Here is a 55,730-nt window from a genome sequence, read left to right on the forward strand (position 1 = left end):
TGAAAACAGTCAAAGCAGCCGAAGGCATCAAATTGTTATCGACAAAAGAAGAGCATTCACATGAAGAAGGTGAAGATCATGATCATGAAGAGGAAGATCATGATGGACACGATCACGGAGATAAAGATCCTCATGCATGGTTAGACCCTGTTTATGCACAGCAAATGGCGAAAAACATTAAAGATACACTCGTTTCATTAGATCCAGATCATAAAGACGAATACACAAAAAACTATGAAAAACTAAAAAAAGATTTGCAATCGCTAGATCAAGAGTTCAACACAACGTTATCTAAAGCAAAACATAAAGAAATCCTTGTTTCGCATGCAGCCTACGGTTATTGGGAAAAGCGCTACGGCATTGAACAAATCAGTGTATTAGGGTTATCCGCTTCTGAAGAGCCTTCACAAAAGCAGCTCGAAAGCATTGTCGAAAAAGCTGAAAAGCATCACATTCAATATGTGATTTTTGAAAACAACGTCAGCAGCAAAGTCTCAGATACGATCCGCAGTGAAATTGGGGCAAAAAGCCTCACACTTAAAAATTTAGAATCTATTACTGAAGATGATGCAAAAAAAGGTGAAAGCTACGTCAGCTTAATGAAACAAAATCTAAAGACCTTAAAAACCGCTTTAAATGATTAATTGTTAGGCCCGGGTGATCTCCCGGGTTTTTTGCTGTAAAAAAGCACACCATTGTAGGGTGTGCTTTTCTTATTACATTTGATACTTTTTCTTAAACAACTCGGCTCTTCCGCCTTTTTCTCCGAATTTTTGGCGTCCTGTATAAAAAGGATGCGTATCAGAGCTTGTTTCTACTTTAATGACAGGATACGTTTTCCCATCTTCCCATTCTACTGTCTCATTGGATGACTTTGTCGATTTACTCAAAAAGCGGTAACCGCTGTTTACGTCCATAAATACAACTTCATGTGAGGTTGGATGAATATCTCTTTTCAATGTCAAAACTCCTTTCGTTATCAAAACGTAATGATTACGCTTTATACTTATATTCTACTCCCTCTTTTACAACATGTCAAAAATCAAGCTTTCTTAGTCAGGAAGAATAATCTAAAAATGGTGGAGAATAATAACATCATGAAAAAGAGAAGCGATAAGAAAGGCGGAGAAAAAATTGACTGATCTCGTTTTAGCTAGAAGCCTGTTCGGCACAACCATGGGCTTTCATATTATTTATGCCTCGCTTGGCGTCGGCATCCCGCTAATGATTTTGTTAGCTGAACTCATCTTCCAAAAAACGAAGGACCCTCACTATGCTGTCATGGCGAAACGGTGGACGAAAGCGCAGGCTGTCTTGTTAGGTGTCGCCATTCCAACAGGCACGATTGCCGGCACCCAGCTCGCTCTTCTATGGCCAGGTTTTATGGAGGTCATCGGAAAGGTCATGTCACTGCCATTTCAGATTGAGATTTATGCGTTCTTTATTGAAGCATTATTTATGTCTATTTATGTGTACGCAGCGGACCGCCTATCACCTGCTATGCGCATCATTACCGTTATTTTTGTTGTGATTGGCGCAGCCGCTTCAGCGATTCTGATCACAAACGTACATGCATTTGAAGGTACCCCTGCTGGCTTTCAAATGGTCAATGGAGAAATTACGAATATCGAGCCTTGGAAGGCCTTTTTCAATCCAAGCTTTGTCGTAACTGCAACACATGTTGTGCTGTCTGCTTTTACAACAGGTGCTTTTGTGATTGCATCAGTGGCAGCTTTTAAAATGCTTAAAACAAGAAAGAATGAGAAGCTCTATACGTTTCATCGAAAAGCTCTTTTTCTTGGACTTATTGTAGGAGGCCTCTTCTCATTTCTTACGGCCATAAATGGTCATGAGTCTGCTCAGCTTCTGTATGAATATCAGCCTGAAAAGTTAGCTGGTGCTGAAGGTTTATTTGAAACACAATCACATGCACCTCTCGCAATAGGTGGTTTTACTGATGCCGATTCAAAGGAAATTAAAGGAGCAATTGAAATCCCTTGGGCGCTTAGCTTTTTGGCAGGAAATAGCTTTGATACGGTGGTCAAGGGCTTAAATGATTTCCCACGTGACGAGTGGCCGCCTTTATTTATTCACACATTATTTAATGGCATGGTCATTATTGGCTCAGTCCTCATTTTGTTTGCGGTATTAGCACTGCTTTACCGTAAAATTTTGAAACGCGAACATTATCCGAAGTGGCTCCTTTTTCTTTACTTATTCGGCGGGCCCCTTAGTCTTTTGGCTATTGAGTTTGGCTGGATCTTTGCATGTACAGGCCGTCAGCCATGGGTCATTTATCGAATGCTCAAAACCTCAGAGGTCGTCACATCATCAGGCTCAATCGGTACGCTCTTTATCCTTTTTGCCATTGTCTACCTCATCTTAGGCATAGCAACTGTGATTGTGCTGACGTACTACTTTAGAAAACATTCGATTGAAGAAGACCTACGGTTAACAGAATCTTAAAAAGGAGCGATCTAGATGCAAATGGATGTGACAACTGATGCACTCATTGCAATCACCATCTTATGGGGGTTCGTTTTTATCTATGCAGTGATGGCATCAATGGATTTCGGCGCAGGATTTTGGTCCATGATTTATATGAATAAAGAACAAACAAAGGCCGCTAATATCGCAAATAAGTATCTTTCTCCAACATGGGAAGTAACTAACGTATTTATTGTGGCAATTGTTGTTGCGTTGTTTAGCATGTTTCCAGGAGCGACCTTTGTCCTTGGTACTGTTTTATTAATACCCGGCAGCATCATATTATTACTTCTTGCACTGCGAAGCGGGTTTCTTGTGTTTTCTCATTCTCTACCTAAAAAATACCGAAAAGCAGTGACTTACATTTCAGGGATTAGCGGCTTTATCATTCCATCGATCCTGATCATGGTTCTTCCGATTACTCATGGTGGATTTATCTTTGAGGAGAACAACAATTACTCATTAGATCTTGGACTGGTCTTTACGAGTGCAAATGTCTATTCTTTTGTCGGCTTTGCCATTTTCAGCACCCTTTTTCTTTCGTCATTGCTTTTAGCTGATTTCTCGAATGTGGCTGATGAAGATGAAGCTTACAGTATTTATAGAAGAGGAGCGCTCATTACGGGTCCGCTTTCACTCATGATGGCCTTTTTCATCATGCTGACATTAAGAAGCGAGGCAAATTGGCTGTTCACAAAAATGATGCAGAACATCCCTATTCTTCTTGTATCACTCCTGATGTTTTTGCTAGCAGGGCTGGCTCTATATTTACCAAATAGCCGGTTTAAGCATCGAAAAGGCCGGCCGCGTTTAGCTGTCATTGCGATTACCATTCAATATTTTTTAGCAAGCTACGTGTACGGACGTGCCCATTTGCCTTATATGGCCTATCCAGATATTACAATCATGTCTGGTTTTACTGACCCTGTGACATTTAGAGCATTATTTATCACGTATATTGTAGGTTTTATCATCTTATTTCCTGGGTTCTATTTCTTCTGGAAATTGTTTATGAAGGATAAGCGCTATATTCGCCAGGAAGATTAACGTGAATGGATGAGGTTCATTTCGGTTACATTATAGAAGAAAGACATACTCAAAAGGAGGTCATCTGTATGAGTCAAAAAATCCTTTGTGAAGTTAATAACTGTTCCTATTGGAATGCTGGAAACCGCTGTGGGGCAGATGCAATCTATGTCGTCAGCCACACAGGAAATACGGCTGAAAAAAGTGAAGAAACGGATTGTAAAACGTTTAAACCACAAGATCTTTAAGTCTCATTTAAGGAGGCGCTTCACATTGAAATACGATCGGCTGCTTCAAACGTTTTTTGACGAAATTCATGACGCGGACGAAGCCGCATTTTATCAAGCAGCTCACTCCTTTTTAAACCTTTGGGATTATGAATATGGCCCTGCAGCAGACATGCCAACTGAAATGAATCACTATATTGGACAGCTTGCTTATGACAGCGAACTGGTAGAAGAGTAAGAAAGAGCGGGTCACCGCTCTTTCTTTTTTTTGAGACAGGAAGGAAAAACTTTCTCTCACTATATATAGATTTTATCGGATGTGCAAAAGGTGAATACCTCATTTTCACATCACAAAATCATGTTTTGTAAACACGTCAATTTTATCTGAAAAAGAACGAAGCGCTTGATAATCCACTTCTACGCCCATTCCTGGGGAACGAGGTACCTCAATAAACCCATTTTCAACCTTGATTTCAGGAAAAATGATATCCTGCTCCCAATATTTTGACGAAGCTGAAATATCACCTGGAATTGTAAATTGCGGAAGTGAAGCAAGTGCCACGTTCTGGGCGCGGGAAATGCCTGTTTCAATCATTCCTCCGCACCATAGCGGAATTTGATGCTCCTTACTGAATGTATGGATTTTAAGTGCTTCTGTCAGCCCTCCAACTCGTGAAGGCTTCACATTAATAATTTGACAGCTGCCAAGCTCTACAGCTTTTCTAGCATCATCTAAAGAACAAATACTTTCATCCAAACATATCGGTGTTTTTAAATGCTTTTGCAAATGGCGATGGTCGACGATATCATCTGCAGCTAATGGCTGTTCAATCATTAATAAACGAATGTCATCGAGCTGCTTGAGCTTGCTAATATCCTTTAACTCATAAGCAGAGTTTGCATCTGCCATTAATGGAAGGTGAGGGAAAGACTCTCTAATTTTTTTAAGGAGACCAATATCCTGTCCCGGCTTAATTTTCACCTTCACCCGCTGATAGCCTTGGTCCACAAATTGTTGTATTTGCTTCAGCATATCATCAACGGGTCCTAACCCCGCCACAACACCAGAAGGTATTCTATCCTTGGTGCCGCCTAATACATCTCGTAACGATTTATTCTCACGCTTCGCATAAATATCCCAAACAGCCGCTTCAATTCCCGCTTTCGCCATCTTATTCCCTTTAAATTGATACAGGCTGTCTGGTATTTCTGAAGGGTGTGTAAAGGTGCGTGTCAGCACATTTGGTATAAAGAAAGCTCTCAGCATATGGTAACAAGTTTCAATGGTTTCTTCTGTATACCAAGGAGAAGAAAAAGCTGACACCTCTCCCCAACCAGTCAATCCCGTTTGATCTTTTACCTCGACAATAATAAACTCACGCTCCGATATGGTCCCAAGACTTGTGGTAAATGGCTGCTTGAGCTTCATCGTGACATGATATAAAATCACTCGTTCAATTTGAATCATCTAAAAACCCCTTTTGACTCTGAGTCTGTGCCTCTGCAATTTATTCGACGCATTTCTTGGCAGCTCGTCCACAAAGTGAAAAGCGGCAGGCCATTTATATTTTGCTAGATGCGACTCACATAAAGCATAGAGCTCACTCTCCGGTATTTTATGGTCTGTGACAAGAAAGGCAGCCGGTACCTCTCCCCATCTATCATCATACATACCCGTCACTCCGGCTTCCTTTACATGCGGATGTGCTAACAGGACCGCTTCAATTTCAGCAGGATAAATATTCTCACCGCCAGAAATAATTAAATCTGAACGGCGGTCAAGCACAAATAAAAATCCCTCCTCATCCACATAGCCAATATCACCCGTTTTCAGCCAGCCTTGATCAAAGGCAGCCGCGGTCGCCTCTTCACGGTAAAGGTACCCTTTCATGACATTTGCCCCTTTCACCATAATTTCGCCATGCTCAAAAGGACGACAAATGCGTGTACCATCTTGAATTTTCAGCTCACACCCAAAAAGGGGTTTTCCCGCTGATCCAAGTTTCTCTACACTAAATTCAGGCGCAAGGGTCACAATTTGTGAACAGGTCTCTGTCATGCCATACGATTGAAACACAGGGAAGCCTTTCTCTTTGCTTTCTTGAAGCATCGCAAAAGGCGCAGGCCCTCCGCCTAATAAAAGACAGCGCAAAGAAGACGGACATTCTTCCAGTCTGCTTAATAAACGGGATAACATCGTTTGAACAACAGATATCATCGTCACACGATGCTGTTCAATAGAACCTTTTACTTCATCGACATCAAACTTCTGATGGAGTACGACAGTCATCCCATAAATCACAGACTTAAATAAAGCGGATAATCCGCTAATATGAAAAAGAGGCAGTGCAATAAGCCAGCGGTCATCCTCTCTGATGCCCATATTGAGTACAGAGGAAACAGCACTATGGAAATGATTGCCAAACGTTTGCTCAACCCCTTTTGGGCGTCCTGTTGTACCAGATGTATACATGATCGTCGCTGTTTCATTTAAATCAAATTCGCTTTCGATTTTAGTTACATTCTCTTGCCCTTCTTCAGGTAAAGTCTCCATTGTATAAACGGGTAGTTCACCCTTATGATCACTGGCATAAACAGGTTCAGTAAATAAAGCGGCTGCTTTTGCATCTTCAAGTTGATAGCGTCTTTCGGCTTTTGTTAACTTATTGTTCAATAGCACGATTTTGAATCCTAATGACAAACAAGCATGAACAAGCATCACCATTTGAGGATGGTTGTTCATCAGAAGACCGACCGTTTCCCCTTTTTTTAATGATGTTTGTGCAAGTCTATTGGAAAGCTCATTGACTTCATCAGCTAAATCGCGAAATGTCCACTTTTTATCCTGATAAATGATCGCGACTCTTTCTGGTGTTAAATAAGCACGGTGCAGCAGCCAATTTGGTTGCTTCATCATGACACCTCCTTTTTGTAAAAGAAAACAGCTTAGTCTGATGCACTAAGCTGTTTTTCATCGATATCATTGAATCAAGGGAAACGCGGGAACTGACCGAAGTCCGGCTTGCGTTTTTCCTTAAAGGAATCGCGTCCTTCTTTTGCTTCATCTGTTGTGTAATAAAGAAGTGTCGCATCTCCTGCAAATTGTTGAATTCCAGCTAATCCATCCGTATCTGCATTAAATGCAGCCTTCAAGAATCGTAAAGCAGTCGGGCTCTTTTCTAGCATCTCCTCACACCACTTCACGGTTTCCTCTTCAAGCTGCTCTAATGGTACAACTGTATTGACAAGTCCCATATCAAGCGCTTCTTGTGCATTGTATTGACGGCATAAGTACCAGATCTCTCTCGCTTTCTTATGACCTACAATACGTGCAAGGTAGCCTGAACCATACCCAGCATCAAAGCTACCTACTTTTGGACCAGTTTGTCCAAAAATCGCATTATCTGCTGCAATTGTCAGGTCACACACAATATGAAGAACGTGCCCGCCGCCGATTGCATAACCAGCAACCATCGCAACAACAGGTTTTGGAATCACACGAATCAAACGCTGTAAGTCCAGAACATTTAGACGCGGAATTTGATCGTCTCCTACATAACCGCCATGACCGCGTACTTTTTGATCTCCACCAGAACAGAATGCTTTGCCGCCAGCACCTGCAAGTACGATCACACCTACATTCGAATTATCACGAGCACGTGAAAATGCATCAATTAATTCACTCACAGTTTTTGGTGTAAACGCGTTATGTACATGTGGACGATTAATCGTGATCTTTGCGATCCCATTGTACGTTTCATATAAAATTTCGTCATATTGACGCTCAGTTTGCCATTCAATAGCCATCAATAGTTCCTCCTCTAATCTTGCGTAATAAACTCACTTACTATTTTACCAAAAAAATGTGGTTGTTCCACATGAACTGTATGCCCAGCCTGCTCAGCCAATATAAATTGACTGCCTTCAAGCTCCTGCTGCATACGTGCGGCGATATTGCAGAACTTTTCATCAAGCGCTCCGCAAATCAACAAAACAGGTAATTTTATATGCTTTAATGCCTTCCAAATAGAGGGCTGCGAACCTGTTCCTATGCCTTCTAAGCTGCGAGCCAGTCCAAGTGGATTGGCTTTCAGCCTTCCCTCTCTTAGTTGAGCCTGCGTGTCAGCTGATAAAGTTCTTTGCGAAGCAAACAGTGGAATACTCTCCCAAAAATCCACAAACTTCACTAAACCTTCATGTCTCATTTTCTGAGCAAGCTGATGATCCTGCTTGAGTCTTGCCATCCGCTCTTTAAACGTGCGAAGCCCTGGAGAGGTACTCTCTAGAATCAATTTGTTGACTCGCTCTGAATAACGAGTGGCAAATGATAAAGCAATACGTCCTCCCATAGAATATCCGAGAATATTCACTTTGTGAAGCTTTAATTGATTTAAAATCTCTGCAAGATCTGCCAGTTGATGCGACATCGCATATCTTCTTATACTTTCTGGTGAGTCCGTGCGGCCATGTCCAAGCAAACTGACTTGAATCAATCTCGTATTCTCCATATAAGCATTCAAGAACGTCCAAGAAGCCGCGCTTCCAGTGAAGCCATGTAGGCATAACGTGGCATTCTCACCTGATGGATTTTGATCCACCACCTCGTACGCCACACCATCACGCATCCGTATTATGAAAGAAGACATTCTTTTTTCACTTCTTTCAATATGTCATCCATCATTTGACGATGCTTGCTTGCACGAGAATGCCGATCTGTTTCAATTTCAATTAAATGAAGTCCAGGCTCTTCTATATGCGCCTTGTATACATCATGGAATTCTTGTTTCGTTGACGGTTTCGCATAGGTTCCCCCATACAGCTTCGAAGCATACTCAAAATTCAGTCCAGTCGGTGTACCAAAGAGTTTTTCATAATACGGTTCCTCAGACGCCTGCGGAAGGAAAGAAAAGATGCCTCCTCCATCATTGTTTAAAAGCACAACCGTTAGTGGAATGTCCATCAACTTCGCTGCAAGGAGACCATTCATATCATGGTAAAATGATAAATCTCCAATCACTAAGGTGACCGGCTGTTTCAAAGCTGCATACGTGCCAAGTGCTGTAGACACAACGCCATCAATACCATTTGCTCCTCGATTCGCCATCATTCGAAAAGGCTTCAATTGCGCTTCAAAAAATGTATCCACATCACGAATCGGCATACTATTTCCGATAAAAAGGACACTCTCCTTCGGCAATAGATGCTGAAGCTGACGGTACACATTCCCCTCAAATGACAGATCCTCATCAGAATAATGGGCAGCATGCGTTCTGAATGATGAATTAGCATCCTGCCAGCGCTTTAGAAAACTTGTATCCTCACGTTGATCCGCTCTATTGACTACTTCATCTACAAAAGCTGCCACATCACTTTCAATGACGTATGAAGCACTCAGCCCAGGATCTCGAAAACCTCCAGCAGCATCAACAACAATCTGATTGACTTCCACATGTTTTTCCAACCACTTGAATAAAGGCTTAGACACAGGCATCGGTCCAAAACGAATGACCATATCCGGCAATAGGTGCTGCTGCAATGCTTCATCTTTCAATAAAGAATCATACGCATCAATAATAAGACCTGCATGCTCATGACCATTTCGTAAATGAGAAAGCGGGTCCGCTAAAATCGGCATATGCAAGGCTTTTGAAAGACGTAACACTGCCTCTTTTTCTTTCTGAGTATGAAGCTCACCACACACAATCAGTCCCTTTTTGGAACGGTTCATGCCCGTCACAATTTCAGATATCGCATCACAATTTGGGAAAGCCTGTCCTGTAGCTAATACTTTTTTCCGGTCTGTTTCTTCTCTCTCGAAAGGATCAATAGACAAATCAGGAAGCAATGGTTCTCTCAGAGGGACATTGATTTGTACAGGTCCTTTCGGCTCTTGCATCGACATATGATTTGCTCTTGCCGCAGCCGTCTGAACATAGCGCAACATCGTCTGACTTTCTTCTGGCAATGCTAAGTCTGTGAACCATTTAACAAACTTACCGAATAAGAATTGCTGATCAATCGCTTGAGGTGCCCCAACTTCCCTCAATTCGTGCGGCCGATCAGCAGTTAAAACAATAAGTGGGACATGGGAATAATGTGCCTCTACAATGGCTGGGTAAAAGTTAGCTGCTGCTGTACCTGATGTACAAATAAGCAGCACTGATTTTTGACTTGCTTTTGCAAGACCAAGCGCATAAAAAGCAGCAGACCGTTCATCCACTAATACATGGACATTGATGTTTTGGTGGGCTAGAGCCAGCATTGCAAGCGGGGTCGAACGAGAACCTGGACAGACAACGGCCTCTTGTACGCCGCCTTGGACAAATTCATCCATCAATCTGCCAATATATGTTGTCATGATTTGATTATTCAATAGGACGACCTCCAAGGGCAGATAGCATTGGTCTTAATTTCACTTGCGTTTCCTCGTACTCCTGCTTTGCAAGGGAATCCTCTACAATGCCGCAGCCAGCGAACAAACGAACATGGTCTTCCTCAATAAGACCTGACCGAATGGCAACAGCAAATTCTCCATTATCCTGAGAGTCAATCCACCCTACCGGCGCTGCGTACCAGCCACGTTTCAACGGTTCGATTTCACGAATGACCTCAACTGCCTTTTCCTTCGGATATCCACCTAATGCTGGCGTCGGATGGAGCTGTTCAATTAATGAGAAGAGAGAACAGCTGCTTTTAATTTCTCCCACAATCGGTGTAAACAAATGCTGAATGTTTTTTGTTTTATAAAGACTAGGTTGATTTGGTTTATGCACGCGAAGGCAATTGGCCTCAAATGCTTGCTCAATCATATTGACGACAATTTGATGTTCAATCAAATTCTTCTCATCATGCAGTAGCTCCTCGCCTAATGCTCGATCTTCCGCTTCATTTTTTCCACGAACAATCGAACCTGCTAAACAAGATGAAAAGACCTCTCCGCCGCTTTTTTTCACTAAGCGTTCCGGCGTAGCTCCGACAAATGCTTGTCTCCCCTGTTCAACCGCAAATACATAACTCGTTGTTTGATGCTTTAATAATTCTGATAACAGTGGAGCGAGTTCAATTTGATTTTTATAGTGAAGCAAGACTTCTCTTGCTAAAACAACCTTTTCATATTCGTTTGCACGAATGTGGTCTGTCGCTTCTTGGATCGCCTTCATCCATTCCGTCACATCTCGTTCTTCCATATGAACAAGTTCGGCTTGTCCATCATGTCTGAGCGGTAATGTTTCGAAATGAGAGGCTTTTTGTTCTAATTCTTGAATGAGCTGATGAACATTCCCGTCCACCTGCTTCCATTCATTAATCGTAAGAAACGTCCCTTCTTTCGAGACAGTGAGCATCATCGATGGCACAAAAAAATGAGCCTCGCCAAAAGCTTCCCAGTGACGCGCCTTCTCTTCAAACGGATCAAATGAGAATCCTCCAAATAAAAGCGGACCAACAGCCGCTTGCCTTAACTCCTTCTCATCATGAAAATGGAACATGTGCTGCTTCAGCTGTTCCCATTCTTGATGGACTGTATCAAATCGTTCCTTGCCTTGTTCAGATGATTTAATAACGGCCGCTCTGCCAAGTCCAGAAAATATCATTTGGCTTTCTGGATCAGACCAAAAAAAACGCTCGCCTAAAAAATCCGCTTCGCCGCTTTGGAAAAAGGCAAGAGGATCCAGATCGTCAACTCTTCTGGAGTAGCTTATCAAAACAGCATGGTTGACGTTATTCGCTTCTTCTAATGTCGCAAGCGCTTCCTGCCAGAAAGTACTTTGCACTGTTGTCACCATGATACATTCCTCCAAAATCCATGAAATAACATAAAAAAATAAAACCAAAATGAAAAAATACGTGAACATTCGAGTATGTCGAATGACCTGCTTTTCTATTATAAACCTTAACAGATGAACTTAGTAAAGAAAACAGCTTTTAAAACCTCGAATCCTTATTATATCACGCTTTCTAGATTTTTTCGCTCCTACTTCTTGAAACGAGAGCATCTATAAGAAAAATGGAAAGTCTTGTTCTAAGATCAAGCTTTCTCTCGATATGGCAACGATTAGCAAACATCTTTTTCAGGTTTCATCGCATCAATATATTGACACCCTTTTGAACTTTGCTAAACTGGAATTTGGACGTGTACGTATTTTTTTATTTAAAGGAGTATATTTTATGCAGCATCAATCGATATCAGATCAGCTTTCACCGATTAAGCCTGATAAGAACTGGCGGATTTGGTGGAATTTACTACGACCGCATACATTAACAGCAGCATTTATTCCCGTTACTTTAGGAACTGTTCTCGCACTTCCAAGTGGTCAAATACATGTTGGGCTATTTTTAGCTATGCTGTTTGCATCTATGTTTATCCAAATCGCAACAAACATGTTTAATGAGTACTTTGATTATGTTCGCGGATTGGACAACGAGAAATCTGTCGGCATCGGCGGCGCCATTGTCAGAAATGGCGTGAAGCCTAAAACCGTTCTCGCCCTTGCTTATGCACTATTTGCGCTTTCTTTACTACTAGGGGTGTACATTTGCATGATGTCTAGCTGGTGGATTGCACTGATAGGGCTCATTTGTATGGCAGCAGGCTATTTCTATACTGGCGGTCCTGTTCCTATTGCATATACACCGTTTGGAGAACTTGTATCAGGTGCGTTTATGGGATTAGGAATCATCCTGATCAGTTTCTATATTCAAACAGGCACACTGACGTCTAAAGCGGTTCTCGTCTCATTACCAATTTCTATTTTAGTTGGTGCCATCTTACTATCGAACAATATCCGCGATTTAGACGGCGATAAAGAAAATGGACGAAAAACACTTGCTATCCTTGCTGGGCGAAAAGCTGCAGTGAACATTTTACTTTCCATGTTTTTGCTCTCTTATGTACTTATTTTTGTTTATATCTTCACAGATATTGTCGGCCTTTGGAGCCTTCTTGTTTTACTCAGTGGCCCAAAAGCATATACAGCTATCAAAGAATTTAAGCAAAAAGAAAAACCAATTGAATTAATGAATGCCATGAAATCTACAGCACAAACCAATACATTTTTCGGTTTCCTGCTAACAATCGCTTTGATTTTACAGTACTATATTGCTTAACAAAGAACGCCTGCCCCAGCCGCAGGCGTTTTTTCATGAGGAATTGCTTCAAATTGGAACTAGTCTTACAGATAAAATTGCTCATACTAACATTATGTTTGATATGAAAGGATGATCGCTTTGTTGTCTAAAGACGAATTACATCATTTGAAGCAGCGACTTCTCGATGAAAAACACAAACTCGAAGCCAAAAGCCATGACGATGAACAAAAAGTATCATTTCCTTATGATTCTGTCGGAGATCTGTCAGCCTATGATAATCATCCAGGTGATCAAGGAACAGAGCTGTTCGAACGCGGGAAAGATATTGCGTTAAATAGTTTAGAACATGAACATCTGTTAGACATCAATGAAGCACTTCAAGCCATCACTGACGGCTCTTATGGACTTTGCAAGGTCTGTAAAGCCCCTATCCCAAAGGAACGTTTAGAAGCCTTGCCTAGTGCCGTCACATGCACAGAGCATTCAAAAGAACAAACCGTTTCACAAAACCGTCCAATTGAAGAGGATTTATTAAGTCCGCCATCAGGGCAATTCGAAAATGAAGAAAGTGCAGCCTACGATGGAGAGGATGCATATCAAGACGTAGAACGCTACGGAAACTCTGATACGCCGTCCGATATGGAATTTCCTCCATTGACATACGATGATGTGTACACTCAATCAGAAGATGAAGATTATGTCGAAGACTATGAAGGATTTGCAGCTGCTGATATTGAGGGCAAGGCAAGTATGGTGTATCCAAATAAAGCCCATGAAGCCTATGAAAAAGCATTGGACGAAGAAGGCGTCATGACCGTATTTGGTGATTTGAAGCCGTACGAAGAGGAACCTTATACAGAAGAAAATCATTAGTCCCCTCATAATGGGGGCTTAATGTTTATATCATGTAATGATTGGGAAATCACTTTAAGAGTGAATTTGATTGGAGGAGATTCTTAATGGCGAGAAAAAGTATCATTTGGGCAGTGGTTGTCTTTTTTATTACATACGCATTATTCTCTATTGCCGGATTCTTGTTCCCGATTGACAGAGAGTGGTATGATGCATTAAATAAACCTGAATGGACACCAAGTGGTGGTGTAATTGGTGCTGTATGGGCTATCTTATTTGCTCTTATCTCGTTGTCCGCAGCGATCATTTATGGAAAGTACGGATTTCAAAAAATCACCTTACCATTTTGGATTCTTTTTCTTTTAAATTATGTATTTAATCAAGCCTTTAGTTTTTTTCAATTTACACAAAAAGATTTATTTGCTGCTACAATCGATTGCCTTCTTGTAGCACTGACAGCACTTGCTCTTGTCATCGTCTCGCGTAAACTAAGCAAAGTCGTTCCGATTTTACTAATTCCTTATGTCTTATGGGGCTTCTTTGCAACTTACTTGTCTTATACGATCTATTCCATGAACATGTAAAAAAGGACCGCTATAATGGCGGTCTTTCTTTTTTTGAAGAAAATAAAAAAAGAGATCTTTGACAAGATCTCTTTTAAATATGACCCGTACGGGATTCGAACCCGTGTTACCGCCGTGAAAGGGCGGTGTCTTAACCGCTTGACCAACGGGCCAGATAAATGGCGGAGAAGGAGGGATTTGAACCCTCGCGCCGCTTGCGCGACCTACACCCTTAGCAGGGGCGCCTCTTCAGCCACTTGAGTACTTCTCCATTTGGCTCCGCAGGTAGGACTCGAACCTACGACCGATCGGTTAACAGCCGATAGCTCTACCACTGAGCTACTGCGGAATATCATGGTGGGCCTGAGTGGACTCGAACCACCGACCTCACGCTTATCAGGCGTGCGCTCTAACCAGCTGAGCTACAGGCCCATGAATGGATATACAAATGGAGCGGGTGATGGGAATCGAACCCACGACATCAGCTTGGAAGGCTGAGGTTTTACCACTAAACTACACCCGCAAAAATATGTATGGGGCGATTGATGGGAATCGAACCCACGAGTGCCAGAGCCACAATCTGGTGCGTTAACCACTTCGCCACAACCGCCATACTATCAATATTTTTTTATAAAAGTGGCTCGGGACGGAATCGAACCGCCGACACACGGATTTTCAGTCCGTTGCTCTACCAACTGAGCTACCGAGCCATGTATTCATTTTAAAAATGGCGGTCCGGACGGGACTCGAACCCGCGACCTCCTGCGTGACAGGCAGGCATTCTAACCAACTGAACTACCGGACCATTTTGGTTGCACTCAATGAGCACTCCCTATTGGTGTATAAAATAATTTGGTTGCGGGGGCAGGATTTGAACCTGCGACCTTCGGGTTATGAGCCCGACGAGCTACCGAACTGCTCCACCCCGCGATGATATAAGGTTTTAAAAAATATGGCGGAGGAAGAGGGATTCGAACCCCCGCGGGCTTTGACACCCCTGTCGGTTTTCAAGACCGATCCCTTCAGCCGGACTTGGGTATTCCTCCGTATAGATGGTGGACCTTGTAGGACTCGAACCTACGACCGGACGGTTATGAGCCGTCTGCTCTAACCAACTGAGCTAAAGGTCCTTTATAGCGGCGGAGGGGATCGAACCCCCGACCTCACGGGTATGAACCGTACGCTCTAGCCAGCTGAGCTACACCGCCATGATCAAAATAATCTTTTAAAAGTGGAGCCTAGCGGGATCGAACCGCTGACCTCCTGCGTGCAAGGCAGGCGCTCTCCCAGCTGAGCTAAGGCCCCATAAAGATGGTCGGGAAGACAGGATTCGAACCTGCGACCCCTTGGTCCCAAACCAAGTGCTCTACCAAGCTGAGCTACTTCCCGATCTTAATGGCGCGCCCGAGAGGAGTCGAACCCCTAACCTTTTGATCCGTAGTCAAACGCTCTATCCAATTGAGCTACGGGCGCTTATTTTATAATGCCGAGGGCCGGACTTGAACCGGCACGGTAGTCACCTACCGCAGGATTTTAAGTCCTGTGTGTCTGCCAATTCCACCACCCCGGCGTGGATGGTATAAGCGGAAGACGGGATTCGAACCCGCGACCCCCACCTTGGCAAGGTGGTGTTCTACCACTGAACTACTTCCGCATTACAGGATTTCTTTATTTTATTTGGCAATGCGGGTGAAGGGACTTGAACCCCCACGTCATAAAGACACTAGATCCTAAGTCTAGCGCGTCTGCCAATTCCGCCACACCCGCATGAAACATGGTGAGCCATGAAGGACTCGAACCTTCGACCCTCTGATTAAAAGTCAGATGCTCTACCAACTGAGCTAATGGCTCGCTTTAAAAGCGACTTGTCTATCTTACCATATGAAAGTGGTGCCGGCAAGAGGACTTGAACCCCCAACCTACTGATTACAAGTCAGTTGCTCTACCAGTTGAGCTACACCGGCTTTATCTATCCTAACATTATGTAAGAATAAATATGGTGGAGGATGACGGGCTCGAACCGCCGACCCTCTGCTTGTAAGGCAGATGCTCTCCCAGCTGAGCTAATCCTCCACTATGTAGGAATCTCTCGATCCGACAAAGATTATTATATAGGATTTTAAATCCATTGTAAATATATTTTTTTAAAAAAACAAGAAAAACTTAGTCCACAACATAAAAAGTATCCGACTAAGTTTTTCTTGTTATAAACTACATATTTCACTATATAATGTAACATCTTCTTAATTTCGATTTTAATTTTTTTAAACTTAATTTAGGTGACATTCTAATTTCATCTTTTCGATGCTTATCGTCTGTTTTCTTTAAGTCCGTTTGTTTGAAATTTCTTGGACTTGAATTCGGATATAGCCCAATGTCTACCATATAAGCATTATATCGTTTTCCAACATTCTTATCACTAACATTTAAATTAACGAGGTGGATTAACCTCAAATCCATTAGTTGTTTTATTAAATTATATTCTTCAGGATTAGTTTCTATTTCATCTTTTTCTACTAAGAAAGTATTTCGTTTCTTGTTTTCAATGATTTCATATTTAATATAATAGAGGGTATCTTCCAAACTCATGAATTCTTCTTCATTTTCAGATTTAATAGAATCGATCTTATTGCTAATCTGTTCAATTGCCATTTTAGTTACATCGGGCTTTTTTATTCTAGCAATATCATTAGAAATAATTTTATTCAATAATCCGGTTAACAAACTTAAAAAATCCCTTGGTATCCCTCCGGAGGCATAACACAGTTGATCAAATCCTTCACCAGCAAACAAATTATTAATGAATTGAGCATCATGTTTTGAATTAATATGATTTAAAATATCTTTCATAAATAGTGCGGTTGATTTAAAATCTCCTAGAGTATAATCTAATTCAATAGCCATTACATCATGATTAATTTCCATACCTACATAAGTATCTTTATCTTCTTCATATAATTTGGTTCTAAATTTGATTGATGCAACTTTTAAAAATAATGCAGTGTCCTTTGTAAGTCTATGCAAATAATCTATAAATTTACTTTGTATTGCCCGTGGAATAAAATAAAAATCATCCAACACTAAAAATATATGATCTATTTCGTAGAAGTTTGAATAGCTATTTAATATTTCTTTATAATTTGTGATTTTATCCTTCAAATTTAAGAGTTTATCTTTCTCGTATGTTCTAGTTGATTCTTTTTTTTCGCGATTTATGCTTTCCCTTTCCCCCGCTAAATTAAGTTGACTAATACCTTTTAATTCTCCTTTAGCTTTTGTATTTGTTTGATGGTTGTTTTGGCTCATCTCGGTTAGTGTATACTTCTCTGGTTGCTCCAGTAATTCTTTTAATTCCTCGATTGTTTGTTCCACTTTTTTCTTTAATTCTTTTCTACGCTTTTTAAATAATTTATTTTTCTTTAATTTATACCATTTAGTCTTTTTAGATGGGAATTCAAATTTCTCAAATACATTTATTAAAATGTGAGTTAAAATATTAGGAAAGGCAATATCTTTAAAGTCTTCCATATTTAATTTAATTATGACACCATTATTCATTGAGCCATCTTTTAACTCATTTAACAAACTTGATTTACCAGCACCTCTTCTCCCAAAAATAACATGATTTTGCTTTGTTAAAAGTCTATTTTTTTGATTTCTAAGATCAACATAGCTCAAATCTGTTTTTGTGGAATTTCTTATATTTTCTTCTATAAAATTAACAACATTCTGTAATTTTAAAATTTCATCTTGATTCATCATAGTAATCTCCATTTTTTATTAATTATAACTCTAAAGGGAATTTAAAGCAAAATTTATTAGGTATATTCACATTCTAAACTCTTAAAGGTTAATCACACTCCAATAAACTTTATAGATTTTTTATCCATAGGCTTAAATTGTTCGTTATCACCTTTTTCAACTTTACTTTTCTCAACCTGAAGCTAAATTTGTATTACTAGACCAACTTGTCGAAGAGAATCACTTACTTTATAATTTGATCAGCACATTGAATTTTCATTTATAGATTATAAAATAACACTGTATTATAGTGAGAATAAAGGATCGCCTATCTCTTGTTCCACTTGTTTTATTTAAAATGATGTTTAACAGATACTTGTACGGTATCCTTAGAAAATTTCCTCAAGAAACACAAAAAGGATCAGTTCCTAATGGAACTGATCCTTAGACAAGCTTGGCGGCGTCCTACTCTCACAGGGGGAGACCCCCAACTACCATCGGCGCTGAAGAGCTTAACTTCCGTGTTCGGTATGGGAACGGGTGTGACCTCTTCGCTATCGCCACCAAACCTGATGGAGAGAATGTTCTCTCAAAACTAGATAACAATGTTCAAACTTCACATTAGAATATAGGTTAAGTCCTCGATCTATTAGTATCTGTCAGCTCCACGTGTCACCACGCTTCCACCTCAGACCTATCAACCTGATCATCTTTCAGGGATCTTACTTCCTTGCGGAATGGGAAATCTCATCTTGAGGGGGGCTTCATGCTTAGATGCTTTCAGCACTTATCCCGTCCGCACATAGCTACCCAGCGATGCCCTTGGCAGAACAACTGGTACACCAGCGGTGCGTCCATCCCGGTCCTCTCGTACTAAGGACAGCTCCTCTCAAATTTCCTGCGCCCGCGACGGATAGGGACCGAACTGTCTCACGACGTTCTGAACCCAGCTCGCGTACCGCTTTAATGGGCGAACAGCCCAACCCTTGGGACCGACTACAGCCCCAGGATGCGATGAGCCGACATCGAGGTGCCAAACCTCCCCGTCGATGTGGACTCTTGGGGGAGATAAGCCTGTTATCCCCGGGGTAGCTTTTATCCGTTGAGCGATGGCCCTTCCATGCGGAACCACCGGATCACTAAGCCCGACTTTCGTCCCTGCTCGACTTGTAGGTCTCGCAGTCAAGCTCCCTTGTGCCTTTACACTCTGCGAATGATTTCCAACCATTCTGAGGGAACCTTTGGGCGCCTCCGTTACATTTTAGGAGGCGACCGCCCCAGTCAAACTGCCCACCTGACACTGTCTCCCTGCCCGATAAGGGCAGCGGGTTAGAAGGTCAATACAGCCAGGGTAGTATCCCACCGATGCCTCCACCGAAGCTAGCGCTCCGGTTTCCAAGGCTCCTACCTATCCTGTACAAGCTGTACCAACATTCAATATCAGGCTGCAGTAAAGCTCCACGGGGTCTTTCCGTCCTGTCGCGGGTAACCTGCATCTTCACAGGTACTATAATTTCACCGAGTCTCTCGTTGAGACAGTGCCCAGATCGTTGCGCCTTTCGTGCGGGTCGGAACTTACCCGACAAGGAATTTCGCTACCTTAGGACCGTTATAGTTACGGCCGCCGTTTACTGGGGCTTCAATTCGCACCTTCGCTTACGCTAAGCGCTCCTCTTAACCTTCCAGCACCGGGCAGGCGTCAGCCCCTATACTTCGCCTTACGGCTTCGCAGAGACCTGTGTTTTTGCTAAACAGTCGCCTGGGCCTATTCACTGCGGCTTCTCGGGGCTTTAACACCCTAAGAAGCACCCCTTCTCCCGAAGTTACGGGGTCATTTTGCCGAGTTCCTTAACGAGAGTTCTCTCGATCACCTTAGGATTCTCTCCTCGCCTACCTGTGTCGGTTTGCGGTACGGGCACCTCTCACCTCGCTAGAGGCTTTTCTTGGCAGTGTGGAATCAGGAACTTCGCTACTAAATTTCGCTCGCCATCACAGCTCAGCCTTCACGGGAAACGGATTTGCCTATTTCCCAGCCTAACTGCTTGGACGCGGATATCCAATACCGCGCTTACCCTATCCTCCTGCGTCCCCCCATTGCTCAAATGGTGAGGAGGTGGTACAGGAATATCAACCTGTTGTCCATCGCCTACGCCTTTCGGCCTCGGCTTAGGTCCCGACTAACCCTGAGCGGACGAGCCTTCCTCAGGAAACCTTAGGCATTCGGTGGACGGGATTCTCACCCGTCTTTCGCTACTCATACCGGCATTCTCACTTCTAAGCGCTCCACCAGTCCTTCCGGTCTGACTTCACAGCACTTAGAACGCTCTCCTACCACTGTTCGTAAGAACAGTCCGCAGCTTCGGTGATACGTTTAGCCCCGGTACATTTTCGGCGCAGAGTCACTCGACCAGTGAGCTATTACGCACTCTTTAAATGGTGGCTGCTTCTAAGCCAACATCCTGGTTGTCTAAGCAACTCCACATCCTTTTCCACTTAACGTATACTTTGGGACCTTAGCTGGCGGTCTGGGCTGTTTCCCTTTCGACTACGGATCTTATCACTCGCAGTCTGACTCCCAAGGATAAGTCATCGGCATTCGGAGTTTGACTGAATTCGGTAACCCGGTAGGGGCCCCTAGTCCAATCAGTGCTCTACCTCCGAGACTCTTACCTTGAGGCTAGCCCTAAAGCTATTTCGGAGAGAACCAGCTATCTCCAGGTTCGATTGGCATTTCACCCCTACCCACACCTCATCCCCGCACTTTTCAACGTGCGTGGGTTCGGGCCTCCATTCAGTGTTACCTGAACTTCACCCTGGACATGGGTAGATCACCTGGTTTCGGGTCTACGACCACGTACTCATGCGCCCTATTCAGACTCGCTTTCGCTGCGGCTCCGCATCTTCTGCTTAACCTTGCACGGGATCGTAACTCGCCGGTTCATTCTACAAAAGGCACGCCATCACCCTTTAACGGGCTCTGACTACTTGTAGGCACACGGTTTCAGGATCTATTTCACTCCCCTTCCGGGGTGCTTTTCACCTTTCCCTCACGGTACTGGTTCACTATCGGTCACTAGGGAGTATTTAGCCTTGGGAGATGGTCCTCCCGGATTCCGACGGAATTTCACGTGTTCCGCCGTACTCAGGATCCACTCTGGAGAGAACAACATTTCAGTTACAGGGCTGTTACCTTCTTTGGCGGGCCTTTCCAGACCTCTTCGCTTATATCGTTCCTTTGTAACTCCGTATAGAGTGTCCTACAACCCCAAGAGGCAAGCCTCTTGGTTTGGGCTGTTCCCGTTTCGCTCGCCGCTACTCAGGGAATCGCATTTGCTTTCTCTTCCTCCGGGTACTTAGATGTTTCAGTTCCCCGGGTATGCCTTCTCATACTCTATGTATTCAAGTATGGATACTACTCCATTACGAGCAGTGGGTTTCCCCATTCGGAAATCTCCGGATCAAAGCTTGCTTACAGCTCCCCGAAGCATATCGGTGTTCGTCCCGTCCTTCATCGGCTCCTAGTGCCAAGGCATCCACCGTGCGCCCTTTCTAACTTAACCATTTCTTACTTTAGAAAGAATCACTATGTGTGATGAACTTTGCATTGCATTCAATGTGAATGTATTACTTATTGTTATCTAGTTTTCAAAGAACAATCCTGTCTCGCTAGAGACATGTCTTGAAGGAATGATCCTTCAAAACTAAACAAGACGAAAACGCACGCTGCTCCATATATCCTTAGAAAGGAGGTGATCCAGCCGCACCTTCCGATACGGCTACCTTGTTACGACTTCACCCCAATCATCTGCCCCACCTTCGGCGGCTGGCTCCATAAAGGTTACCTCACCGACTTCGGGTGTTGCAAACTCTCGTGGTGTGACGGGCGGTGTGTACAAGGCCCGGGAACGTATTCACCGCGGCATGCTGATCCGCGATTACTAGCGATTCCAGCTTCACGCAGTCGAGTTGCAGACTGCGATCCGAACTGAGAACAGATTTATGGGATTGGCTAAACCTTGCGGTCTCGCAGCCCTTTGTTCTGTCCATTGTAGCACGTGTGTAGCCCAGGTCATAAGGGGCATGATGATTTGACGTCATCCCCACCTTCCTCCGGTTTGTCACCGGCAGTCACCTTAGAGTGCCCAACTAAATGCTGGCAACTAAGATCAAGGGTTGCGCTCGTTGCGGGACTTAACCCAACATCTCACGACACGAGCTGACGACAACCATGCACCACCTGTCACTCTGTCCCCGAAGGGAAAGCCCTATCTCTAGGGTTGTCAGAGGATGTCAAGACCTGGTAAGGTTCTTCGCGTTGCTTCGAATTAAACCACATGCTCCACCGCTTGTGCGGGCCCCCGTCAATTCCTTTGAGTTTCAGTCTTGCGACCGTACTCCCCAGGCGGAGTGCTTAATGCGTTAGCTGCAGCACTAAGGGGCGGAAACCCCCTAACACTTAGCACTCATCGTTTACGGCGTGGACTACCAGGGTATCTAATCCTGTTCGCTCCCCACGCTTTCGCTCCTCAGCGTCAGTTACAGACCAGAGAGTCGCCTTCGCCACTGGTGTTCCTCCACATCTCTACGCATTTCACCGCTACACGTGGAATTCCACTCTCCTCTTCTGCACTCAAGTTTCCCAGTTTCCAATGACCCTCCCCGGTTGAGCCGGGGGCTTTCACATCAGACTTAAGAAACCGCCTGCGAGCCCTTTACGCCCAATAATTCCGGACAACGCTTGCCACCTACGTATTACCGCGGCTGCTGGCACGTAGTTAGCCGTGGCTTTCTGGTTAGGTACCGTCAAGGTGCGAGCAGTTACTCTCGCACTTGTTCTTCCCTAACAACAGAGCTTTACGATCCGAAAACCTTCATCACTCACGCGGCGTTGCTCCGTCAGACTTTCGTCCATTGCGGAAGATTCCCTACTGCTGCCTCCCGTAGGAGTCTGGGCCGTGTCTCAGTCCCAGTGTGGCCGATCACCCTCTCAGGTCGGCTACGCATCGTCGCCTTGGTGAGCCATTACCCCACCAACTAGCTAATGCGCCGCGGGTCCATCTGTAAGTGACAGCCGAAACCGTCTTTCATCCTTGAACCATGCGGTTCAAGGAACTATCCGGTATTAGCTCCGGTTTCCCGGAGTTATCCCAGTCTTACAGGCAGGTTACCCACGTGTTACTCACCCGTCCGCCGCTAACATCCGGGAGCAAGCTCCCTTCTGTTCGCTCGACTTGCATGTATTAGGCACGCCGCCAGCGTTCGTCCTGAGCCAGGATCAAACTCTCCGAGGTATGCAGGATGCATATCACACATGCGTTGCTACACGATGTAGCGAACTTAGCATGTGATCATTTCCTGCCTCGTCAGCGTTTGACTGACTACCTATGATATTACATAGGATTTTTTTATAAAAACTCGAATTAACAGGTACGTTTTGTTTTGTCTTGTTTAGTTTTCAAAGATCATCTTCGTCGTCTCTAAGAGGCGACTTTATTAATATAACATTCTATCAAGTTGAAGTCAACAACTTTTTTCTTTATGTTATTTAATAACCGCGCTGTTTTAGCGGCGAATACAAATATAACACCTTTTGAGAGAGGAAACAAGTATTTTTTCTAAATAATTTATTTTTCCTTATCTCTTCCTATATAATCATACAAAAATTGATTGTCACAGGAATTCTCTATTGTTGATCCTGAAGGTCTTTAGTATATTTATAATAGAAGAAAACTAAATAACCGCAGGGGGAGCTTTGTGCTGAGAGTGAACACTCGTTGTTCTGACCCTTTGAACCTGTCAGTTAATACTGAAGTAGGAATGTGGATTCTATTGAATACATGTGGTGTATTCAACTCGATATGTTTTTCTATGAATAACATACTCATCCTTACACGGTCTCTCCTTGCTCAATTCATGAAAAGGGAGATTTTTTTATGCAGCAATCAAATCAATTGGTACGACTGATGGAAATCGCAATTATGACTTCACTTGCACTAGTATTAGATTACTTATCAAGTCTCTTTTTAAGAATGCCGAACGGCGGATCTCTTGCGCTGATTATGATACCCGTCATTCTTATGTCTATTAGATGGGGAATATCAACCGGGTTTATCATTGGTGTGCTTATTGCAGGCCTTCAGCTGATGAATGGCCCTATTATCGCTACACCAGTTCAAGGATTTCTCGATTATTTCGTCGCATCTGTTGTCATTTCCCTAAGCGGCCTCTTTGCTGGATTGATTAAAAAAGCCATTCAGGATCAAAAGCGAAAGCAGCAATTCTTCTATATTACCTTATCCGTATTTGTTGCAAGTTTCTTCAGACTGTTGACGTTCTTTATTTCTGGTGTTGTTTTCTTTTCTCAGTATGCACCAAAAGGAACACCGGGTTGGGTTTATTCTTTAATTTATAACAGCACATATATGGTTCCTTCATTTATTATTTGCAGTATTGTTCTTTGCATACTCATACCAAGTGCATCTCGTTTGGTTTTCCCTCACAAAAAATAACTGGCTGATTTCAGCTGGTTATTTTTTTATGCATAATTTGCCGCTCTATGGAATCTATTAATAGTAGAAGATTTCATGTTGGAGGTACGCCAATGAACCCTTACTCCATTATGCTGTGCTGTTATATTCTCAGTCTTGCTTATTTTTTAGCAGGTTTCTATGAAGCTTTAAAAATAGCAGGAATAAAAGGAAAAGTAGAAGCTTCTCCTCTTATCTCTTATATGCTGCTAGCTGTGCTTTTCACTTTTTTCTCTCATTATTATTGGAAGCTGACGATTTAATTCGGTGTACATGGTCATTTAATACCGGCAGCTCCCACCCATACCCTATTTCATTATGCTTCTCGCCAGCCAGCTCGAACTGGCTGGTAACGACAAAATGAGGTTGAAGCTTTTGATAAAAATGCTTTGCCGAATTTTGTTCAAACACCCACAGCATTATATTCTGATATCCTTTCTCTATTAAATAACGCACTCCTTCTGAAATTAAAGCAATACCTGCTCCTGATTTCTGTTTCTCTTGCAATAGATAGATCGCATAAAGTTCTCCATCATATGTTGGATAGCGCTCATCACGTTGTTTTCCAAAAGAAGCAAAACCAAATACCCCCTCGTCATCTTCTGCGACAAACGTCCCTTCAAGTGACCTTCTTCTCCAGCTCTCTTCCTTATCTTCTATCTGTAAACCATCCAAATAATCCTGATTAATAATGCCTTGATAAGTCGTCTGCCAGCTCTTCACATGTATTTCGGCGATTTTAGGAATATCTTGTTGTACAGCATGTCTCACCTTCATCCGCGCCACTCCTTCTCACTGTTTTCATTCTATCTTTATTATGATAAATTCCTATTTCCTAAAATTCAATCAATAATTGATATCTGTTGACATTTTGTCAACACGCCTTTATATTGGGTACGACTTCTTCTATAGAAGAGTTGATACATCATACAAAGGATGGCGTAAAATGGATACTAAAACAACTGAGCTTGGGCCTCTCTTAAAGGAAAGATTACAACAACGATCTCTATCTTTAAGAGAGCTCAGCACATACACAGAAATTGATAAAGCGACACTGTCTCGAATCATGAATGGAAAAAGAAAACCAACTTTGAATCATCTGCAACGACTTTCAGATTCTCTGAACCTATCATTAGATCAACTATTAGCTGCTGCTGGGTTTCCAACCAAAAACGAAAAGGTACATAGTGATACGTTCATACAAACGGTCGTAGAGATCGAAACAACACTGAAAGATCAGGAGGTCTACGACGGTACATTTAGTCAGACCAAATTGAAACAAAAGCTAAACGAATATGAGACCTATAGCCAAACAAACGAGGGAAAAGAAACGATATCGGCAAAGTTTGAGAAAAAGATGGAGGCGCTAAACGGCGTCGGGCCATTCCTTCAGCATTTGAATGACATGTACAGCTTATTTATGACCAGACGAGGTACTTCTCGAGAATTAATGCTGATGGGGGGCGCACTCCTTTATTTCATTATGCCTGTTGACTTAATACCAGATTATATTTTTCCGATCGGCTACATTGATGATGCTGCGGCTGTGAAAATAGTCATAGAGCAGCTGACAAATAGGTAACAGGAAAAGAAGCTATGAAAAAACAGTACAGCATTGACTTCATCCTTTTACTCACTGTGATTTGTTTATTTGTCATCAGCCTGATAGCTGTATATAGCGGATCGGGCCAGTATGAAACGCAGGACTTGTTTTATTTCGTCAAAAGACAAATCTTCTGGTATATCGTCGGCTTTGGTCTCATGGCAATAGCTGCATACTTTGATTATGAATTGCTTGAGCGGTTATCTTTTCGGTTATTTGCAGGTGGTATTTTCCTCATTATTCTTGTGCACTTTTTTGGAACGAGTCAAAACGGATCGCAAAGGTGGATCAGCTTCGGTTCAATCAAAGTTCAGCCATCAGAGTTCATGAAAATTTTTATGATATTGCTTCTAGCGGCTGTGCTGAACCAATACAAGCACCGGCGCTTTTCGTTTAAAGAAAGCATCATTCCTACAAGTAAAGTCGTTTGCTGGACCGTTGTCCCTTTTTTCCTCATCTTAATTCAGCCTGATTTAGGGACAGCGCTCGTGATATTATCTATCGCCTTTACACTGATGCTTGTGTCAGGGATTTCTAGCAAGATGATGGCCGCATTAACGGCTTCTTTTCTGGCACTTCTTTCATTTTTGGTCTACTTACACAACGAGCACTTTGAGCATTTCACAAAAATCATTAAGCCTCACCAGCTTGATCGCATTTATGGCTGGCTCTCTCCCGATGAATTTGATTCGACATACGGGTATCAGCTGAAACAATCGATGCTCGGCATTGGATCAGGTCAATTATCAGGAAGCGGTTTTAAAAAGGGGCATCAAGTACAAGGCGGTAATATCCCCGAAGCGCATACGGATTTTATATTTGCCGTCATTGGTGAGGAGTTTGGTTTTATCGGCGCTTCCCTTTTGATGTGTTTGTACTTAACGATGATTTATCGAATCATTCATGTCGCTATGCACGCGAATACGCTTTATGGCTTGTACATATGTGCAGGAGTCGTTGGGCTGATCGTGTTTCAAGTTTTCCAAAACGTAGGGATGACAGTCGGTTTAATGCCTGTGACGGGACTCGCGCTTCCTTTTATCAGCTATGGAGGCAGTGCGCTATTGACTAACATGATCGCCATTGGCCTCGTGTTTAGTGTCAATATCAGGTCATCATCCTATATGTTTGGAGACAATTGGAATTGAAGATGGTGGCATTTCTTCTATCTCATCTCAAAAGAGTCGACCTCGTTCTTGTTGGAACAATTGTATTCCTCAGTTTATTTGGCTTACTGATGGTGTACAGTGCAAGTTATCCTTTAGGAGAAGTGAAGTATGAGAAGGGCAGCTATTTCTTTATCAAACAATGGCAATGGCTCCTGATTGGGGGATTCTTTTTCTTCATTGCTGCTCTTTTCCCTTATCAGATTTATCGTAAATGGATGAAATGGCTTGTCATGCTGTCATTGCTATGTCTCATCCTAGTCCTGATTCCTGGAATCGGTGTTGTCAAAAACAATTCACAGCGGTGGATTCAGCTGGGTTCTCTAATGCTCCAACCATCTGAAGCTGTGAAACTAGTGATGGTGATTTATTTTGCCTATGTGTACGCGAAAAAACAGGCGTACATTACATCTTTTAAAAAAGGCGTACTGCCGCCACTCATCCTTTTAAGTCTTGTATTTTTATTAATCTTGAAACAGCCTGATTTAGGCACAGCTGTGTCTATTTTGTTGAGCTGCGGCATTATTTTATTGTGCGCTGGGCTGAAAACACGCCATCTCATTTTGCTAGGATCGACTGCCGCAGCGGGCATCACTTTTTTTGCAGTGACAGCTCCTTACCGTTTGAAGCGGCTGACTTCTTTTCGTGATCCTTTTCAGTATGAAGATGGAGATGGCTATCAGCTGATTCATTCTTATCTCGCAATGAATTCAGGCGGGCTGACAGGGAATGGCTTAGGTGGGAGCATTCAAAAGCTAGGCTTTCTTCCTGAAGCGCATACGGATTTTATTATGGCCATTATCAGTGAAGAGCTGGGCATTATGGGGATTTTGATTGTGATGGGCGCATATCTACTCATCATGTATCGCGCATTGCGAATTGTGCAGGCTTTACATGACCCTTTTGGAAAACTGTTAACGATTGGGCTTACGTTTCAAATCATGCTCCAAGCAGTCTTTAATTTAGGCGCTGTCTTTGGTCTTCTTCCGATCACAGGCATTCCGCTTCCCTTCATTAGTTATGGCGGCTCCTCCCTAGTGTTCATGATGATATCTGCTGGTATTCTCGTAAATCTTTCTTCATATGTAAAAAGGCATCCATATCGAGCGTATGCCAAATAGACACCTTCTGATGGAAGGTGTCTATTGATTTTATTCTTCTATTTGAGTATCAGCGATCTCTTTTTTTCTTGGCTGTTTGATTTCATTCGTTAGTTCTTGAATGCTTTGCTTCACATTACCTTTGCCGGAAAAGTTCTCAATAATTTCTTTGACATCAATTCCAGAGGATGCTTTCAGACTTTCTTGCAGACTGGACATGAGGTTTGTAGCATAGCCAGTGACTTTATTGGCACCGCTGCCTTCTCCGTTACCTCCCGTATCCACAACCGTAATTTTATCAATGTTAGAAAGTGGTGCAGATACTTGCTTCGCATATTCAGGAAGCATTTTCACAATCATATCAAGAATTGCTGCCTGACCATACTGTTCGAATGCTTCAGCGATTTTCTCTTTCGCTTCGGCTTCCGCAAGTCCTTTCAGTCTAATGACTTCGGCTTCCGTTTCCCCTTTTGCACGATCAGCTTCCGCTTTAGCAAGCCCGTCAATTCGGACTTTCTCAGCTTCTGCTTTTGCCATTGCTTCAATGCTGTATTTCTTGGCATCTGCTTCTGCGAGGCGTTTCGCTTTTTCCGCCGCAGCTGACTGCTCAACCGCATAACGATCCGCATCTGCTTTCTTTTTCACTTCAGAATCGTATTGACGCTCACGACGCTGAATCTCTTTTTCTTCTAATTCAATTTGCTTCTGACGTTCAATGATTTTTACTTGCATTTCTTGTTCAGTTACGTGCTGACGATTACGAGCTGTTTCAAGATCGTACGCTTGGTCGGCACTTGCTTTTGCTGTATCTTGTTCACGTCTGAATTCTGCTCTTTTCAGTTCATTGATCTTTTCTGCTTCAGCGATTTCAGTGGCACGCTCAAGCTCAGATTTCTTCGCATCTTTATCTGCTTCTGCACGTTTGATACGTGTTTCTTTATCTGCTTCTGCTGTTGCGATATCTGCATCGCGTTTCACTTGGGCAATTCTAGGTTTACCTAGTGATTCTAAATAGCCATTTTTATCACGGACATCTTTGATGGTAAACGATACAATGACAAGACCCATTTTCGCTAGATCTTGAGAAGCGACACGCTGTACTTCTTGAGAAAATTTCTCTCTGTTTTTATAAATCTCTTCAACTGTCATTGATCCTAAAATGGAGCGAAGGTGTCCTTCTAGTACTTCTCTCGCTTCGTTTTCGCGGTCTTCTTTTGTTTTACCTAAAAATTGCTCTGCAGCAGTAGCAATTTCTTCAATCGATCCGCCAATTTTAATGATGGCCGTTCCGTCCGCCATGACTGGTACACCTTGTTCAGTATAGACTTCAGGTGTTGAAACATCTAGCTTGCTAGATAGTAAGCTGAGCGGCTCTGCTTGTTGAAAAACAGGGAGTACAAAGGTACCTCCGCCTCTTACAATCTTAATCTTGTTTCCACCTTCATCCACGTGGACATTTTTACTTCCGAGATAGCTTCCTGTGACGATTAATGCTTCATCTGGACCAGCTGTCCGGTATTTCGAAACAAATACACCAATAAGTGCAATTAGAATCACAAGCACAATTCCAATGATAATTAAAATGGTTGTTCCTGGCATAGCATTCCCTCCTAGATTTCTTCATTTGGTATAACTGATAAGACGCCTTTGTTCACTTCAACGACCAGCACCCGGGTTCCATATGGAATCTCCTCTTCGTCGAAACTGACGGCAGGCTTTGAGATTTTCCCGCTATTACTAATTAACAGCACTTCTCCAAACCCGTCTTTTGGAACAGATACAATGATCTCCCCAGTTCTTCCTTTTAAGTCGGCCTCCGTATATGAGAGAGATTCTTCAGCAGAGGAAAGCGGGACTAAGACAAATACATTCAAACAGGTCACAAGAACCACTGCGAGGATGGCAGATAAAACTGCACCAAGTCCACTCCCTACAATTGCTGTCTTTTCAGAGATAAACCCTCCAGCCGAGAAAAAGGTAAGAAATGCGAGGATTAATGTTGGTTGAAGGAATGGAACAGGAATCGCTTCAAACAATCCATCAAATACATCGCCGAAAAAGACGAAAACAAGTGTCAGGATTCCTGATATCATCAATATGTATAAATATAGCGTCTGAAGTGGCAGCCCGAACACATCCATCTTCCTCACCCTTTCTTCATGAAATGAACAGTCTTTGTTTCATTTAGACCAAGCTCACCTCCAATGTATTCCTTCTAACAGGTAATACGAACCACTTTTGTAAAGGTTTCAAATTTCCTCACAATTCTTCACAGGAATTCACCGATAGCTCAAGAATGATTGTCATGTACCAGTATGTTAAAATTTGATCTTGAGGTGATGAAAATGAGTTTATTACATGATGCAAGACAAGAATTGTGGCAAGAGCTGCAAGGTTTGAACGAAGAACAATTGAATCAAAAATTATCTGATGATACTTGGAGTATTCAAGAGGTGGCAGATCATTTAAAGAAGATGGACCTCGTGGCAGCAAAACATCTAGCTGCTGAGGGGAAAAAAGCACCGATCAAAGAATATGAACCAAAACCGGTGGAAATGGCAGAGGATCGTTCGAAAAAAGCCACTGCGCCTAGTATTGTTGAGCCTGAGCGCAAGCATGTGACACCTACACATTTAAAGGATGAGCTCGATACAGCACGTGAGAAGCTCAATCAAATTTTATCAACATTTACTGAGGATGATTTCAAGCGCGTGATTGCACATCCTGTGTTTGAAGAATTATCCCTTAAGCAATATCTTGATTTTATCGGCGCACATGAAAAACGCCATATTCATCAAATCAAAGAAATTAAAGAACAGCTATAAGACATAAAAAGACTCCCTTTTGGGAGCCTTTTTTCATTGTTACACTGTTTTAGGCGTTAGATCAAAACAGCGAGCATAAATCCAGTTGTATGCTTTTTCGTTTAGATCTCTTGGGTTTCCAATTGTTTGCGGATCTTTCATTGCTTCTTTAGATAAGCGGTCAATCATATCTTTTGATACACCTTGTTCTTCTAATGAAGGAACTTCTAGGTCTTCCACTAAATCATACATCCAGTTCACAGCAGCTTTGGCTGCTTCCTCTGTTGACATTCGGCTAATATCAATCCCAAATGCTTGCGCAATACGAGCAAATTTTTCGGGATACCCTTTCCAGTTATACTCCATCACCGGTCCCATCATTGCTGCAACACACTGGCCGTGGGCTACAGGAATAATGCCTCCGAGTGTTTGACTCATCGCATGTGCAGCACCTGCTGATTCGCTTCCATAAGAAAGCCCGGCAAGCATTGCAGCTTGTGCCATTCCATATCTGGCTTCTAAGTCTTCGCCATCAGCAAAGGCACGGCGAATGTAATGAGCTGCATATTCAATGGCCATGAGCGCGACCGCATCTGTAATGGGCTGAGCAAATTTCATTGTATAGCATTCAATGGCGTGTGCAAGTGCATCAATTCCAGTCATTGCTGTCACATGAGGCGGCATGGATACATGAAGCTCTGGATCAATGACGGTGAGGTGAGCTGCAATGAGGGGGCCACCTGTGTTGAATTTGAATTCTCTTTCTTCATCTGTAATTACTGCCCACTGCGTCACTTCTGAACCTGTACCAGCCGTTGTTGGAATAGTAGTTAAAGGCGGGATTCTCTTTTCAAGCGTTTTTTTCCCCTCTGCCGCTTCGTAATCAAGGACTGAGCCTTCATGCGTCGCTTCTACACCGATCGCCTTTGCTGTATCCATTGAGCTTCCGCCGCCTACTGCGACTAATCCATTACAGCCTTCTTTTTCATATAACGCAGAGCCTTCATTCACTAAACGGACTGGCGGGTTTGGCTCTACTTTATCAAATAGCACCACATCGATTTGTGCTTCTTTTAATGAAGCAATCACTGGCTCTACCACACCCGCTTGGTAAATACCTGGGTCTGTTACAAGCAATACCTTTGAAACACCGTATGCTTTTACTTCTTCCCCAACATGTTTCACTGCACCGATGCCATGTTTAATGACAGTCGGAATTTCAAACGTATGGAATTTTTGCATGCTTTCAATTTTCATATTTAATGTCATAAAGAATCTCCTCCAAATGTGTGATTTTTATTGAAACCAGCGAATTGCTTCAGGTTTTGTATTACGATATACATGCTTCAGCTCCGTATATTCCTCGAGCCCGGTGCGTCCTAATTCACGTCCTAGACCTGATTGCTTATATCCACCCCAAGGAGCTTGAGCAAAATAAGGATGGAAATCATTGATCCAAACTGTGCCTAATCTTAATTGACGAGCGACTCTTTCAGCCTTGCTGATATCAGTAGACCACACGGCTCCTGCTAAACCATAAATCGTATCGTTTGCCAGTTCAATCACTTCTTCCTCTGTACGGAAGGATTCAACTGTCAATACTGGGCCAAAGACTTCTTCCTGAACAATCCGCATCTCTGACGTGCAGCCTGAGAAAATCGTTGGCAAGTAGAAGAACCCATTTGAAAGCTCCTCAGCGTCAGGTCTTTTTCCGCCTGTTTCTAATTTGGCGCCTTCATCTAACCCAATGCTGACGTATTTTTCTACTTTTTCTCGATGCTCAGCTGAGATGAGCGGTCCGCTCTGGGTTTCTTCATCAAAGCCGTTGCCTAGCTTGATTTTTTTCGTGCGCTTCACCAGTTCTTCTAAAAATTCATCATGAATGGATTCTTCCACTAGCAAACGTGAACCTGCTGAACACACTTGTCCCGCATGGAAAAACACAGCATTCATTGCCTGGTCAACCGCTACGTCTAAATCAGCATCTTGAAACACAATATTCGGATTTTTCCCGCCGAGCTCAAGGGCGATTTTCTTCACATTCCCACTGGCTCCCTGCATGATTTTCTTACCTGTTTCAATACCGCCTGTAAATGAAATCAAATCGACATGATCATTCACAGCAAGCTCATCACCAACCGTTGCACCTGGTCCAAGGACTAGGTTCGCAACCCCTGCTGGAATGCCTGCTTCTTCCATGAGTTTGAATACTTTGATCGTAGTAAGTGGTGTGATTTCACTTGGTTTTAATACGATTGTGTTCCCCGCTGCAAGAGCAGGTGCGATTTTCCAGCTTGCTTGAAGCAATGGATAGTTCCATGGAGTAATTTGCCCGCATACACCGACAGGCTCTCTGACCAATTCGCTTTTAGAGTTCTGAATTGGCGATGCAATGATTTCCCCGCCATCTTTGTCTGCAAGCCCTGCATAATATTGGAACACGTTCGCAATATCGTCCATATCAGCTTTGCTTTCCTCTACTGTTTTTCCAGTATCAAGCGATTCTAATTTGGCTAGTTCATCAAGATCACGCCTAATCAATTCAGCAATCTTAAACACCATATTTCCTCTTTCAAGTCCAGGCAAGTTTGCCCAATCACCTTGATCGAAGGCTTTTCTCGCTGCTTTAATGGCTAGCTGCGCGTCATTTCTTGATCCTTCACTAACTGTCGCGATCACTTCTTGATTAAATGGATTAATGATATCCCGCGTGTCGCCACTTTTGGCGCCAACCCATTGTCCATCTATAAATAGTGTTTGACTCATAGAAGGAACCTCCTCTGATTCTCTTTGATAAGTTTGTTAAATAAAAATTTAACGTTTTGAACATAATTAACGTATCATGTTCAAATTTTTCTGTCAAAGGGAGATATGCTTCATTTTCTTTTGACATTTTGCATTCTTTCGTTAACATATAGTCCATAAAGATTTTTTTGAACGTATTGAATTTTCTTAATAGAAAGCAGGGACAAGATGAAAAAGCAGGAACAGCCGCAAGCAGAAGAGCGTATTTTAGCTGCTAAAGATCTAGTCATTGATTCCATAGCTGAAACGATGGATCTCTATGGAATTACACGAAGTGCTGGTATTCTTTATGGGACCATGTATTTAAATGAAGAAATGACGCTGGATGAAATGCGTGAAGAGCTGCAAATGAGCAAACCAAGTATGAGTACAGGTGTGAAAAAACTGCAAGACATGAATATTGTCAAAAAGACCTTTCACCGAGGACGAAGAAAACATAGCTTTGTTGCTGAAAAGGACTTTTTTAAGTTTTTCATGAACTTCTTTCCGCAAAAATGGGAACGAGAGGTCGAGGTCAATTTAGCGGCGATTGAAGAAGCACAAGTGCGGCTTCAAGAGGTGGCTCGTGATGATCAGCTGGAGGAACATATAAGAGAGGAAGCGCAGCAGCTCATTGAGCAGCTTGAAAGTTCAAAAGCCTACTATGACTGGCTGAGACGCTTAGCAGACTCTGTTCATTCAGGGGAAATCTTTGACTATATCCCGATTGATCAGAAAGATAAATAGACAATGTGTGTGCGTTTTAAAGCTTGAATTTTACAGGAGGATTGATTATAATAAATTATGTCGTAATACATCGGGGCATTAGCTCAGCTGGGAGAGCGCTACGCTGGCAGCGTAGAGGTCAGCGGTTCGATCCCGCTATGCTCCATACGAAAAACCATTCTTGTGAAATCAAGGATGGTTTTTTTATGTATATATTTCTTACAGCTCTGTTTGTTCTTTGTTTTTTCTTAAGCCTAATATCTTTATGATGCGGTACGTAATCACAGAGACATAAGCTGTGATGAGAATGATTGTGTAAGACACAGGAAAATCGCTCGTCATTCCGTGATAAATGAAATAGATGAACAGCACTGACAGCATGATTACTTGAAACAGTTCCTTTTTCACTTTACTCTCCCCTCATGATCGTGATTTGGTCGATTATATCACAAATGATGTCATTTTTTGTTAGCTATCAGCAAGGGGAAAATCTATTCACCTGCTGATAGCCCTTTTTGAATGATCACTTTTTCAGCAATTGTTCCATTTTGTTCTTCGTCTTCGGACCATAAACCCCATCTGCCGCTAGACTATTCATGAGCTGGAACCGCTTGACCGCATTCGCTGTTTTTGGTCCATAATAGCCATCAACACCGTTGTTTTTTGCCCCTTTGTCTGGGTAAAAATAGAGGGAAGATAAGGCTTTTTGCACAGCTGTGACTTGTGCTCCTTTTGTTAGGGGCGTGGTTATTTTTAAGATGCCAGATGGCAGATTTGACGATTTCTGTTTGGAAACTGATGCTTTGTGACTCAAGCTCTCTGTTCGAACTGGCTTTCTTGTCCTTTTGCTGCCGGTATGGGCTGTGGCTATTCCAGCTTTAAATTGATCCCACCGTCCGAGCAATTTCCTTGGACATTCTTTCCCGCTCCAATGTTTATGTGGCACTACATTTGATAAAGGAATCCGTAAATCGCCCATTAGCTTTCGAATGAGCCATTGGGCGTTTTCGACTGCTTGTTCAAAGTTGCCGTCTGTATTTTCGCAAATTTCAATTCCGATTGATTTCATATTGCCATTGCCTCTTCCATCTCCTGCATGCCATCCATTCTCGGTTAACGGTAAATGCTGATAAATGACCTGATCGTCGACAGTGTAATGCCAGCTGACCCCAGTACTTGAACGCGCAACAAACGCAGCGTGACTCCCCGCATTTGCACCTTTTTCCGTGTTAGAGGTATTATGCACCGTAATATAGAGCGGCTTCATCGTATTTCCTGGTCTGTTGCGGTTGTGTTTTGGAATATAGGCTTGAATGATATTGACCATATTGTTTCTCCTTCAATGATTATTTGGTTAGCCCTCTTTGTTTCAGGGTATCTTTTTGTAATTGACCTTTGTAGGTCACATAATTGTTTTTAAACCAAGCGATAATGGCTGTCACCATCGTAAAAATGGTGGAACCTGCTACATATAGTGCCTCACCAGTGGTTTGTACTTGCTCCTCACTAATCGGCAGCACCGTCTGTCCAAACATGACAAGCGTTTGATTGATGAGTGCAATAAAAAGAAGCACTGTGCGAATGACAGTGCCTTTGTCGAATGTTTTCATGATGTTTCCTCCTATTTTAAATTCCGTTCAATTTTGTCGAGTTTGTCAATGACGACGTCATACTTTTCACTAAACTTTGCTAACACATCATTTTGCGCCTCGATTTGTTCGTTGAGCTTGTTTTCTCGTTCTTTTGTTGTGTTGAGAACATAAAACAGAATCCAGCAAAAGAGAACAGCAAATGGGCCCTGTGTCATTAAGTTTTGAACGACATCTACTTCCATTGGAATCACCTTCTTTCCTGCAAAAAAATAAAGCCATTAGGCTTCGTATATTTCTCCAGTTATATTTTGATAGTCATCTGCCGAGATCCAGCCAATGCTTACATAAAATGCAATGTCCTCTGAGTCGTAACACTGCCAGTCCCAGAATTGTTTGATATCCGCTACAGTCGGAAACATCATTCTGAAGCACCTACTTTTTGCATAGTTAATAGCTGCGTTAGTTGTTTTGATAATAAAGCATTTTGTTTCTTTAAAAGCTCAATATCACTTGGTGGGAGAGATGCTGGTTTTACGCTATCAATATACTCCTGTGTCGCTGATTCATACCATTGTTGTTTTTCCACATCAAATGCAGCTTTATAAAAAGAAGGATTATTGGGTGGTGCAATTGTTGTGCATTGATCTGGAATGACATAATTGCCTTCATCATCCCTTTCGAACACTTCGATAGGTCTGACCAATTCATTTTGATGATTGTATTCATAGGCTTGTATCATATTATCACTTCCTTAATTTAATGGGATGACCGTGTCTAAGTAGTAGCCAGTTACCGCACTATCATTTGCTGATAGTAAACCAGTTAGCTTTAGCTCTCCTGTCTTGTATATAAGTAATTTACTATGACCCGTTGTACCTGATACAGGAACTGATACTACTAGGCCTTTATCTGGTAAACCCCCAGCTGGAATCCATCCACAAATGACTTCTCTGTTTGCTTTTAGGTGACCCCTCATCAATAATAAATTTCCCCATTTCACATATTCAACTGGTCTATCCCCTATAGAAGAACTTTTGTCTAAGGTCACACTAAGCCACGTGACATTTTCAAACTCAGCATTGGTCACTAGCTGTTTCCAGCCTCTGAAAATCCCATCTGTATGAGTCGTTCCGTACCAATGGCTGTTATCGTAGCTTCGACTCACATGAAATGTTTTGCGGTTATTTCCCGTTTCTACAATATCTACATTAAACCACGAAGCATCGGTCGTCGTTGGCATATTCACTGCATTCGTTCCAGAGACATAATAAAAACCAGAGGGCAGGGTGAGTATATCTGTACCAGTAGGAATAAGCATTCTATTTCCATTCGCCTTCAATAACGGATGCTCGTTCAACCTCTTCCAGCCGCTCCATTCTTGCTGAGTACCCGAAACATCTGTCGTGGAACGATTGATGTACACATCACCTGTATTATTTGCCCCAATAATCCAGCCATAGGTATTTTCACTAAAGACTGATAAGGCTCTCATTGAACTTCTTGTCGGAAGGTCGGGGTGTGCTTCATGGATATACCAAGAATGCACGCCCGGTAATTTGATGAGTTTATCCAAAATACTAGGATCGTTCGCATTAATTCTTTCGTATGCTTTTCCATCGTCAGCGGTAATTTTAGATAGTTGTCCTGCGTTCCATTTGTTTTTTTCGTTTTGACTAGGCATTTGCAGCCAGTTCATCGCAATGTCATTCACATGATAGGAAAAACAAAATGCATTGCCTGATGTGTCAATTGCGATTCCTACGCCAATATTATTTTGACCAACAAGCTGAAAACCTCTTAAGGCAGCATTACCTATAGCAGGAGAATCAACTACGCCAGAACCGCCGGGGGCATAGAAGGAGCATGCACCTAACGATTTAATCACGTTATAAATACTGCCTCCAGCTGGAATATTGACCAGCTGGGATCCGTTATCATTTGTCATTTTATATAACTGAGATTGGTTCCATTTCTGCTTTTCCGCTTTAGATGCATGAGAATTTGCATCATTTTCGTGTTGATTGATTTGTTCTAATAGTCCTGCATCATTTTCAAGAATAACCTTTACCATGTCATTAAACAGATCTGCATGGGCTTTATCACTTGTTTTGAAAGTAAGTGGTGTCTTTATCTCCATGTGATTCTCCTTTCACATTGTTTATGAAATTATCTTGTACTGAACTTAAATCCAAATGTAATAAACTCAGTAGGATTGGCATTATTTGAAGAAGATTGCACACTTACATTCCCATTCTTATCTATTAAGGTTCGATGGAATTGAGGTACTCCTGGTGTCCCTATACTCGAAGCGATACCCACAAAATGCATCGCCTGCTGTGGTCGATATCCTTCAGGCAAAATAAACACTGGGTTATTTCCTAAAACCCCACCTTTGATAGCACCTATTATCTCAACTTCCCCCAACAGATTCTTTCGATATTTCACTGGCAAATTAATAGGGTCATATTCCTTCCAATCGCCTTTAATCTCTTTAGGTGTTTCCCAAGAACCTTCTAATAGATCTGATAGCGTGATTTGCTTCTCCCATGGTGTCCATGATTGTGCATTGTGTCTAAGAACTCTAAAGTATGTGTTTTTTCCATAAACAGATTCGTATGCTATTTGCACCAATGTAGTGCCATAACTAATCACCAACAAAAACACTCGATCATAAGAAGGCGATGGACCGTTTACTCCAGTATTATATATAAGGTACATTCCTGTCTCAGTAAGAGTATTGTAGTCTGTCTCGCTAGCAAACCCATGATAAAAGGGCTTTCCATTATCTTGGGTGATTTTTACTAATTGACCATTATCCCATCTATTTCTATCTCTTACCGTAGGCAGCTTTGTCCAAGTAATCGACATATGTCCGGCTTCGTAATAGAAAAAATAAGCATTACCTGAACTATCAACCGCAAAACCAGAGCCCACATTATCTTGACCTACTGTCTGCAGCCCTCTGATTGAGACATTTGGTGAAGCCGGAGAATCCTCCACACCAGCAGCTGCATAAAAAGTACATGTTCCTTTATCTTTTATCGCATCAAATATTCTGCCGTCAGCAGATACATTAATCAGCTGTCTTCCACTATCTGCTGTGATCTTATAGTTTTGTGAATTATTCCATTTCTTCTTTTCTGTTTCAGATGCGTGTACTTTTGCATCATTTGTATGTTTTAAGAACTGCTCTATTAATCCATGATCATTTTCAAGAAGTACTTTGACCATGTCATTAAACAAATCAGCATGTGCTTTATCATTTACTTCAAAAGGCTTTGGTTCTTTTATTTCCATTCAGTTTTCACTCCCTAGCTTTGATGCTTGGTTCCATTTCTTGCAGCTGCTCTAGAGTAAGCATCCTTTGCTCATATCCTGTTTTTAAATCCTCCATTGAACAATCGCCTAGTTCCACTGCTTGTTTGACCAATTCAGGGGTCACCCATTTAAAATACAATGCCATCACCCAATAATTCATGATTCACGCTCTCCTTTATATAAAAGGATCTCATTTTTTAGCGCTGTTATTTCATTGGTTAAATGCTCACATTGATGTTCAAGCTGTTTTCTCATGAGCTTTTCTTTGGCTACTTCTTGTGCTAGATAATCAAGCGGAAGAGGTGGTTGATACCTTGGATTGATTTGAGATTCGTCCCACCATTCCTTCAATTCTTCTGCCGTTGGCTTTGGCACACCTAAATGCCACTCGTTGATATACGAACCGTCCCCGTCATTTCTAAGTTCAAAGTCCTTTTGCGGATCAGCATCGGGGTATTTATACTTAATGGCTTCATATAAAATCATAGAATCCTCCTATTCTCTCGGGAAATTTCTGCCGCCTACTTCTGTAATATCAAAATAGTTGTACCAGCCTGAATTATCTGATACATAACGACTTACATCTCCGTCATATCCTACATACATGTAAATTTCTAAATAATCCCCTTTATTAGCCGGTACATTCGCAGCACCATAAAGTCCCATACTAAAGCTCAACGTATCAGACGGGCTTGTCGGACTCTGTCTTTGATGTGCAATATTTTTATACCTTCTTCCATTTAAATAGATCGATAATTCAAAGTTTGCGTATCGTTGAAAGGTTTCAATATAAACACCTGCATTCACTGAATACATTCCGTTTTCAGGGCAGATGAAACGATTATTTTTGATATCAAAATTATTATGACTGTCTTTTATCTTTCGATTAAAAAGAATTTTTTGATACTCACCTTTGGTTAATAACTGCTTCCCGGTTGTACCAATGTTTGTGTGAAGAAAACCAGAGAGTTTATGCCAGTCGGTCCAACCCGATCCAGTCCACCAATGACGGCACCACGTACCTGTGCTATCAAAATAACTTCCCGCTTCATTTCCAGTCCCATAGTAATATTGAACAAATCGAAAGTTACTATATTTTTCATTTTTCACAAAGCCAAATCTCGTAGGATATCCGGTATCATTCGCTTGTCCAATATCCATGAACGTAATGCCATTAGGATATTCCTCACCACTGACTGATGCATCTTGAATGGCTTGATCGCCTGTTAGTTTAAATAAGCTTTCATTGGTGATTCCTTCTATTTGCAGCCTGAGCGCATTGTCATTCTCTACTAGTGTGTCGACCATCCGGTTAAATAAGCTGGCATGTGCTTTGTCTGAGGTTTCAAACGGTAAAGGTGATTTGATGTCCATTTCATTCCCCTCCATTAATAAATATCATCAATCTCAAAAACAAATTCGATGTCGCCGTCTTTTTGTTTGTCTGTCATGGTGCGGATGGCGGTGAATTTGCCGGCTTCGTCGACAAGTGCTAGTTCGTTGATGACTTCTCCTGCAAGTTCTCCTTCGGCGATCGTGCAGGTGTAGCGGATTTTGGCTGGTTCCATGAAGATAAACGAATCAATCTCTTTTTGGACGAGTTCTTTTTTGAGTTTTTGTTCAGTGCCGTCTAGTGAAATCGGTTTGCCATCCTTCGTTCCGCCATTTCCAAATGCCATTTTAACGACTTTTGTGAGTTTTGTTCCTTCTGCTCTTGCCTTTGCCATTTGTTGACGTGCATATAATGTTGTTACGGTTAATTGATCAGCCATTGTGATCCTCCTTATAGCTCTATTTTTTGAGAAGTAGCTGCTAGCATTTTTGATCCGTCCAGCGGAACAGATCCATCGAGAATCCAGTAATGATCCTTAATCAGTAAGCTGCCGCCCTGTTCAGTTTGGACATGTACTGGCAATCGGAACGTCATTTTCTTTTTGGTTTGATGTGACAGCTGGCTTTTTGTGCGTAATGTCAGTGCCGCTTTTTGCCTTGTTTCATGTACCGCTCCAGTCATGACATAATTCATTCGGTATGTGTTCTCTGACTTATGCTGATGGGGCATTCTCAACTTCAACGAATGCCGGAAACGAGCCGGAACTTCTGTTGTCCCTCGTGTTCCGCTCAGATAAAACGTACCATTTAATACAAATTCACCATTGAGTAAAATCGGGATATGATCGAAAAAACCCACTCTGCTTCGCAGTGTGAGCCTCCCGTGATGATCATTTTTTTCATGTACATCAGTATGATGAAATGCAGTGAATGTATAAGCCAAATGAGCTGGCTTTAACGTTTCAAGTATTTCTACAATATATCTAGTGTTTTGCAGATCATCTAGGTTCACACGTAAGGCGAAATGATAGCGATTGGTGGTCAGACGGATGATGGCACTTGGATTTTTGAGAAAGCGATTCACCGATTTCTCTAAAGAAAGATACGTGATCGGTGGAATGTTTGACATCATATTGAGTAAGCGTGCTCTGCGAAGTTCAATGGAATCATCTGATTCTCGCTGCACCTTCAGCATTCTTTCCCATCTATTCAATCCCCATGTTGCTGTCAAAGGGAAGAACTGATCCGTTAAATCGAAAATGGATTCATCCAATTGCTCAAACTCTGGCGCTTCTGTTTTGAGCAGGTGATCGACTTCATAAATCTCTGTAAAATATGGCGGCAAGTAGTCTTTCATTTCATCCTGTTTGCTCAATTACCTTCACCTGCCTCAGACGCGGTATCTCAATGTCCTGTAACACTAAGTTTTTTGACTCTCCATTCAATAACACGTTTGCATAATCTGATACACTCTCTGAATGGTACAGAATGTCATTTAATGCGGACATTCGAATGGTACTCTTTTCAAATGCGATTGATTTCAACAGCGCTTTGACCTTTTCTTCTATTTCTTTCTGCGCTCCTTCAAGGGTCCAGTCCATTTGAAGTTCGACGGATACTTCTATGTCAATATCCAGCCATTTGGCACTTTCGACGGTCGCTTTTGAACCGATAGGCGCTTGTCCTTCTCCTTCGCCTGGTACTGGGTCGATGTATTCCTGTACTCTTTTAACAAGAAGATCTGATGCAACATCTAGATTGCCGTCTGTGATGACAATTTTAACCGTTCCTTCTCCATTCCAAAGCGGGAATACCTTCGCTCTGCCAACTCCTGTCACTTCCTCAGCCCATTTTTTATAATGCGCCTTGTTGGCACTGACAGCCTCCCGCCTAGCACGTATTAAGTAACGATCGTATAACGAAGCGTCATCTTCTTCCTCTTGTCCGGGTATCACCAAATCTTTCATGATAATTGATTCTAGCCCCGGGATTGTATCAAGTGAAAGTAGCGGCTGATCTGTTAATTGACCATTGCCGACCCTGCCAAGTGTCTCGCATTCTAGTGTGCCATCAATCGAATATTGGAAATAGACGTCTTCAATAAAAAAACGTGAGCGAGCGGGGATGTTGATATCCTCTGGCTGAATAGCTACGGACCAAACCGCTTTAGTCGCTGGTTTTCTTTCAATTCCTACTTCAGCAGCCCGCCGATCTAGAAATTCTCCTTGAGCTGTATCTGCAAAGACCAGCTCGAATACTTGATCAAGCCAAATATAGGACTGGGCCAATTCAGCGGCAGCAGGTGCCAAGGCATTCCAAATGACACTGTTTTCTCTTTTATCTATGTCATCCGGCAGTCTGTCTAGCATTCTTTCCATTAATGCTTCGTACGTTTGTTCCTCAAACATCGCTCTCCATCACCTCCTCTATTTCTAATGTGCCTTCATCTGTGACAATAGCTAGCTTGACATGAAACGAGTCATTTTCCTTTGTAACCTCTATCTCTTCAATATGATCAATCCGTTCGTCGACAATTAATGCTTCCTCTAGCAGCCTCGGAATCTCCATTTCTTTGTATTCATCCGTGGCTTCTGTATCCGTTAAAAGCTCCTGAATTTCAGTGCCAATGTCGTGGCTGTAGATAGGATGTGCATACCGCTCTGTCCTAAGTGTCATATAAACGAATTGACGAATTGCTTCAATGCCTGAAATGGTTTCACCTGTCAATCTGCCAGTTTCGACATCTATTCGATAAGTCGTCGAGGTTTCCACCTCTTCATCTTCTTCTGTTTCCTCAATTTCTTCCTCTGGTGAAAGTGTCACGTTCATCACCTCCCTTACAATTTGTCGATGATGTAGAAGGATTGCCCTCCTGCCATTGCCAGCACCATAATGCTGTCACCCCTTTTCAGTTCATCTTCCTCACCCTTATTTAGGCGCTTTGGCCAAATCAGTAATTCTTCCGGAATGATCAGTTTATGGTTTTCATTTAACCGGATGCTTACAGGAGAAACTGCCGTGACTTCTCCAACCACCAGATCAATTGGAGAGGCAGCGTCTACAGCATTCACTGCTAATCGTTTAATCGCTTCACTTAACCTCACGCTTGATCACCCTTTGGAATGGAGTTTTTCTCAACGACATCAATTGTCATGGTGTGTTTCACTCCACTAAATTCATGTTTGTCTTGATCGATCCAGTACGTTTTTTTCACGTCGATTTCAGGGATTTTTAAATAGATTGGAAGACCGCTTTGCAGTTCAGGAATGCCTAGCGCTTGGATGCTTTTGACTTCTTGTTTCACACCTTTTTTCTCTGCCAGCCGTACTTCGGCTCTTTTTTGCAGCTGCGGCTGGTTAATTTGCCCTGTAACCGTCTCAACATGCTGTAAAATGCCGTATTTACTCTGACCTGCTTTATCCTGTTCGACCACTACAATCTCTGATTTGCTGCCTTTTTTCTTATTTTTCCCCTGTTCATCTGCAGACGTGCGCAGCTTGACACGAGTGGCTGTTTCTTCAATCGAGGTGCTGTACTGATAGCCAATGAGATTGACACCTGATTCAATGACCCATACGTCCTCTGGATCTGGCCAAGCTCTCAGCCCCATCTTTCCTTTAGCAGAATAGATTTGATAGTTTCTGCCCGTTTGCCGCTTTGTTTCTTTTAATGCTTTCAGAATCATGTCATATAGGCTCGTATCATTTTTAAACACTAGTGATTTGATGACATGACCTGTATTGGCGATAGAGGTCATTGGGATTTGAAAGTCAGCCCCAATCCGTCTCAAGATTTGATCTGCTCTTTGTTTTGAAAAAACATAGACATCTTGGTTTTTCACCAAATATTGAAGCATGTCGTATGCGGTAAAGGTCAGTTTCCCTTCAACAGGCGTCCGAGAAAACACAATGCCTCTGAACAACTCTTTTCCTTTCCATTTAAAAAGAACCGTGTCCCCTTCTGAGACACGGTAATATGTTTGACTGCCTTGCTTAGTGATAATATTTGCTTGAATAGAGCGAGGGGCTTGATACCTTTGCCCCTGAAGTGTCACACTCTCTGTGACAAGCTCATACATGGTGCCGCTTCTGATGGCAAAAAGCTCGATCAATGCCAGCCCCCCTATTGTGGTATTTTTAACCTTTGTCCAGGGAAAATCCAATGCCCCGGCTGCTTAATATTGCGTTTGCTCCGTTTAATCATCGCTAATTTGTTGGCATTCCAAATACGCCGCCATTTTGTACTGTCGCCATAAAACCTTCCTGATATGGCCCATAGCGTATCCCCTTTTTTGACGGTGTACATTTTTGGTGGTGTTTTTGAAGGCCGTTTCTTTTTCGTTTGTTTTGCTTTTTTCTTTCGTTTGATTTTCCTAGGCGATGCGGTTTTGTATTCCTTTAACTCGATCGTAAATTCACGATCGCCAATATCATATGACCCTTCTTTATGGGTGAAGCTTTCAATGCTGCACGTCATATTGATTTTTGTCCCCGTTACAATCAGCCGCACAGACTTCTTTGAACGCATCATTCGTTCTATTTTCGCTATCGCATTCTCCGGTGATGGAATGCTTTTATATTCAGCAATTGGCGAATATTTCTTAGGAAATAATGAAGTGAATGATACTTGCTTAGCCGATGGGACATCAATAAAGGTTAGTTCTCCAAAAGAGGCAACCTTTACCGTTTCATTTTGTACGTTATTTGTGATTTCAAGTTCGGATGGAAGGACAGGGAATCGCAACTTGTCCTTTCCTTGGGAAATCCACAATTGATACACTGATTTACCCATCAATCACGACCCCCTTCGTTCCTGTATGAAGCTCTACTTCCAGTTCATCTACGAGCATTTGTCTAATTTTTTCGACAAGCGATTGCTGATCTTGTCCATTATGGAAATGCTGGTCTCCATTGAATTGAATCGTGATTTGTTTATTACCTGGCGATGCAGTACGACTAGAAGACTGAGCTGAGGTGACTTGCTGCATCTGTGATTCTGGTAAAGGAGCAGATGCATTTGCTGGATCATATACTTGCATCCCAAGTGCCTTGGCTGCCTGCGCTAATAAATACCTTCCGCGAATGCCTCTTTCTTCAGGTATGATCCATTCGCGTTTGTTTCCTTCACCGACTCTAGCAACCTGCTCCTGAGTAATCAGTCCGCCATTTGCGTAGCCCTTATAAGGCCCGCCTCTTCTCATACTTCGTAATCCCGGTGTATTGAAGACTGTTCCATATCTGCCCTTAATGTAGTTAATGGCTGCTACGGCATTATGAATTGGGTTCCAAATGTCATTCATGCCTTTGCCTTTATTGGAGTTAAACGTTGGTCCAATGGTTTGCATTAAGCCTTTAGAAGGCGTTCCCTTCTTGGCGTTTGAATCCCATAAGTTAATTGCTCTCGGATTTCCATTCGATTCATGCTGCGCAATGGTCATCAGACCTGGAAGCCAGTTCATCGATGTGCCAGTTGCCATGAGAGCTGCCATGAGCCATTGCTGAACACTAAGACCTGAAGCCCCCATACCGCTGAAAGCGCCAATTAATGAACCAGCCTGATTTTCAGCAAATTTTTTCACATCCACTGAGTCGAGTCCTTTGACGACACCGATCGATGCGAATTTCCCAAGACTCATCATGACGCGTGAAGGGGAATGAATGTCTAATTCCTCTCTAAACGCCTGCTCTACTTTCTTCGCCATTTCTTTGGCAGCTTGTGTGACTTCACTTGCTTTTGAACGCATGCCGTTGTTAAAGGCATCGATCATTCCTGAGCCCCAGCCCGGTGATTCTTGTTTTGCTTGTAGAAATGGTTGTTTGATGTGCTGATCTACGTATTGGCTAGTACCAACTGATGTGGCATTTTGACCTGTGGAAAAACCACTAACCGTTCCAGAACCCCAAGTTGGTGATGCTGTCATCACTTGTTGGTATGGTGCTTTTACACGACTTTGCAAAAAGCTGTCTGTTCCTGTTGGTGTCACCTGCTGACCATTCGCAAAAGCAGCAACTGTTTGCTGACCATACTTACCTGAGTCTGAGGTCAATTGACCAAAAGGCTGCTGAATATTCTTTTGTTTCCATTGATCAAGTGTAATCACTTTTTGATTTAATCCTTGTTCAAAATCCTTATTAAATTGCTCGCCTATGCTGGAGGCTTGAATGTTACCAGTCATCGAGACCGATCCGTCTATTGAACCGACAGAAGATGATGAAGCTACTGCTGTAGGAGCTGGAGAACTTGATACTTGATTTCCAGCTGCTCCGCTTGGCATAACAGACATTCCAAGATGAGAAGCAGCCTGAGCAAGCAGCATCTTCCCGCGTCCTCGGTTATTTTGAGTTGGAATGACAAATTCGTTACCTGCTTCACCGACCCATGATAGGGTTGGCTGGGTGATATAGCCGCCTGTGGCATTGTTATCGGGTTTTTTCTTCCCAACAATCCAATTGATGACTACATCTACAATACCGCCTGCTTTGTCAAAAATCTTTTTAACCCAACCAAACGCTGCAGAAAACCCATCACCAATAGCTTCTGCTACTTTTACAATCGGCTTTTGAATGTTGTCCTCAAACCATTTGGATAATCCATCCCATATATCTGTCACCAATTTATACGCTTCTTCAAACTTTTTACCGAAACTGTCTTTAATGGTTCCTACCGTATCTACAAGTGGATTCCACACATTTTCCATAAACCATGTCGATACAGCTCCAAAGATTAATTGTATCTTTTTCCATGCATTTGATAATGCTGTCCAAATCCCTGTAGCGACTGTAACAACTGCACTGCTCAGTGGTGTCCAAACGTTTTCAATAAACCAACCCGCCACTGCACTGAACGTTTCTTGAATCCATGTCCATGCATTGACTAGGCTTGACCAGATGGTCGTTGCTACCGTAACGACTGTGTCGCTGAGCGGTGTCCAAACGTTTTCGATAAACCAGCCTGCTACTGCACTAAATGTTTCTTGAATCCATGTCCATGCATTGACTAGGCTTGACCAGATGGTCGTTGCTACCGTAACGACTGTGTCGCTGAGCGGTGTCCAAACGTTTTCGATAAACCAGCCCGCTACTGCACTGAAGGTTTCTTGGATCCATGTCCATGCATTGACTAAACTTGACCAAATGGATGACGCTACTGTGACAACCGTACTGCTTAATGGTGTCCATACATTTTCTGTGAACCAAGCCGCGACTGTTGACCAAACTTCGACAATTTGATTTTTGATTTCAATGGCTTTTTGGCCAATCTTTTCAAATCCGCCGCCATCAAACCATTTTCCAATTGTTTCACCGATAGATTCTCCGCCCATACTTCCCGCGATGCCGCCTACTAGACCGCCGATGGCTGTACCTATCCCCGGGACTACGCTTCCAATAGCTGCACCTGCTGCAGCACCTGCCATTCCGCCGGCGATGCCGCCTCCAGTCGTACCAATCTTTTCACCAGCATTATCTTTGTTCATACCGATTAGATTTGTTGCACTAAGTGCACTTCCTAGAATAGGTACTTTCTTTAATAACTTGCCGCTTCCTTTCCCTATACTTTTCATCGCTTTCCCTAATCCACTTAACCCCTTGCTACCTTTCACTAAACCCGTCAGTCCACCAGCTGAAGCTGCGATACCCGCACCTTTCTTTAGTCCATTAGGGATTTTTCCAAATAATTTACCTGCATTAGTTTTCAATTTCCCTAATCTACTTTGAGGTCTTCTATTCAATTCGGCTCTTGATGCAGCATTTGGATTACTTGTCTGTCTTGGTGAGCGACCATTTCGATTTTTAGTTTTCGTAGAACCTCCCCTGCTTAAACCTCTTGCACAACAGGGGCAACAACTATTGCGAAACAAGCCTTTTCCACCTCGTGACTGAGGTTTCGTTTTGGGAGCTGGATTTGAAGGTGTTGATGTTGGCGCTGTTGTTGGTGCTGTTGTTGGTGCTGTTGTTGGTGCCTGAGTGGTACTTTCACTTGATTGATCACTTGCACCTAAGAACCGATCTAATACATTAGTCACCAATTGATCTAGTTTTTTTTCAGGATTAAATTTAATTTTCTCTTTAATTCTTCCGATCACATCTTGCTTGTACTCTTCTATTTTATTTTCAACCCAAGGAAGTGCCTTTTCATCCCAAAACTTTCTAGGACTCAATTTTTCCTTCACTTTATCTGCAACGTCACCTGCATATTTTTGAATTTCACTTAATCCCTTATTGGCAAGGTTCTGGATCCAGCTCTGTTTAGGATCTTCCGTTTTCACTGACGGACTAACAGCCTCAGGTTCTTTTTTTATGTTTTGTTCTTTCACAACTGACTCTGCTTGATCTCGTTTTTTCAACTTACTCTTTGCATTGTCTTGAACAGACACTCTGATTTCGTGTTTAGACATCGTCAAACTTTTGAGTGTCTTTTTGATTCGTTGAATTGCAGCGGTGGCTTGGTCAACCATGTTTAATCTCATATAGTACGTTCTGTTCATGAGCTGATAGATAGATTTTTTTACCTCTGACATTTTACCTGACAATTGATCGTTTAGCTTAAACGTCAGCATAATGGGGTTTGTTCCCGCTTGCTTTAAACGATTTAAACTGGATTTCATGACATCTAGCCCCTTCGCTTGAATGGATATGACCAAGTGATTTGGGAGCATATTTAACTGATTGTTTAACGCTTTAAGATCACGAAAGATTCCTTGATCCAGTCTCATGGAAATCATTGACATTTCCCGAAGCGATAAACTGAAGTTTTTTAATTTCTTGTCATCTATATCCAGGTTTATTTTCACCGGTTTTCTAAATGGTTTGAGCTGCTTCTCAAACGTTTGAAATCGTTTTTGTATTCGCAGCAGCTTCATCGATACTTTGTCTTCTAATTCAAATCGTGCAGTGAGTTTCGCCAATTATTTCCCTCCTTTCTTTGCTTCTTTTTCTAGCATGTCTAGCTTGTAGCTGATGAGTCCGAATAGGAGTGCTTTGAACGGTCTTGGTGATTCGTATAAATCTAGGAGTTCAGATGGGGAGTAGTGAAGCTCGTGCATGGCGTAATATAAAAACACGGCTTCTTTATCCCCATCTTTTATTAGTTTTTTGCTGCTTCTTCTAAATCTTCAATTTCGTCTTCAAATCCGTTGATTTCAATGGCCTTGTTTAACCAGTTTGCGTATTCACCCCCGACAGATAATACACGTTTTGCGACTTCAACTGGATCTTGTGTGCTGTAGGCTTCTCTTAGTTCCTTCGAGCGGAAATCTGGATAAATAGTCGATTCAATGGCAATACGTGCGTAGAAGCGCTGGCTGTCTAAGTCTTTCACACGGCCTCTTCCTTTGACATTTTTGAAGGTCGTGTTTTCTTTTTCCAGTTCATCAATGCGTTCAGTTGTAATGGCTTTAAAGACAAAAGGAATGACATTCCCTTTTTTATCAACAAAACGCTTAGAGATTGGCACTTTGACCTCTTCCGCTTCTACTGTTTGTCCTGGCATAAAAAATGAAAGATCAAATGTTTGTTTTTCGCTCATGTTTAAAAACTCCCTTTGTTATGTTTTTTTAATGCAAAAAAGCACATCCATTTTTGAATGTGCTTTCCAATCTTTTCATGTATAATTTAAATTGTACAATTGAACGGCTAGCTCAAGGGTGTCTGGCTCATCCCCCGATAGGAAGGGGGTGATGCTCATGTCAACATTTCAAGCACTAATGTTAATGCTTGCTTTCGGGTCATTTATCATAACCCTGTTGACGTATATAGACAAAAAATAGACTCCCCCTTGAGCTTTGGTAGGTAAAAGGGAAGTCTATCCTAAAGTATCCTATTCGATTAGCCAGCCCCTTGAGGGCCAAATTGTACATTGCCGGGATGTTGACGCATCCTGGCTTCTTTTTATTTTATGCAAAGTACTTTGCATGTAAACATATTTCTAAGAAACTTTTTGGGGTTACACAGTAACTCTTTTGTAGCTACCCTGTAACTATGAAAAATTATACCATACCGTTGAATAAAATAAAAACAACATATATTTTCGTCACTTGTCTGCCTTTTGTTCATTAAAAGGAATTCTTCAGCTTTTCAGGAAGATCAAAGTCCTCGAACGTAAACGGCACTTCTTCTTCAAGTGCTTCTGAATCGACATCCAGTCCAGCAATTTTAGCTGAATCGAAGTTGACATCAAATAATGTTACGCGCTCAGTACCTCGGCCTGATGATTTATCGTCAATCACCGCTTGAAGAGTGAAATAAGGATCTTCCCCTTTTCTCACATAGTTGAGCATTAATTGAACGAAACGAGATGTAACTTTATAGAATGTGGCCGTTCCTGTTCCATTTGCTCCTGTTGTTTTATGACCAGTCATTCGGCGGCCCATCACGTTGACTTCTGATTTGTTTTTCTCCACGTTTGCTTCAAACGTTTTGATAAAGGCAAGCTCCTCACCTTCTAAGAAAAGACGACCCTCTTTACCTGAAATTGTATTTTGCGCTTTAAAAGCCATCTTACTTCACCTCCACATTGAAATAGAATTTTTCTGCTGCATCTACTGGTTGAACAGCTAGATCGATGATAAAACCATCACGATCTTCATTGAGACCGATGACAATATCTGTTTCTGAGTTAAAGCCTGTAATGCCGCTGCCATCTTGAAGCTGTGTGAGATACTGTGTAATCAGTGTTTTCACAAGCTGTACTCCATCATCAGATGCTGGAATGTCATTGCCATTGGCTTTGCGTAATTTAATCAGATTTTTTAATTCAAACGTTAAATCATTGTTGATGGCATCAAGCACACGAATGATTTTATTTTTCGCCATTTGCTGATTCTTTTCAGCTGTGAAGCTTGTTAAAGAGTTAATATCTTTTTCAACACTCACCGTGCGGTCTCTCGCATCAAATGTGAAGAGGAACTCCCCTTGGGATAATCGGTATTCTACTTGATCATTATCAAGGCGTTCTAATGTATCTACTGCTCCTTCGTATTCAACAAAGGTGAGTGACTGATTGAAGTTTGCACCTGCACTTGCTCCTGCAACCCAAGCTGTTGTTTGAGCAGGTGTTAGTTCTGTTCCATCTTCCAGCACAACACCACTTGTCACATTGATAATGCCTTCTTGGTCAGCTGCATAGTTCGCGACAACGCCTTGCACCTTACGTCCTTGCTTATCACGTAGACGCTCGATAAATGAAGCGAAGGTTGCTTTTAATTGCTCACTATTATCGACTGGGAGCGCAATGACATCAAAGTATTCTGTTTCTGCTGCTTCTAGAAAAGCTGTATAATCTGCGACACTTGCCACACCGTTTTTCCCGCCGCTTAGTGCCACACCAGCTGTGATAACTGCTTCACCTTCACCAGAAAATTGAACATATTTGTTTTTCACAAGATCTTTGACATCCGTCACAATCTGCTTATCCACAATATCTATGCCAAGATAAGTAATGACGTCACGTTTTGTGCTGTCGAGTACATTTTCTGCCACTTGGATGGTGATCTCATTTCCCTTTAGCCCTCCATAATTGGCTGTGGCCACAAAGTTTTCTGAGATTTCAGCTTTGGCTGGCTCCCCTTCGTTTAGACGGTAAAGCAAGACCGTTTGCGCTTTTTTCTTTGCTTCACGGAAAAGAAGAAGCGACTTGTCATCAATATTGAGTCCAACCTTTTTATTTAAGTCTTCCATATTGGAAACGGAAATAAAGTTTTTTGGTTCTCCCCAGCTCATCACAAGAGGAAGTGCCACCGTACCTCGATCACCTAAAGTAATTCGCTGCTCTGCTGTTGTTTTAAAATTAAAGTAAATGCCAGGACGCTTTTTCTCTGTACCTGGTGTAAATGTGCCTCCGTTCATCCTTTAAACCTCCTTGGACAAAAAAGCATCAATGTGCTTTTTCGCTTCTGTTTTTGTAATTGGTTGATGTTTGATATAAAAAAGAGCACCTTCAAGGATTTCTGGTTTAACCCCAAAAAGATCCTTACTGTGCTCCTTTAAGGCTTCAAATGAAAAGCCAAATTCTTTTTCTTCGCCAGCTGTTTGGGCAGGCTCTGCTTTTTTAGTCTTGCTCACGTTTGATCACCCCATCTGAAAAATTGATGTCTTCAAGGCTCGGTTGTTTGTCTCGGTTGTACCAATAACTGCTATCCCACGTCAGGACAATCGCTGCTACGCCTTGATCTAACATTCTGGTTTCCACTCTTTTTATGCGGACATAATCATCAAGCACCTCTCCATCTGCACTCATCATCTGAATCATTTGACGATCAGCAAGCAATGCATCAACAATGATTTCTGCCGCGTCATGCGCTTTTTCTGAATTTATATGAAACACTTTCACTTGCAGCGAATAAGATTTCATAAACGTAGATACCGTATCTGGACCGCTGATCACTGTTACGGGCGGCACATAAACAGATGGTACTTGAAAATGCTCTGGCAAAAGTCGATCATACATTGTTACAGGAAAGTGTGTGTAAATATAATGCATGATTGCCCCGACTTCTTGATTCATTTCATCACCTCCCAAAATGTCGATCGAACCAGCTTTGAAGCTTTCGATCCAGCGACTGCTCAAACATTTGCTCATAGAGCATGACAGCATGATCCCAGTAGCCATTTCCATCTATCCATTGAGAAGCAAGCATCATTCCTGTCTTTGCATTCGGATCATATTCAAAGCGGCTGCCAGCCCACCTGCCAGGCACCCATCTTCGCTCTCCACTTGAAGAAGTAGCATGTCCATCATTGACATAGGAGGCATACTCAAGCTGGGTTCCCACTTCAAGCGTGAGACCACCTTTTGACATGAGAAAGTGATTCTCCTTGTCTCCTTGCGTAAAGGAGCTTAGAAGCCGGCCTGTATCGACAGCATTCTCCTTGATTAGCTCATCCTGAATGATGTCCAAAAGCTCTAAACCCATGTCCTCTAGCCAATCTTGATATTCTGCCTTTAAGCCGCCGGAACACGCTGTTTCCAGCTGTGAAAGCAGCCGGTCAAGTCCATCAATTTTCATAGATTTTCCTTCCTGACTGCCATCACTTCAATGTGATGTTTTTTCACTATTTTGGGCTGCTGCAATTTAAGTGAGACGCCGTTCCACACCATTTTGTCATGCAGGCGAATATCACTCGCTAAAGGAAAATGGACAAGATAGGACTGATAAATCACTGTATTCGGCTCTTCTTGCACAAGTGACTGATTCTTTTCTATGACATAACAAGCCAGTTCTGTCAGGCTAGGTGCATCAGGATAGGAAAGAGTCATTTGTAAGTCATCAGCTGGAATCCCGAATTTTCCTCGTGAAGCCTCCTGATGTTCAATGTGAAAAAGATCACAGCGGTCTGTTAAGAGAGATTGATAACTCATAATGATCTCACCTTTAATTTGGTACTGCCGCGAGTTAATGATGGTTCAATGTAATCGACAAGCAGGGCATATACGTAAGGTTTGCCTTTCACTTGATCAGCTGCCTTCGCATATGAATAATCACCCATTTTCTCTGACGTAAAGCCTTTCATCATAGATTCATCATCATTCAGCATGGCAAAATATTGGGCCATTTTTAATAAAGCGATTCTTGCTTTTTCAGGGAGGGGCTGATATTTTCCGCTTGAGAAATCATGACCTACGATCTGAAATACCGCAGCTTCTGCTTCGATAATATCTGCTGTCAGTCTTTCTAATGATCGATTTTTCACACGCTCAAATACAGAATAGGCTTGCAGTTCTTCAGGAGAAATAATCATGGCCTGCCGTCACCTACTCTTTCACTTTCATTACTTTTGCTACAGCATCCTCTTCCTCAAATTTGCTGTCTAGCTTCGCTGTCAGAACAATAATAAATTTCCGGCTGCGAATATCTTTTTCTACTTCAATTCGAATATGACGAGAAAAACCTACGATAATATTTTTAGGGTGCGTCAGCAAAATATCTGATACGTCTGTTCCCGCTTCGTCATATGGCTGCATATTGGCAAGGCCTTTGACCGGCACACCGAATGCAGAAGAAAGTCCGCCTTGAATCACCGCATCTCCGAGAGTTGTCTGACGGTTTGCTACTTGATCCTTCCACTCCACCTCTAAACTTGGGGATGTGTAGAAACGGAAATCCTGAGGTACACGTAAATATTTTGACGGCATCGCTTTATAGGCTTGCTTCAACATTTGGCGGCTAATTTCCGCTCCATTTGCATCCACAATATGAGATACTGCTTGTTTTCTCACGCCATCCATTTGGGCTAAAAACGGGTCTGTTGAAGTCGTATCCCCATTGACGATGAGCTCTTCAATATCAACTGCTGCTCGTTCAGCCAGCATTTGCATAATTGTCTGCTGAATTCCGTCTTTTTCAATATTGTTTTCAATGCTGTCGTAGGTCATATGAATTTCTGCAATGACCTCTTTTGCATTGAGCTGGACAGTGCTTGTCGCTGGGACAACACGGTCTTTCGCATCAAGCGCTTGGCCTTCTTCTGCTGGACGCAAAATACGCTGTCCAAAACCAATTTTTTCAATTTTTTGTGAATCACTTTCCATCGGAATGATGCGTGCATCATTTAAAACGGTTGGTGTGTTTTGCATCATTCTAATGAATGTGTTGGATTGGGTTGCGTTCATGAGACCGCCGGTTTTTAAGCTGGCAAGTGTCATTTCAGCCTTGCGAATCAACTCTTGATTTCTCACACTGTTTCCTCCTTATTTCGGCTTATAGTAAGCCATCCCATATGGGTTTTGTCGTGTTGTTTTGTGTATCGTGGATTGTTTGTTTTGATATGCCCCTTGCCTTTTCGAGCATGTGAATCCGC

General features: G+C 42.3%; 58 protein-coding genes, 22 tRNA genes, 3 rRNA genes and 1 riboswitch (2 of these 84 only partly in view). Of the genes, 16 read left to right on the plus strand and 67 right to left on the minus strand.

Annotated elements, in window-relative coordinates; genetic code table 11:
* Positions 1 to 644: the 3' portion of a zinc ABC transporter substrate-binding protein gene (locus MHH68_RS13750; RefSeq protein ID WP_339163601.1), read on the plus strand. 334 nt of this gene lie to the left of the window's left edge; the window shows 644 of its 978 coding nt (coding positions 335-978); its start codon lies off the left edge, out of view; the stop codon is at positions 642 to 644.
* 72 nt (positions 645 to 716) lie between these two features.
* Here the strand turns inward: MHH68_RS13750 and MHH68_RS13755 are convergent, their stop codons facing one another.
* Positions 717 to 959 carry a type B 50S ribosomal protein L31 gene (locus MHH68_RS13755; protein WP_003217579.1) on the minus strand — a complete coding sequence of 81 codons (243 nt, stop codon included), beginning with the start codon at positions 957 to 959 and terminating at the stop codon, positions 717 to 719.
* 175 nt (positions 960 to 1,134) lie between these two features.
* On the opposite strand from MHH68_RS13755, the gene MHH68_RS13760 reads away from it, so the two are divergent.
* From MHH68_RS13760 to MHH68_RS13775, 4 genes are all read left to right on the plus strand, one after another.
* The gene (locus tag MHH68_RS13760; RefSeq protein ID WP_003217550.1) at positions 1,135 to 2,466 is read left to right on the plus strand and encodes a cytochrome ubiquinol oxidase subunit I; all 1,332 of its coding nucleotides are present in this window, start codon (positions 1,135 to 1,137) and stop codon (positions 2,464 to 2,466) included.
* A gap of 21 nt (positions 2,467 to 2,487) precedes the next feature.
* Positions 2,488 to 3,534 carry a cytochrome d ubiquinol oxidase subunit II gene (locus MHH68_RS13765; protein WP_180310775.1) on the plus strand — a complete coding sequence of 349 codons (1,047 nt, stop codon included), beginning with the start codon at positions 2,488 to 2,490 and terminating at the stop codon, positions 3,532 to 3,534.
* A 68-nt stretch (positions 3,535 to 3,602) separates the two neighbouring features.
* On the plus strand, positions 3,603 to 3,761 hold the full coding sequence (locus MHH68_RS13770; RefSeq protein ID WP_008360682.1) for a DUF1540 domain-containing protein: 159 nt from the start codon (positions 3,603 to 3,605) through the stop codon (positions 3,759 to 3,761).
* A 25-nt stretch (positions 3,762 to 3,786) separates the two neighbouring features.
* Positions 3,787 to 3,978: a hypothetical protein gene (locus MHH68_RS13775; RefSeq protein ID WP_058014981.1), complete on the plus strand. Its 192-nt coding sequence runs from the start codon at positions 3,787 to 3,789 to the stop codon at positions 3,976 to 3,978.
* A 105-nt stretch (positions 3,979 to 4,083) separates the two neighbouring features.
* Here the strand turns inward: MHH68_RS13775 and menC are convergent, their stop codons facing one another.
* The 6 genes from menC to MHH68_RS13805 form a co-directional block, all read right to left on the minus strand.
* Positions 4,084 to 5,208, minus strand: coding sequence for an o-succinylbenzoate synthase (menC, locus tag MHH68_RS13780; RefSeq protein ID WP_058014980.1), 1,125 nt, complete (start codon positions 5,206 to 5,208; stop codon positions 4,084 to 4,086).
* Positions 5,209 to 6,657 carry an o-succinylbenzoate--CoA ligase gene (locus MHH68_RS13785; RefSeq protein ID WP_339163604.1) on the minus strand — a complete coding sequence of 483 codons (1,449 nt, stop codon included), beginning with the start codon at positions 6,655 to 6,657 and terminating at the stop codon, positions 5,209 to 5,211.
* A 71-nt stretch (positions 6,658 to 6,728) separates the two neighbouring features.
* On the minus strand, positions 6,729 to 7,547 hold the full coding sequence (gene menB / locus MHH68_RS13790) for a 1,4-dihydroxy-2-naphthoyl-CoA synthase (RefSeq protein ID WP_044142129.1): 819 nt from the start codon (positions 7,545 to 7,547) through the stop codon (positions 6,729 to 6,731).
* Positions 7,548 to 7,561: 14 nt separating this feature from the next.
* The gene (menH, locus tag MHH68_RS13795) at positions 7,562 to 8,386 is read right to left on the minus strand and encodes a 2-succinyl-6-hydroxy-2,4-cyclohexadiene-1-carboxylate synthase (RefSeq protein ID WP_339163608.1); all 825 of its coding nucleotides are present in this window, start codon (positions 8,384 to 8,386) and stop codon (positions 7,562 to 7,564) included.
* Positions 8,371 to 10,113 carry a 2-succinyl-5-enolpyruvyl-6-hydroxy-3-cyclohexene-1-carboxylic-acid synthase gene (menD, locus tag MHH68_RS13800; protein WP_339163610.1) on the minus strand — a complete coding sequence of 581 codons (1,743 nt, stop codon included), beginning with the start codon at positions 10,111 to 10,113 and terminating at the stop codon, positions 8,371 to 8,373. The genes menH and menD overlap by 16 nt, the downstream gene beginning before the upstream one ends.
* Positions 10,106 to 11,524: an isochorismate synthase MenF gene (locus MHH68_RS13805; RefSeq protein WP_339163613.1), complete on the minus strand. Its 1,419-nt coding sequence runs from the start codon at positions 11,522 to 11,524 to the stop codon at positions 10,106 to 10,108. The genes menD and MHH68_RS13805 overlap by 8 nt, the downstream gene beginning before the upstream one ends.
* A 382-nt stretch (positions 11,525 to 11,906) precedes the next feature.
* Here MHH68_RS13805 and MHH68_RS13810 point away from each other — a divergent pair, with 382 nt between their 5' ends.
* The 3 genes from MHH68_RS13810 to MHH68_RS13820 all read left to right on the plus strand — a co-directional run bounded on the left by MHH68_RS13810 (position 11,907) and on the right by MHH68_RS13820 (position 14,263).
* Complete coding sequence (locus MHH68_RS13810) at positions 11,907 to 12,845, plus strand: 1,4-dihydroxy-2-naphthoate polyprenyltransferase (RefSeq protein ID WP_339163615.1); 939 nt, start codon at positions 11,907 to 11,909, stop codon at positions 12,843 to 12,845.
* A 120-nt stretch (positions 12,846 to 12,965) separates the two neighbouring features.
* On the plus strand, positions 12,966 to 13,700 hold the full coding sequence (locus MHH68_RS13815; protein WP_339163617.1) for a TraR/DksA C4-type zinc finger protein: 735 nt from the start codon (positions 12,966 to 12,968) through the stop codon (positions 13,698 to 13,700).
* Between the two features lie 86 nt (positions 13,701 to 13,786).
* A complete protein-coding gene (locus MHH68_RS13820; protein ID WP_058014973.1) occupies positions 13,787 to 14,263 on the plus strand; it encodes a tryptophan-rich sensory protein in 477 nt (158 codons plus the stop codon).
* Between the two features lie 80 nt (positions 14,264 to 14,343).
* On the opposite strand, the gene MHH68_RS13825 is transcribed toward MHH68_RS13820, so the two are convergent.
* From MHH68_RS13825 to MHH68_RS13945, 25 genes are all read right to left on the minus strand, one after another.
* Positions 14,344 to 14,415, minus strand: a tRNA-Glu gene (locus MHH68_RS13825).
* A 7-nt stretch (positions 14,416 to 14,422) separates the two neighbouring features.
* Positions 14,423 to 14,513: transfer RNA gene (locus MHH68_RS13830), tRNA-Ser, on the minus strand.
* Positions 14,514 to 14,516: 3 nt separating this feature from the next.
* A tRNA-Asn gene (locus MHH68_RS13835) sits at positions 14,517 to 14,591 on the minus strand.
* Between the two features lie 6 nt (positions 14,592 to 14,597).
* Positions 14,598 to 14,674: transfer RNA gene (locus tag MHH68_RS13840), tRNA-Ile, on the minus strand.
* A 17-nt stretch (positions 14,675 to 14,691) separates the two neighbouring features.
* Positions 14,692 to 14,765, minus strand: a tRNA-Gly gene (locus tag MHH68_RS13845).
* A gap of 11 nt (positions 14,766 to 14,776) precedes the next feature.
* Positions 14,777 to 14,852: transfer RNA gene (locus tag MHH68_RS13850), tRNA-His, on the minus strand.
* A gap of 27 nt (positions 14,853 to 14,879) precedes the next feature.
* Positions 14,880 to 14,952 (minus strand) — tRNA-Phe (locus tag MHH68_RS13855).
* Between the two features lie 18 nt (positions 14,953 to 14,970).
* A tRNA-Asp gene (locus tag MHH68_RS13860) sits at positions 14,971 to 15,047 on the minus strand.
* Positions 15,048 to 15,095: 48 nt separating this feature from the next.
* Positions 15,096 to 15,172, minus strand: a tRNA-Met gene (locus MHH68_RS13865).
* Positions 15,173 to 15,195: 23 nt separating this feature from the next.
* A tRNA-Ser gene (locus MHH68_RS13870) sits at positions 15,196 to 15,288 on the minus strand.
* Positions 15,289 to 15,295: 7 nt separating this feature from the next.
* Positions 15,296 to 15,372 (minus strand) — tRNA-Ile (locus MHH68_RS13875).
* Positions 15,373 to 15,376: 4 nt separating this feature from the next.
* A tRNA-Met gene (locus MHH68_RS13880) sits at positions 15,377 to 15,450 on the minus strand.
* 24 nt (positions 15,451 to 15,474) lie between these two features.
* Positions 15,475 to 15,547, minus strand: a tRNA-Ala gene (locus MHH68_RS13885).
* A 7-nt stretch (positions 15,548 to 15,554) separates the two neighbouring features.
* A tRNA-Pro gene (locus tag MHH68_RS13890) sits at positions 15,555 to 15,631 on the minus strand.
* A gap of 7 nt (positions 15,632 to 15,638) precedes the next feature.
* A tRNA-Arg gene (locus MHH68_RS13895) sits at positions 15,639 to 15,715 on the minus strand.
* 11 nt (positions 15,716 to 15,726) lie between these two features.
* Positions 15,727 to 15,812: transfer RNA gene (locus tag MHH68_RS13900), tRNA-Leu, on the minus strand.
* Between the two features lie 12 nt (positions 15,813 to 15,824).
* A tRNA-Gly gene (locus MHH68_RS13905) sits at positions 15,825 to 15,896 on the minus strand.
* Between the two features lie 30 nt (positions 15,897 to 15,926).
* A tRNA-Leu gene (locus MHH68_RS13910) sits at positions 15,927 to 16,009 on the minus strand.
* Positions 16,010 to 16,017: 8 nt separating this feature from the next.
* Positions 16,018 to 16,093 (minus strand) — tRNA-Lys (locus MHH68_RS13915).
* Between the two features lie 37 nt (positions 16,094 to 16,130).
* Positions 16,131 to 16,206: transfer RNA gene (locus MHH68_RS13920), tRNA-Thr, on the minus strand.
* Between the two features lie 33 nt (positions 16,207 to 16,239).
* Positions 16,240 to 16,315, minus strand: a tRNA-Val gene (locus MHH68_RS13925).
* A gap of 150 nt (positions 16,316 to 16,465) precedes the next feature.
* Positions 16,466 to 18,001, minus strand: a complete 1,536-nt coding sequence (locus MHH68_RS13930; protein ID WP_169057727.1) for a hypothetical protein — start codon at positions 17,999 to 18,001, stop codon at positions 16,466 to 16,468.
* A gap of 434 nt (positions 18,002 to 18,435) precedes the next feature.
* Positions 18,436 to 18,551 (minus strand): 5S ribosomal RNA (rrf, locus tag MHH68_RS13935).
* 61 nt (positions 18,552 to 18,612) lie between these two features.
* Positions 18,613 to 21,543, minus strand: a 23S ribosomal RNA gene (locus MHH68_RS13940).
* Between the two features lie 182 nt (positions 21,544 to 21,725).
* Positions 21,726 to 23,274, minus strand: a 16S ribosomal RNA gene (locus MHH68_RS13945).
* Together the 16S, 23S and 5S rRNA genes form the textbook arrangement of a ribosomal RNA operon.
* A 442-nt stretch (positions 23,275 to 23,716) precedes the next feature.
* Positions 23,717 to 23,818: riboswitch (TPP riboswitch) on the plus strand.
* A gap of 98 nt (positions 23,819 to 23,916) precedes the next feature.
* Here MHH68_RS13945 and thiT point away from each other — a divergent pair.
* Positions 23,917 to 24,492, plus strand: a complete 576-nt coding sequence (gene thiT / locus MHH68_RS13950; RefSeq protein WP_058013867.1) for an energy-coupled thiamine transporter ThiT — start codon at positions 23,917 to 23,919, stop codon at positions 24,490 to 24,492.
* A gap of 240 nt (positions 24,493 to 24,732) precedes the next feature.
* Here the strand turns inward: thiT and MHH68_RS13955 are convergent, their stop codons facing one another.
* A complete protein-coding gene (locus MHH68_RS13955; protein ID WP_061409263.1) occupies positions 24,733 to 25,287 on the minus strand; it encodes a GNAT family N-acetyltransferase in 555 nt (184 codons plus the stop codon).
* A 169-nt stretch (positions 25,288 to 25,456) separates the two neighbouring features.
* On the opposite strand from MHH68_RS13955, the gene MHH68_RS13960 reads away from it, so the two are divergent.
* From MHH68_RS13960 to ftsW, 3 genes are read left to right on the plus strand one after another with little or no spacing between them, the layout of a single operon-like run.
* On the plus strand, positions 25,457 to 26,092 hold the full coding sequence (locus tag MHH68_RS13960; protein WP_339163621.1) for a DUF1232 domain-containing protein: 636 nt from the start codon (positions 25,457 to 25,459) through the stop codon (positions 26,090 to 26,092).
* Positions 26,093 to 26,106: 14 nt separating this feature from the next.
* Entirely contained in the window at positions 26,107 to 27,261 is a 1,155-nt protein-coding gene (gene rodA, locus MHH68_RS13965; protein WP_339163623.1) for a rod shape-determining protein RodA, read from the plus strand.
* Positions 27,258 to 28,400, plus strand: a complete 1,143-nt coding sequence (ftsW, locus tag MHH68_RS13970; protein ID WP_180310300.1) for a putative lipid II flippase FtsW — start codon at positions 27,258 to 27,260, stop codon at positions 28,398 to 28,400. Before rodA ends, ftsW begins: the two co-directional genes overlap by 4 nt.
* Before the next feature lie 30 nt (positions 28,401 to 28,430).
* Here the strand turns inward: ftsW and MHH68_RS13975 are convergent, their stop codons facing one another.
* Both MHH68_RS13975 and MHH68_RS13980 read right to left on the minus strand, forming a co-directional pair.
* Positions 28,431 to 29,978 (minus strand): flotillin family protein, encoded by a 1,548-nt coding sequence (locus MHH68_RS13975; protein ID WP_003213366.1) that lies wholly within the window; start codon positions 29,976 to 29,978, stop codon positions 28,431 to 28,433.
* Positions 29,979 to 29,989: 11 nt separating this feature from the next.
* Positions 29,990 to 30,520: a hypothetical protein gene (locus MHH68_RS13980; protein ID WP_034620073.1), complete on the minus strand. Its 531-nt coding sequence runs from the start codon at positions 30,518 to 30,520 to the stop codon at positions 29,990 to 29,992.
* Positions 30,521 to 30,724: 204 nt separating this feature from the next.
* On the opposite strand from MHH68_RS13980, the gene MHH68_RS13985 reads away from it, so the two are divergent.
* Positions 30,725 to 31,204: a DinB family protein gene (locus MHH68_RS13985; protein WP_199800809.1), complete on the plus strand. Its 480-nt coding sequence runs from the start codon at positions 30,725 to 30,727 to the stop codon at positions 31,202 to 31,204.
* Between the two features lie 39 nt (positions 31,205 to 31,243).
* Here MHH68_RS13985 and MHH68_RS13990 read toward each other — a convergent pair whose 3' ends face one another.
* Positions 31,244 to 32,452: an iron-containing alcohol dehydrogenase gene (locus MHH68_RS13990; protein WP_339163627.1), complete on the minus strand. Its 1,209-nt coding sequence runs from the start codon at positions 32,450 to 32,452 to the stop codon at positions 31,244 to 31,246.
* 27 nt (positions 32,453 to 32,479) lie between these two features.
* Positions 32,480 to 33,949 (minus strand): betaine-aldehyde dehydrogenase, encoded by a 1,470-nt coding sequence (gene betB / locus MHH68_RS13995; protein WP_339163629.1) that lies wholly within the window; start codon positions 33,947 to 33,949, stop codon positions 32,480 to 32,482.
* Between the two features lie 207 nt (positions 33,950 to 34,156).
* Here betB and MHH68_RS14000 point away from each other — a divergent pair, with 207 nt between their 5' ends.
* Positions 34,157 to 34,714 carry a GbsR/MarR family transcriptional regulator gene (locus MHH68_RS14000; RefSeq protein ID WP_044140749.1) on the plus strand — a complete coding sequence of 186 codons (558 nt, stop codon included), beginning with the start codon at positions 34,157 to 34,159 and terminating at the stop codon, positions 34,712 to 34,714.
* A gap of 72 nt (positions 34,715 to 34,786) precedes the next feature.
* A tRNA-Ala gene (locus MHH68_RS14005) sits at positions 34,787 to 34,859 on the plus strand.
* A 53-nt stretch (positions 34,860 to 34,912) separates the two neighbouring features.
* Here MHH68_RS14005 and MHH68_RS14010 read toward each other — a convergent pair.
* The 21 genes from MHH68_RS14010 to MHH68_RS14110 all read right to left on the minus strand — a co-directional run bounded on the left by MHH68_RS14010 (position 34,913) and on the right by MHH68_RS14110 (position 50,460).
* The gene (locus MHH68_RS14010) at positions 34,913 to 35,101 is read right to left on the minus strand and encodes a hypothetical protein (RefSeq protein ID WP_058013859.1); all 189 of its coding nucleotides are present in this window, start codon (positions 35,099 to 35,101) and stop codon (positions 34,913 to 34,915) included.
* Between the two features lie 115 nt (positions 35,102 to 35,216).
* On the minus strand, positions 35,217 to 36,020 hold the full coding sequence (locus MHH68_RS14015) for an N-acetylmuramoyl-L-alanine amidase (protein ID WP_339163632.1): 804 nt from the start codon (positions 36,018 to 36,020) through the stop codon (positions 35,217 to 35,219).
* Positions 36,021 to 36,039: 19 nt separating this feature from the next.
* Complete coding sequence (locus MHH68_RS14020) at positions 36,040 to 36,303, minus strand: phage holin (protein ID WP_339163634.1); 264 nt, start codon at positions 36,301 to 36,303, stop codon at positions 36,040 to 36,042.
* 11 nt (positions 36,304 to 36,314) lie between these two features.
* Positions 36,315 to 36,527, minus strand: coding sequence for a BhlA/UviB family holin-like peptide (locus MHH68_RS14025; protein WP_017367922.1), 213 nt, complete (start codon positions 36,525 to 36,527; stop codon positions 36,315 to 36,317).
* Positions 36,528 to 36,563: 36 nt separating this feature from the next.
* Positions 36,564 to 36,707 (minus strand): XkdX family protein, encoded by a 144-nt coding sequence (locus MHH68_RS14030; protein WP_186306804.1) that lies wholly within the window; start codon positions 36,705 to 36,707, stop codon positions 36,564 to 36,566.
* Positions 36,704 to 37,024, minus strand: a complete 321-nt coding sequence (locus MHH68_RS14035; RefSeq protein ID WP_339163636.1) for a hypothetical protein — start codon at positions 37,022 to 37,024, stop codon at positions 36,704 to 36,706. The genes MHH68_RS14030 and MHH68_RS14035 overlap by 4 nt, the downstream gene beginning before the upstream one ends.
* A gap of 12 nt (positions 37,025 to 37,036) precedes the next feature.
* Positions 37,037 to 38,422, minus strand: coding sequence for a hypothetical protein (locus MHH68_RS14040; protein ID WP_339163638.1), 1,386 nt, complete (start codon positions 38,420 to 38,422; stop codon positions 37,037 to 37,039).
* A 29-nt stretch (positions 38,423 to 38,451) separates the two neighbouring features.
* Positions 38,452 to 39,582, minus strand: a complete 1,131-nt coding sequence (locus tag MHH68_RS14045; RefSeq protein ID WP_339163639.1) for a pyocin knob domain-containing protein — start codon at positions 39,580 to 39,582, stop codon at positions 38,452 to 38,454.
* A 7-nt stretch (positions 39,583 to 39,589) separates the two neighbouring features.
* Entirely contained in the window at positions 39,590 to 39,763 is a 174-nt protein-coding gene (locus MHH68_RS14050) for a hypothetical protein (RefSeq protein ID WP_003212881.1), read from the minus strand.
* Positions 39,760 to 40,089, minus strand: coding sequence for an XkdW family protein (locus MHH68_RS14055; RefSeq protein WP_339163641.1), 330 nt, complete (start codon positions 40,087 to 40,089; stop codon positions 39,760 to 39,762). Before MHH68_RS14055 ends, MHH68_RS14050 begins: the two co-directional genes overlap by 4 nt.
* Before the next feature lie 9 nt (positions 40,090 to 40,098).
* Positions 40,099 to 40,977, minus strand: coding sequence for a hypothetical protein (locus tag MHH68_RS14060; protein ID WP_339163642.1), 879 nt, complete (start codon positions 40,975 to 40,977; stop codon positions 40,099 to 40,101).
* A gap of 14 nt (positions 40,978 to 40,991) precedes the next feature.
* Entirely contained in the window at positions 40,992 to 41,375 is a 384-nt protein-coding gene (locus MHH68_RS14065; protein ID WP_169055572.1) for a phage tail protein, read from the minus strand.
* A gap of 11 nt (positions 41,376 to 41,386) precedes the next feature.
* Positions 41,387 to 42,310, minus strand: a complete 924-nt coding sequence (locus MHH68_RS14070) for a YmfQ family protein (protein WP_169055573.1) — start codon at positions 42,308 to 42,310, stop codon at positions 41,387 to 41,389.
* Positions 42,294 to 43,343 carry a baseplate J/gp47 family protein gene (locus tag MHH68_RS14075; protein ID WP_339163644.1) on the minus strand — a complete coding sequence of 350 codons (1,050 nt, stop codon included), beginning with the start codon at positions 43,341 to 43,343 and terminating at the stop codon, positions 42,294 to 42,296. The genes MHH68_RS14070 and MHH68_RS14075 overlap by 17 nt, the downstream gene beginning before the upstream one ends.
* A complete protein-coding gene (locus MHH68_RS14080) occupies positions 43,336 to 43,758 on the minus strand; it encodes a DUF2634 domain-containing protein (RefSeq protein WP_339163646.1) in 423 nt (140 codons plus the stop codon). Before MHH68_RS14080 ends, MHH68_RS14075 begins: the two co-directional genes overlap by 8 nt.
* Before the next feature lie 14 nt (positions 43,759 to 43,772).
* On the minus strand, positions 43,773 to 44,039 hold the full coding sequence (locus tag MHH68_RS14085; protein WP_061409428.1) for a DUF2577 family protein: 267 nt from the start codon (positions 44,037 to 44,039) through the stop codon (positions 43,773 to 43,775).
* Positions 44,036 to 45,046, minus strand: coding sequence for a phage portal protein (locus MHH68_RS14090; RefSeq protein WP_339163649.1), 1,011 nt, complete (start codon positions 45,044 to 45,046; stop codon positions 44,036 to 44,038). Before MHH68_RS14090 ends, MHH68_RS14085 begins: the two co-directional genes overlap by 4 nt.
* Before the next feature lie 11 nt (positions 45,047 to 45,057).
* A complete protein-coding gene (locus MHH68_RS14095; RefSeq protein WP_003213616.1) occupies positions 45,058 to 45,726 on the minus strand; it encodes a LysM peptidoglycan-binding domain-containing protein in 669 nt (222 codons plus the stop codon).
* Positions 45,719 to 49,795, minus strand: a complete 4,077-nt coding sequence (locus MHH68_RS14100; protein WP_339165802.1) for a transglycosylase SLT domain-containing protein — start codon at positions 49,793 to 49,795, stop codon at positions 45,719 to 45,721. The genes MHH68_RS14095 and MHH68_RS14100 overlap by 8 nt, the downstream gene beginning before the upstream one ends.
* Positions 49,796 to 49,840: 45 nt before the next feature.
* On the minus strand, positions 49,841 to 49,978 hold the full coding sequence (locus tag MHH68_RS14105; RefSeq protein WP_088002055.1) for a hypothetical protein: 138 nt from the start codon (positions 49,976 to 49,978) through the stop codon (positions 49,841 to 49,843).
* A 41-nt stretch (positions 49,979 to 50,019) separates the two neighbouring features.
* On the minus strand, positions 50,020 to 50,460 hold the full coding sequence (locus tag MHH68_RS14110) for a phage portal protein (protein WP_012011040.1): 441 nt from the start codon (positions 50,458 to 50,460) through the stop codon (positions 50,020 to 50,022).
* 151 nt (positions 50,461 to 50,611) lie between these two features.
* Here MHH68_RS14110 and MHH68_RS14115 point away from each other — a divergent pair, with 151 nt between their 5' ends.
* Positions 50,612 to 50,701 carry a putative holin-like toxin gene (locus MHH68_RS14115; protein ID WP_080772987.1) on the plus strand — a complete coding sequence of 30 codons (90 nt, stop codon included), beginning with the start codon at positions 50,612 to 50,614 and terminating at the stop codon, positions 50,699 to 50,701.
* Between the two features lie 285 nt (positions 50,702 to 50,986).
* On the opposite strand, the gene MHH68_RS14120 is transcribed toward MHH68_RS14115, so the two are convergent.
* The 9 genes in view from MHH68_RS14120 to MHH68_RS14160 are tightly spaced (at most 22 nt apart) and all read right to left on the minus strand, a layout consistent with a single transcriptional unit that may run on beyond the window.
* Positions 50,987 to 51,430 (minus strand): phage tail tube protein, encoded by a 444-nt coding sequence (locus MHH68_RS14120; RefSeq protein ID WP_058013848.1) that lies wholly within the window; start codon positions 51,428 to 51,430, stop codon positions 50,987 to 50,989.
* A 1-nt stretch (position 51,431) separates the two neighbouring features.
* Positions 51,432 to 52,778 (minus strand): phage tail sheath family protein, encoded by a 1,347-nt coding sequence (locus MHH68_RS14125; protein ID WP_339163653.1) that lies wholly within the window; start codon positions 52,776 to 52,778, stop codon positions 51,432 to 51,434.
* A gap of 3 nt (positions 52,779 to 52,781) precedes the next feature.
* Positions 52,782 to 52,994: a hypothetical protein gene (locus MHH68_RS14130; protein WP_003212736.1), complete on the minus strand. Its 213-nt coding sequence runs from the start codon at positions 52,992 to 52,994 to the stop codon at positions 52,782 to 52,784.
* Complete coding sequence (locus tag MHH68_RS14135; protein WP_339163655.1) at positions 52,981 to 53,436, minus strand: phage portal protein; 456 nt, start codon at positions 53,434 to 53,436, stop codon at positions 52,981 to 52,983. Before MHH68_RS14135 ends, MHH68_RS14130 begins: the two co-directional genes overlap by 14 nt.
* Before the next feature lie 4 nt (positions 53,437 to 53,440).
* Positions 53,441 to 53,938: an HK97 gp10 family phage protein gene (locus tag MHH68_RS14140; RefSeq protein WP_268497646.1), complete on the minus strand. Its 498-nt coding sequence runs from the start codon at positions 53,936 to 53,938 to the stop codon at positions 53,441 to 53,443.
* The gene (locus MHH68_RS14145; protein ID WP_339163659.1) at positions 53,935 to 54,291 is read right to left on the minus strand and encodes a YqbH/XkdH family protein; all 357 of its coding nucleotides are present in this window, start codon (positions 54,289 to 54,291) and stop codon (positions 53,935 to 53,937) included. The genes MHH68_RS14140 and MHH68_RS14145 overlap by 4 nt, the downstream gene beginning before the upstream one ends.
* Entirely contained in the window at positions 54,288 to 54,671 is a 384-nt protein-coding gene (locus MHH68_RS14150) for a DUF3199 family protein (protein ID WP_339163662.1), read from the minus strand. The genes MHH68_RS14145 and MHH68_RS14150 overlap by 4 nt, the downstream gene beginning before the upstream one ends.
* A gap of 13 nt (positions 54,672 to 54,684) precedes the next feature.
* The gene (locus tag MHH68_RS14155) at positions 54,685 to 55,608 is read right to left on the minus strand and encodes a phage major capsid protein (RefSeq protein ID WP_061409438.1); all 924 of its coding nucleotides are present in this window, start codon (positions 55,606 to 55,608) and stop codon (positions 54,685 to 54,687) included.
* A gap of 22 nt (positions 55,609 to 55,630) precedes the next feature.
* Positions 55,631 to 55,730, minus strand: the final stretch of a protein-coding gene (locus MHH68_RS14160; protein ID WP_339163665.1) for an XkdF-like putative serine protease domain-containing protein. Its footprint extends 989 nt past the window's final position; the window shows 100 of its 1,089 coding nt (coding positions 990-1,089); its start codon lies beyond the right edge, outside the window; its stop codon occupies positions 55,631 to 55,633.

Source organism: Bacillus sp. FSL K6-2841 (assembly GCF_037976435.1).
In the GTDB taxonomy this organism is placed as follows: Bacteria; Bacillota; Bacilli; order Bacillales; family Bacillaceae; genus Bacillus; species Bacillus pumilus.

What these genes read in the sequence shown, in the direction of transcription:
- MHH68_RS13765 (WP_180310775.1), top strand. Translation starts at nt 2,488, where the DNA reads ATGGATGTGACAACTGATGCACTCATTGCAATCACCATCTTATGGGGG.
- MHH68_RS14110 (WP_012011040.1), bottom strand. Translation starts at nt 50,460, where the DNA reads ATGAGCGAAAAACAAACATTTGATCTTTCATTTTTTATGCCAGGACAA.
- MHH68_RS14120 (WP_058013848.1), bottom strand. Translation starts at nt 51,430, where the DNA reads ATGGCTTTTAAAGCGCAAAATACAATTTCAGGTAAAGAGGGTCGTCTT.
- MHH68_RS14020 (WP_339163634.1), bottom strand. Translation starts at nt 36,303, where the DNA reads ATGAAAACATTCGACAAAGGCACTGTCATTCGCACAGTGCTTCTTTTT.
- MHH68_RS14140 (WP_268497646.1), bottom strand. Translation starts at nt 53,938, where the DNA reads ATGAAAATTGATGGACTTGACCGGCTGCTTTCACAGCTGGAAACAGCG.
- MHH68_RS14045 (WP_339163639.1), bottom strand. Translation starts at nt 39,582, where the DNA reads ATGGAAATAAAAGAACCAAAGCCTTTTGAAGTAAATGATAAAGCACAT.
- MHH68_RS14115 (WP_080772987.1), top strand. Translation starts at nt 50,612, where the DNA reads ATGCTCATGTCAACATTTCAAGCACTAATGTTAATGCTTGCTTTCGGG.
- MHH68_RS14065 (WP_169055572.1), bottom strand. Translation starts at nt 41,375, where the DNA reads ATGGCTGATCAATTAACCGTAACAACATTATATGCACGTCAACAAATG.
- MHH68_RS14105 (WP_088002055.1), bottom strand. Translation starts at nt 49,978, where the DNA reads ATGCACGAGCTTCACTACTCCCCATCTGAACTCCTAGATTTATACGAA.
- MHH68_RS14030 (WP_186306804.1), bottom strand. Translation starts at nt 36,707, where the DNA reads ATGATGTTTCCGACTGTAGCGGATATCAAACAATTCTGGGACTGGCAG.
- MHH68_RS13810 (WP_339163615.1), top strand. Translation starts at nt 11,907, where the DNA reads ATGCAGCATCAATCGATATCAGATCAGCTTTCACCGATTAAGCCTGAT.
- MHH68_RS14095 (WP_003213616.1), bottom strand. Translation starts at nt 45,726, where the DNA reads ATGGGTAAATCAGTGTATCAATTGTGGATTTCCCAAGGAAAGGACAAG.
- MHH68_RS13820 (WP_058014973.1), top strand. Translation starts at nt 13,787, where the DNA reads ATGGCGAGAAAAAGTATCATTTGGGCAGTGGTTGTCTTTTTTATTACA.
- MHH68_RS13930 (WP_169057727.1), bottom strand. Translation starts at nt 18,001, where the DNA reads ATGAATCAAGATGAAATTTTAAAATTACAGAATGTTGTTAATTTTATA.
- MHH68_RS13975 (WP_003213366.1), bottom strand. Translation starts at nt 29,978, where the DNA reads ATGCCAGGAACAACCATTTTAATTATCATTGGAATTGTGCTTGTGATT.
- MHH68_RS14040 (WP_339163638.1), bottom strand. Translation starts at nt 38,422, where the DNA reads ATGGAGATAAAGACACCACTTACTTTCAAAACAAGTGATAAAGCCCAT.
- thiT (WP_058013867.1), top strand. Translation starts at nt 23,917, where the DNA reads ATGCAGCAATCAAATCAATTGGTACGACTGATGGAAATCGCAATTATG.
- menH (WP_339163608.1), bottom strand. Translation starts at nt 8,386, where the DNA reads ATGTCTTCTTTCATAATACGGATGCGTGATGGTGTGGCGTACGAGGTG.
- MHH68_RS13990 (WP_339163627.1), bottom strand. Translation starts at nt 32,452, where the DNA reads ATGACATTAAATATGAAAATTGAAAGCATGCAAAAATTCCATACGTTT.
- rodA (WP_339163623.1), top strand. Translation starts at nt 26,107, where the DNA reads ATGAAAAAACAGTACAGCATTGACTTCATCCTTTTACTCACTGTGATT.
- MHH68_RS14145 (WP_339163659.1), bottom strand. Translation starts at nt 54,291, where the DNA reads ATGAGTTATCAATCTCTCTTAACAGACCGCTGTGATCTTTTTCACATT.
- menC (WP_058014980.1), bottom strand. Translation starts at nt 5,208, where the DNA reads ATGATTCAAATTGAACGAGTGATTTTATATCATGTCACGATGAAGCTC.
- MHH68_RS13770 (WP_008360682.1), top strand. Translation starts at nt 3,603, where the DNA reads ATGAGTCAAAAAATCCTTTGTGAAGTTAATAACTGTTCCTATTGGAAT.
- MHH68_RS14000 (WP_044140749.1), top strand. Translation starts at nt 34,157, where the DNA reads ATGAAAAAGCAGGAACAGCCGCAAGCAGAAGAGCGTATTTTAGCTGCT.
- MHH68_RS14015 (WP_339163632.1), bottom strand. Translation starts at nt 36,020, where the DNA reads ATGGTCAATATCATTCAAGCCTATATTCCAAAACACAACCGCAACAGA.
- MHH68_RS14060 (WP_339163642.1), bottom strand. Translation starts at nt 40,977, where the DNA reads ATGGACATCAAATCACCTTTACCGTTTGAAACCTCAGACAAAGCACAT.
- MHH68_RS14055 (WP_339163641.1), bottom strand. Translation starts at nt 40,089, where the DNA reads ATGATTTTATATGAAGCCATTAAGTATAAATACCCCGATGCTGATCCG.
- MHH68_RS14035 (WP_339163636.1), bottom strand. Translation starts at nt 37,024, where the DNA reads ATGATACAAGCCTATGAATACAATCATCAAAATGAATTGGTCAGACCT.
- MHH68_RS14135 (WP_339163655.1), bottom strand. Translation starts at nt 53,436, where the DNA reads ATGAATCAAGAAGTCGGGGCAATCATGCATTATATTTACACACACTTT.
- MHH68_RS14050 (WP_003212881.1), bottom strand. Translation starts at nt 39,763, where the DNA reads ATGAATTATTGGGTGATGGCATTGTATTTTAAATGGGTGACCCCTGAA.
- MHH68_RS14150 (WP_339163662.1), bottom strand. Translation starts at nt 54,671, where the DNA reads ATGATTATTTCTCCTGAAGAACTGCAAGCCTATTCTGTATTTGAGCGT.
- MHH68_RS13955 (WP_061409263.1), bottom strand. Translation starts at nt 25,287, where the DNA reads ATGAAGGTGAGACATGCTGTACAACAAGATATTCCTAAAATCGCCGAA.
- MHH68_RS14125 (WP_339163653.1), bottom strand. Translation starts at nt 52,778, where the DNA reads ATGAACGGAGGCACATTTACACCAGGTACAGAGAAAAAGCGTCCTGGC.
- MHH68_RS14025 (WP_017367922.1), bottom strand. Translation starts at nt 36,527, where the DNA reads ATGGAAGTAGATGTCGTTCAAAACTTAATGACACAGGGCCCATTTGCT.
- MHH68_RS13805 (WP_339163613.1), bottom strand. Translation starts at nt 11,524, where the DNA reads ATGGTGACAACAGTGCAAAGTACTTTCTGGCAGGAAGCGCTTGCGACA.
- MHH68_RS14075 (WP_339163644.1), bottom strand. Translation starts at nt 43,343, where the DNA reads ATGTTTGAGGAACAAACGTACGAAGCATTAATGGAAAGAATGCTAGAC.
- MHH68_RS13785 (WP_339163604.1), bottom strand. Translation starts at nt 6,657, where the DNA reads ATGATGAAGCAACCAAATTGGCTGCTGCACCGTGCTTATTTAACACCA.
- betB (WP_339163629.1), bottom strand. Translation starts at nt 33,949, where the DNA reads ATGAGTCAAACACTATTTATAGATGGACAATGGGTTGGCGCCAAAAGT.
- menB (WP_044142129.1), bottom strand. Translation starts at nt 7,547, where the DNA reads ATGGCTATTGAATGGCAAACTGAGCGTCAATATGACGAAATTTTATAT.
- MHH68_RS13985 (WP_199800809.1), top strand. Translation starts at nt 30,725, where the DNA reads ATGAGTTTATTACATGATGCAAGACAAGAATTGTGGCAAGAGCTGCAA.
- MHH68_RS13960 (WP_339163621.1), top strand. Translation starts at nt 25,457, where the DNA reads ATGGATACTAAAACAACTGAGCTTGGGCCTCTCTTAAAGGAAAGATTA.
- MHH68_RS13980 (WP_034620073.1), bottom strand. Translation starts at nt 30,520, where the DNA reads ATGGATGTGTTCGGGCTGCCACTTCAGACGCTATATTTATACATATTG.
- MHH68_RS14100 (WP_339165802.1), bottom strand. Translation starts at nt 49,795, where the DNA reads ATGAAGCTGCTGCGAATACAAAAACGATTTCAAACGTTTGAGAAGCAG.